Source organism: Burkholderia sp. 9777_1386 (genome assembly GCF_015712265.1).
GTDB classification, from domain to species: domain Bacteria; phylum Pseudomonadota; class Gammaproteobacteria; order Burkholderiales; family Burkholderiaceae; genus Burkholderia; species Burkholderia cenocepacia.
Genome location: NZ_JACCQB010000025.1, coordinates 55,626 through 97,913 on the forward strand (window position 1 = coordinate 55,626; position 42,288 = coordinate 97,913).

The following is a 42,288-nucleotide window of genomic DNA, read 5'->3' on the forward strand; positions in this document are numbered from 1 at the left end:
CGCATCGCGCGCGGCATCCGCGGCTGCGCTGGCATGCCGGCGGCACGCTGCCGACGCTCGGCGACGTGCGCGGCGCGGTCGTGCTGTTGCGGCGCTTTCGCAGCGGCCGGCCGCTCGGCATCGACCTGACCGCGTGGCCCGACAACGCGACGTTCACGATCGACCATCCGGACGGTGCGTTCGTGATCCAGGACGAGTATCGCGTGCCGGTGGCCGCATCGATCGCATGGAAGTGGCGTGCGATCGACGCGTTGCTGACGCATCTGCCGCTGCCGGACACCGGCCGCTGGGCGCTCAATTTCTGCAGCGGAACGGGGATGGGCGCGAATCCGTCGGTGGTCGCACACGGCGATGGCCGCGTGCCGGGCATTCATGCGCGACTGGCGGTGCGCTTGCGCGAACAGCGCGGCCCGTACGGCGCGATGCTGCTCGATTTCTGCGATGACGACGACTGGGCGCTGGTGCGCGCGCTGATCGAATGCAATGCTCGCACGCCGGAGCAGGGCGTCTGGCGCAAGGCGTTTCGCTGTTAGCGGGCGGCGGGTCGCCGGGGCTGCCGCGGCCGGCGAACCCCGTGGATCGGGCGTTCGAAACAAACGATACGTATGAGGTTTCGATTATAGTGACGGCCGTCCCGGACTGCCTGCCCGAATTGCCGTCATGCCTGCATCGATCCTGATTCGCCCCGCCACGCGGGAAGACGCGGCCGCGATGGCCGCCGTGGAAGTGGCCGCCGCGCAGCGGTTTCGCGAGGTCGGCATGGCCGACATCGCCGACGGCGAGCCGACCGATGCGGCTGCCGTGCTCATGCGGATCGACGACGGTCGCGCGTACGTCGCGGTCGATTCGCAAGGCACGTGCGTCGGGTTCGCGTTCTACCGGCTGCTCGATGTGCAGCGGCTGTATCTGGAGGAACTGGATGTCGCGCCGTCGCATGCGGGGCAGCGGATCGGCGCGCGCCTGATCGAGCGGATCATGGCGCGCGCCGCGCAAGACGGCATCGTCGTGGTCGTGCTGTCGACGTTCCGCGACGCGCCGTGGAACGCCCCTTATTACGCGCGCCTCGGTTTCCACATCATCGACGACGCATCTCTCGACGACGCGCTGCGCGCGATCCGCGCGCACCACGTCGCGCTCGGTCTCGACGAAACGCAGCGCGTGTTCATGCGTGCCGACGTGCGCGCCTGAACCCGCGCCGTCCTACCGTCAGGCCGCGTCGCTCAGCGCAGGGTAGTCGGTGTAGCCCGTTTCGCCTTCCGCGTAGAACGTCTCCGGCACCGGCTTGTTGAGCGGCGCGCCGATTTCGAGGCGGCGCGGCAGGTCCGGGTTCGCGATGAACAGCTTGCCCCAGGCGATCGCGTCGGCGCTGCCGTTCGCGAGCGCGGCCTGCGCGGTGTCGAGTGTGAACTGCTCGTTCGCGATCAGCGGGCCGCCGAATGCTTCCTTCAGGCGCGGGCTCAACTGGTCGCCCGAATACGATTCGCGCGTGAAGATGAACGCGATCTTGCGGCGACCGAGTTCGCGCGCGACGTAACCGAACGTGGCCGCCGGATCGGAATCGCCCATCGTATGCGCGTCGCCGCGCGGTGCGAGATGCACGCCGACCCGGCCCGCGCCCCACACGTCGATCGCCGCGTCGACCACTTCGAGCAGCAGGCGCGCGCGATTCTCGATCGGGCCGCCGTACGCATCGGTGCGGCGATTGGTGCTGTCCTGCAGGAACTGATCGAGCAGGTAGCCGTTCGCGCCGTGAATTTCCACGCCGTCGAAGCCCGCTGCCTTCGCATTCTCGGCGCCCTTGCGGTACGCGGCGACGATGCCCGGAATTTCGTCGAGTTCGAGAGCGCGCGGCGTCACGAACGGGCGCGGCGGACGCACGAGGCTCACGTGGCCGCCCGCGGCGATTGCGCTCGGCGCGACCGGCAGGTCGCCGTTCAGGAACATCGGATCGGAGATCCGGCCGACGTGCCAGAGTTGCAGCACGATGCGCCCGCCGGCCACATGCACGGCCTGCGTGATCTGCTTCCAGCCTTCGACCTGTTCGTCGGACCAGATGCCCGGCGTGTCGGCATAGCCGACGCCTTGCGGCGTGACCGACGTCGCTTCGGTAATGATCAGGCCGGCCGATGCGCGCTCGGCGTAGTAGCGCGCCATCAGCGCGTTCGGCACACGCGTCGCGCCCGCACGGGAGCGGGTGAGCGGCGCCATCACGATGCGGTTCGGCAGGGTCAGGTCGCCGAGGGTAACGGGATCGAACAGCGTGGGCATGACAGATAACCTCTTCACGAAAGGCGGGAAGCCGTCGCGTCGTGTGCGATGGCGCCCCGCATGGCCGGTTCGGCCGTTGGCTAGAGTTCGCGGCGCAGGGCGTCGTGAAATGCGTCGATGACGGCCTCGTTGCGCTGGAAGAACGCCCATTGGCCGATCCGCGTCGACGTCACGAGCCCCGCGCGCTGCAACGTCGCGAGGTGCGCGGAGACGGTCGACTGCGACAGCCCGCAGCGCGCGTCGATCTGGCCCGCGCAGACGCCGTGTTCGTACGGCAGCGTCTGCTGCGGGAAATGCTCGCCGGGCGTTTTCAGCCAGACGAGGATCTCCCGGCGCACGGGGTTCGAGAGCGCTTTCAGGATCGCGTCGATGTCGAGTTCGGTCGGCATGGAAAGGCTGGGTGTTTCGGTCAGGCAGACGGGTATCGTCGATGGGCGAATCATATATCGTGTTTTGACGATATGTTTGTAAGCACTACCGGCAATGGGGTTGATAGCGTGCGACGATCTTGGGGGCGGATCAACGCCGGGCGACGCGCCTTCAACGCGGCCGCCCGGTTTCAGGTCATCTCGTCGGCGATCTCATCTCGCCGCGCGCGTAACATATGTGGCATCGCGCTTTGCTTACGGAGTTCTTTCATGTCGGTTCGGGCCGTCATATTCGATTTCGACCTGACGCTGGCGGATTCGTCCGCCGCGATCATCGAATGCACCCGGTACGCGCTGGATCAACTCGACGCCGCCGGCCCGACACCCGCGCAGATCGGCGCCGTGATCGGACTGCCGCTGCCGGACATGTTCCGTTCGTTGACGGGCGAGACCGTGGCGGCGCGGGCCGATGCGTTCGCGCGGCACTTCGTCGCGCGCGCCGACGAGATCATGGTGCCCGGCACCCGCATCTATCCCGAAGTGCCGCCGCTGCTCGCGGCGTTGCGCGAGCAAGGGCTTGCCGTCGCGATCGTGTCGTCGAAGTTTCGCTACCGGATCGACGCGATTCTCGAACGCAACGGCTTGCAATCGATGGTCGACGTGTTGATCGGCGGGGAGGACGTGCAACGCCACAAGCCGGACCCGGAAGGGCTCGTGCAGGCACTGGCGCGGCTCGGTTTGCCCGCCGCCGCCGCGATCTACGTCGGCGACCATGCAGTGGACGCGCAGGCGGCCGAGCGGGCCGGCGTGCCGTTCGTCGGCGCGGTGAGCGGGATGACGTCGTTCGACGCGTGGGCGCGCGCCGGCAAGCAGGCGGTAGCGACGCATATCGGCGAACTGCTAGGCATCGTGCAGCAGCTGCAGCGTCGAGCGGGCGAAGCGTGCGCCGACGCCGAACCGGGTGCGCAGCCGGCCGGCTGACCCGTTTTCGGCAACGGGCCGGCAGCGCGCGACGGATTCTGCGACCATCGCTGTTCAAGTCATATTCGCCACCCGAGCCGCCGCCATGTCCGCCATTTCCGTCGCCTTTGCCCGCCTCCGACGCTTGCGTGCGTTGCCGCTCGCCCGAGCCCTGTCGTTCGCCGTTCCGCTCGCGGTCGCCGCCGTCGGCATGCCGGGCGGCGCGCAAGCCGAAGCCGCCACGCCCACGCAGCGCGAACGTCTCGAAGCGCCGGTCAAGGCCGTCGCCGACCAGCGCTTGGCCGTCGACACGCCGCAGGACCGCGCGGAGCTGCCCGTCTACGCGGACCGTCCGCTCGACCAGGCCGCACCCGACGTCACGCGCGTGTTCATCGTGATTCACGGCACGCTCCGTAACGCCGACGCGTATTACGCATCGGGGCGCAAGGTCGTCGAAAAGGCCGGGGCGGCCGGCGCGGGCACGATGGTGGTCGCACCGCAGTTCCTGACCCGTGCCGACGCGCGCGCCTTTTCGTTGTCCGCATCGACGCTCGCGTGGACGCAGGAAGGATGGAAAGGCGGCGAACCGGCGCGCGAGCCGGGCCCGGTCAGCTCGTTCGCGGCGCTCGACGCATTGCTCGCGCATTTCGCCGATCGCGGCCTGTACCCGTCGTTGTCGACGGTCGTCGTGATCGGTCATTCCGCCGGTGCACAGTTGCTGCAGCGTTATGCGGTGGCCGGGCGCGAAGGCGACGCACTGGCGCGTGCCGGCATTGCCGTGCGTTACGTGGTCGCGAATCCGTCGAGCTACCTGTACTTCGACGATGAACGGCCGAATGCCGACGCGCTTGCCGGCGGCGCCTGTCCGCGCGCGACCGAATGGAAGTACGGGTTGAAATCGGCGCCGCCTTACGTTGCGTCGCAGGACGTGCGCGATCTCGAAACGCGCTACGTCGCACGCCATGTCGTGTACCTGCTCGGGCAGGCGGACACGAATCCAACCACGCATTTCATCGACCGCTCGTGCGCGGCGATGGCGCAGGGGCCGTACCGGCTGGCGCGCGGGCTCGCGTATTTCGATTACCTGAAGAAGCGGCATCCGGACGATCTCGCGCAGCAGGTGGTCGAAGTGCCGGGTGTCGGGCACGACGGCCTCGGCATGTTCACGTCCGCTTGCGGGCTGGCCGTGTTGTTCGGGCATGCGCTGCCTCGATCGTGTCCGGTCGTCGCCGGCACCGCGCCGGCGCTGCGCGCGGCGGGGCAGTGAGCCTGCATGCGACGCGCGTGAGCGACGGAAACAGATCGATCAGAAAAATGCACGAATCCGCACGTTAAATTCATTTCCCGGTTCGGCGCTCGCGGTTCAGGATGACGGTGTTCACAGGAGCGCCCCCATGAACATCACGATCCTCAACGATCATTTCGACACGCTGTGTGCACTGCCGAGCTTTCGCAAGCCGGATGCGCAGCCGATCCACGTAGTCCACCCGAAGGCGTCCGAGCGCGAAGCGGCGTCGCTCGAGCCGTTGATCGACGACCTGCTCGAATGGATCGGGCCCGCCGCGCGGCCGTACGATGAGGTGATCGATGCGTGGCGCACGTCGTGCCCGCGCCTGCCGGTGTGGGAGGAAGCCTGCGCGCGCGGCTACGTGGTCCGGCGTCATACACCTGGCGGCGTGGCGGAAGTGGCGGTGACCCCGGCCGGCCGCGCGCGCCTGCGGGCCCGGCGGGCGTGACCGACGCGCAGGTGTCACGCGTCCGGGTACGGCGTGCCGTCCTTGTGCAGAAACCGGCCGTCGCGGCTCCGGCTCATCATGTCGATGTCCGGGCACGTGATCACGTCGTCCGGCGAGCGCGAGCCGACCTCGAGATAGACGGCGACCGCATCCGACCGGTTGATCAGATGATGGCCGTTACCCGAATTTTTCGGAAACGCCGCGCAGTCGCCCGCGCGCAGCACGGTTTCACCACCGTCCTCGATCATCACGAGCTCGCCTGCGAGCACGTAGACGAATTCGTCCTCGTCGGAATGCCAGTGGCGCTGCGACGACCAGCCGCCTGGCGGCACGCGCATCAGGTTGACGCCGAAATCGCGCAGGCCGCCGGCGTCGCCGAGACGCTGGCGGATGCGCTGCGCGCACGGCGCATCGAACGGCCGCGGATAGCCGCTGCCGCGGCGTTCGGGCACGGTACCGAGATCGATTCTTGGCATGGACGGCTCCGTCTGCCTCGCGGGCGAAGGGGACGACAGTCATTGTAGGCGGCCGCCCGTCGTTCGCCCGCGGTGCGTGGCAGGCCGCGTCATTCGACGGTGATCGTTTCCTTCATGTACGGATGAATACCGCAGAACACCTTGTAGACGCCCGGCTTGTCGAAGCGGAACGAATACGTCTCGTCCTGGTCGAGCGCCTTCGAATGAAAGATGCCGGCGTCGTTGACGACGGTATGCGGCTCCGCGTCGAGGTTCTTCCACGTGATGGTCGTGCCGGCCTTGATCGTGGTCGACATCGGCGAAAACATGAAATTGCGGATCGTCACGAGCGGGCCGGTCGGACCCTGCGCGAACGCGGCGGGCGGCGTGCCGGCAGCGGCGCCGCACAGGATCAGCACGGCGACGATTCGGTGGCGTTGGAAGCGGATCATGTCGTTCTCCTTATATCGGTCACGCGAGCGTCGCATCGTGCAGCGACGACGCGACCGGATGGCCGGCAAACTCGACGGTCGTCACGCCGAGCATCGACGGCAGCCGGTCGTGCGGCACCGTGAGCGGCACGGGGCCCGGGCCGTTGCCGGCCGTCGGCTGCGGGAACGCGGTCGAGCGGGCGGTGTGGAACGTCACGTTGCCCTCGACCTTCGACACGATCTGATGGATGTGCCCGTTCAGGACGGTGACCGAGCCGAAGCGGCGCAGCAATGCCATCGTCTGCGGCGCGTCGCCGGTGCCCCAGCCCCACGGTTCGTAGATGGTCCACATCGGCATGTGCGAGAACACGACGATCGGCGTGCTCGACGAGCGGCCTTTCAGGTCTTGCGCGAGCCACGCGAGCTGCTCGTCGCCGAAGCTGCCGAGCCCGTTCGGCTTGAAGTGCATCACGTTGACGAGGCCGATGAAGTGCACGCCCGCGTGGTCGAAGCTGTAATAGCCGCGGTTGTCCGACGCCTTGCCGAACCGGCCGAAATATTCGGCGCCCGATCCGTCGGTGACGTCGTGTTCGCCGGGCACCGTATGCAGTTCCGTCACGCGCAGCGCGGACAGCAACTGCGACGCGTGATCGAATTCCTCGGGCTTGGACAGGTGCGTGATGTCGCCGGTGTGGATCGTCAGCGCCGGCAGCGCGGGCATCCCGTTGACGAGGTCGATCGTCTGCTTCAGCGTGGCCGACACGTCCGGATTCGCGTCCTTGTTGAAGCCGATGTGCGTATCGCTGATCTGCACGAACAGCGGCCGGCCCGCGTCGGCCGGGCGCGCATCGCCGGCTTGCGCGAGCGCGAGGTCGAACGGCGTGAGGATGCCGCCCGACAACGTGAACAGCGTACCGAGGCCGCCGAAGGCCATGCATTGCAGGGCCTTGCGGCGCGACGGGCGGGTGGGGGTCGATGAAGACATGTGAGCCTCGTATTCGTGTGACGAAACCGGACGGCCGGATCGTCCTGGAATAAGCCGGCGCATTCGCATGCGATACCGGCGAAGCGGCGGATTTATTCCCGCCCGTTACGAGGTTGAACACTCGCATTGACAGCCGACGGGGCGATGCACGATTCCGCCCGGATGAGCCGTCAATGTCCTGTAAGTGACACGTCACATTTGCGTCACGGCCGCCCGATAGCCTCCCACTCCGAACCCCTCTCCGGAGCCCTTCATGCCGAACCTCGCGGCAACGGAAACGGGCGGTGCGGTCGCTCACCGCACACGCGCCCTCGGCCTCGCGCCGCTTTTTCTGATCGTTGCCTGCGGCATCGTCGGTGTCGGCATTCATCCCGGTGCCGGTCTTCGTTTCGTCAAGGGCGGTGCGGTGCGGCCGTTCGCGCTGCCGGCCACCTCATACCGGGCACTGCACGGGCTGTTCTGATTCGCACCGCGAGTGCGACGCCCGGCTGCGCGACAGGCGGCCGACCCCATCGATTTTCAATTCCACACAAGACGCTACCGATGGATATCCGTTTCTTCGATCCGAATCGCACTGCCAACGCGTCGGCGTGGCGCGTGCTGCCCAACCGCTGGGATGCGGTCGCGTTTCCGCTGATCATTTGCGTGCTGGCGATGGCGATCGTCGGTTTTCACGAGACGATGGCGCCGATCGGCGTACTGCAGACGCAGAAGATCTCGCTCGATCCGTCGAACCTGCCCGAATACGCGCTGCGCACCACGCTGCGGATGCTCGCCGCGATGATCGCGTCGCTCGTGTTCACGCTCGTCTATGGCACGCTCGCGGCCAAGAGCCGCCGCGCGGGCATGGTGCTGATCCCGATCCTCGACATCCTGCAGTCGGTGCCGGTGCTCGGCTACATCTCGTTTACCGTCACGTTCTTCCTCGCGCTGTTTCCGGGCCGCGTGCTCGGCGCCGAGCTGGCCGCGATCTTCGCGATCTTCACGAGCCAGGCGTGGAACATGACGTTCAGCTTCTACCAGTCGCTGCGCACGGTGCCGCGCGACCTGAGCGAAGTGTCGCGCGGCTTTCACCTGACGCCGTGGCAGCGCTTCTGGAAGCTCGAGGTGCCGTTCTCGATGCCCGGCCTGATCTGGAACATGATGATGTCGATGTCGGGCGGCTGGTTCTTCGTCGTCGCATCCGAGGCGATCACCGTCGGCAACCAGACGATCACGCTGCCGGGCATCGGTGCGTATCTCGCGCAGGCGATCGCGGACAAGAATCTCGGCGCGGTCGGCTGGGTGATCGTCGCGATGTCGGTCGTGATCCTCGCGTACGACCAGTTCCTGTTCCGTCCGCTCGTCGCGTGGGCCGACAAGTTCCGGATGGAGAACACCGCGTCGGGCGATGCGCCGCAATCGTGGCTGCTCGACATGATGCGTCGCACGCACCTGATCCATCAGTTGCTCGTGCCGGCCGGCTGGCTGCTGTCGCAGGCCGCGCGGATTCCGCTGCGCGTGCCGTCGCTGGCGGGTACGCGCGTGCGCGGCGCATCGTCGCGCCGTTCGTCGCGCATCGGCGACATCGTGTGGGGCGCGTTCGTGATCGCGCTGACGCTGTACGTCGTGTGGCGCGTCGTCAGTTTCGTCGCGACCGGCGTGACGATGGGCGAGGTGGGCCACGTGCTCGTGCTCGGGCTGATCACGCTGCTGCGCGTGCTGGTGCTGATCGCGATCGCGTCGGTGATCTGGGTGCCGCTCGGCGTGCTGATCGGGCTGCGCCCGAAGCTCGCCGAGAAGATCCAGCCGCTCGCGCAATTCCTCGCCGCGTTTCCGGCGAACCTGCTGTTCCCGGTGTTCGTGATCGTCATCGTCCACTTCCACCTGAACGCGGACATCTGGCTGTCGCCGCTGATCGTGCTCGGCACGCAGTGGTACATCCTGTTCAACGTGATCGCCGGCGCGATGTCCTATCCGAACGACTACAAGGAAGCGACGAAGAATTTCCGCATCCGCGGCTGGCAGTGGTGGCGCCAGGCGATGCTGCCCGGCATCTTCCCGTACTACGTGACCGGCGCGATCACCGCGTCGGGCGGCGCTTGGAACGCGAGCATCGTGTCCGAGTTCGTGCAATGGGGCGATACGAAGGTCGTCGCGCACGGCCTGGGCTCGTATATCGCGCAAACGACCGCCGTCGGCGATTTCCCGAAGATCATCCTCGGCATCGCCGTGATGTCCCTGTTCGTTACCTTGTTCAACCGCCTGCTGTGGCGTCCGATGTACGCCTATGCGGAATCCCGGCTCCGTCTCGATTGAGAGTAAGCGCGATGCAAAATTCGACCGTTATCAACGCCCCCGTCAAGACGTCCCAGCCGCTGCAGCCGCCGCGGCTCGGTGAAGAAATCCTGCGCGTCGAGCACGTGAACCGCGGCTTCAACAAGACGCAGGGCGAGCTGCTCGTGCTCGACGACGCGAACCTGTCGCTGCGCGAAGGCGAGATCGTCGGCCTGCTCGGCCGCTCGGGCTCGGGCAAATCGACGCTGTTGCGCATCATCGCCGGCCTGATCGAGCCGACCGGCGGCGAAGTGACCTACCTCGGCAAGCCGCTGCGCGGCCCGGCCGAAGGCGTCGCGATGGTGTTCCAGACCTTCGCGCTGTTCCCGTGGCTGACCGTGTTGCAGAACGTGGAAGCCGGGCTGGAGGCGCTCGGCGTCGGCGCGCGCGAGCGGCGCGAACGTGCGCTCGCCGCGATCGACCTGATCGGTCTCGACGGTTTCGAGAACGCGTATCCGCGCGAGCTATCGGGCGGGATGCGCCAGCGCGTCGGTTTTGCGCGCGCGCTCGTCGTCGACCCGACCATTCTGCTGATGGACGAGCCGTTTTCCGCGCTCGACGTGCTGACGGCTGAAACGCTGCGTACCGATTTGCTGGACCTGTGGACGCAAGGCCGGATGCCGATCAAGTCGGTGCTGATCGTCACGCACAACATCGAGGAAGCGGTGTTCATGTGCGACCGGATTCTCGTGCTGTCGTCGAATCCGGGCCGCGTGATCGCCGAGATCAAGGTGCCGTTCAAGCATCCGCGTAACCGGCTCGATGCCGATTTCCGCAAGCTCGTCGACGACATCTACGCGAAGATGACCGCGCGCCAGACCGGCGAGGCGACGAAGAAGGGGCTCGAGCTGGGTAGCTGGATGCCGCGTGTGTCGACCAACCTGATGGCCGGCCTGATCGAAACGCTCGCGATGGCGCCGTACCATGGCCGCGCCGACATGCCGGAAATCGCACGCTCGCTGCATCTGGAGGTCGATGAACTGTTCCCGATCGCGGAAGTGCTGCAGCACCTCGGCTTCGCGGACGTGCGCGAGGGCGACGTGTTTCTGACGCCGCCCGCCCGCGTGTTCGCGGAATTCGGCACGCAGGAGCGCAAGCTGATGTTCGCCGATCACCTGCTGAAGCACGTGCCGCTCGCGGCGCGAATCAGGAAGGTGCTGAACGAGCGTCCGGGCCATCGTGCGCCGCGCGTGCGCTTCGAGCAGGAGCTGGAGGATTTTCTGTCCGACGAGGCGGCGGAGGAAACGCTCGATGCGGTGATCGACTGGGGGCGGTATGGGGAGGTCTTTTCGTATAACGACAAGACGGAAGTGTTCAGTCTGGAGGATGTCGAGAGCTGATCCCTGCCGGCGGAGGGTGACGCGTCATCACTCCGGCAAATCCCGCCGGCTCACATCCCACTCGATCCCGCCCGCATTGAGCTGCTCGATCTTCTCCATCCGCTGCCGCGCCAGTTCCGGCAGCCGGTTCGTCACACCGATCACCAGCGCTTCGGCGAGCGCCAGCGCCGGCACGTTGGTCTGCAGCATCGCGAAAGGGCGGCCCTGGATGCGCAGCACGATCTCCGCGAACTCGCCGATCGGCGAGCGCCATTCGTCGGTGATCAGCAGGATTCGCGCGCCGAGTTGGTGCGCGGCCTGCGCGAAGCGGATGCTGTCCTTCTGGTAACGGCGAAAATCGAAGATCACGAGTACGTCGTTGCGCCCCATGTCGGCCAGCGCGACGGACGCGAGATTCACGTTCGGCTCGACGTACTGCACGTGCGGCCGCGCATAGGCCAGCGTGAACGAGAACAGCGACGCAAGCGGCGCCGTATAGCGCCCGCCGCCGCAGAAGACGCGCACGTCCGGATCGGCCAGCACCGCCACGGCTGCGTCGAACGCGGCCGCGTCGAGCCCGTCGATCGTCGTCGCGAGCGATTCGGACAGCCGCTGGAAAATCGCCGCGTGACTGTCGCGCATGCCCGTTTCCGAGTGGAACGCATCCATCCGCGCGAGCGGCGAATTCATCGCGGTGTCGATCTCGTCGTGCAGCGCCTGCTGGAACGACGAGTAGTTCGGAAAACCGATCCGGACGACGAAGCGGAACACGGTCGGGTCGCTGACTTCCGCCTGCTTCGCAACCTGCGCGATGGGGCCCAGCCCCAGACTGGGATAGCGATCCAGCAACGCCTGCGCGACCTTCTGTTCCGACGGCGTGAAGCTATCCATTTGGGATAACAGCAACGCCCTGATGCTCGTCCCCATCGGCACTCCGGCTCTCTATCTGAATTGAATGACCCAATGAAACGGCAGACGGGCGTCTGCCGGCAACTGCACGCATGTTAGCCGATCGAGGGGCGGCAGGCCGCGTGCGGTTTCAAATTATAGGGACGCATCACCTGCCCAGACGATATGTTCATATATGTAATAAATCAAACATACATCACCCGATGTATCTCGGATGTTTCGCTTTAAATTCAGTGGTTACCCTAGGTTTTGGTACAAAAAAGCGAATGATATGATCGCGGCCTCATTGAAATGTATTGTTTATTACATGTCGAATCGGCAGCGTCGACCAACCAATTGCGCGGTCGACGCATCCCGGCATGGCCCGGTTTATTCGTCTGGAGGATTCCGTCATGAGGCGGCTCGTAGTACTCACCCTGTTGTCGGCGATGAGCGTGTGCGCGTTCGCCGCGTCGGACCCGGCGGTCGAAGCGAAGAACGGCATGGTCGTGTCGTCGCAGCACTTCGCGTCGCAGATCGGCGTCGACATCCTGAAGGCAGGCGGCAATGCGGTGGACGCGGCAGTGGCCGTCGGCTATGCGCAGGCCGTGACCAACTCGTGCTGCGGCAACATCGGCGGCGGCGGCTTCATGACGATCCACCTGGCCGACGGTCGCGACCGCTTCATCAATTTCCGCGAGACCGCGCCGGCCGCGGCGTCCGCGAACATGTATCTCGATGCGGCGGGCAACGTGATTCCGGACCAGAGCCTGTACGGCTACCGTGCGGTCGGCGTGCCGGGCACGGTGGCCGGCCTCGATCTCGCGCAGCGCAAATACGGGAAGCTGACGCGCCGGCAGGTGATGGCGCCGGCGATCCGGCTCGCGCGCGACGGCTTCGTGCTGACGCGCGGCGATACCGATATCCTCGACACGACGGTCGAGCGCTTCAGGAAGGATCCGGAAGCCGCGCGCATCTTCCTGCGCCCGGACGGCACGGCGCTGCAGCCGGGCGATCGCCTGGTGCAGAAGGATCTGGCGCGCACGCTCGAGCGCATCGCGGAGCAGGGGCCCGACGCGTTCTATCACGGCGAGATCCCGAAGATCGTGGAAGCGGCGGCCAAGCGCGGCGGCGGCGTGATCACGGCGGCCGATTTCGCGTCCTATCGCGCGCAGGACATGGCGCCGCTGACATGCACGTATCGCGGCTACGAGTTCGTGTCGGCGCCGCCGCCGAGCTCGGGCGGCGTGACGATGTGCGAGACGCTGAACATCCTCGAAGGATATGACCTGCGCAAGCTCGGCTACCACTCGGCCGCGGCGGTGCACTACATGACCGAGGCGATGCGCCATGCGTACGAAGATCGCAACACGCTGCTCGGCGATCCGGACTTCATCGACAACCCGATCGCGAAGCTGACGAGCAAGGAGTACGCGGCGCAGATCCGCAAGAGCATCCATGCCGATACGGCGACGCCGTCGGTCGACGTGCAGCCCGGTGTCGGCGTGCACGAGAAGCCGGAAACGACGCATTACTCGATCGTCGACCACGACGGCAATGCGGTGTCGACGACCTACACGGTCAACGGCCGCTTCGGCGCCGTGGTCATCGCGCCGGGCACGGGCTTCTTCCTGAACGACGAGATGGACGACTTCACCGTGAAAGTCGGCGCGCAGAACCTGTTCGGCCTCGTGCAGGGCACGCGCAACTCGATCGCGCCGGGCAAGCGTCCGCTGTCGTCGATGGCGCCGACCATCGTGAAGAAGGACGGCAAGGTGTTCATGGTGGTCGGTTCGCCCGGCGGCTCGCGCATCATCACGATCACGCTGCAGACCGTGCTGAACGTGATCGACTACGGGATGACGCCGCAGGACGCGGTCGCCGCGCCGCGCATCCATCACCAGTGGCTGCCCGACGCGGTCTATTACGAAACCTACGGCCTGTCGCCGGACACGCTCGCGATCCTGGGCAACATGGGCTACAAGATGGTCGAGCAGACGCCGTGGGGCGCCGCCGAGCTGATCATGGTCGGCCTGCCGGGCACCGAAGCGGCGAGCCGCCAGAGTTCCGGGAACGATTCGTCGGTGTCCGGCAACGTGCGGGTCGGCTTCATCTACGGCTACAACGACCCGCGCCGTCCGGCCGGCTCGGCGATCGGCTACTGACGCGATCGCTTCAAGTTGAATCGCTGCCGCCGGCGTTCGCGTTGCCGCGAATGCCGGTGCGGCGGCAAGCGTGTCCGTCAGCGGGCATCCGGCAGCCGCAGCGGCGCGCCCGGTGCGCACCGAGGCACGGCGCGCGCAGCTTTCTTCCGTCAACTCCATCGCCATGCGGCGAATCCCGTCATGAACAAACGAATGTCTGCAGCAGGGTGGATCCTGCTCGCGATGGCAGCCGGCATCCTGGTCGGCTACCTGATCTTTACGCAGCTTCCCGACAAGCAATCGGCCGCGGAAATCGCCGGCTACATCTCGCTCGTGTCCGACGTGTTCCTGCGGCTGATCAAGATGGTGATCGGCCCGCTGGTGTTCTCGACGCTCGTCGTCGGCATCGCGCACATGGGCGATGCGTCGTCGGTCGGGCGCGTGTTCGTGAAGGCGCTCGGCTGGTTCGTCACCGCGTCGCTGATCTCGTTGCTGCTGGGGCTGCTGATGGCGAACCTGCTGCGGCCCGGCGAGAACCTCGGGCTGCCGCTGCCGGACATCGGCGCGTCCGCGCATCTCGCGACGTCCAAGTTCACGCTGAAGGATTTCGTCGGCCACATGGTGCCGAAGTCGATCGCCGAGGCGATGGCGAACAACGAGATCCTGCAGATCGTCGTGTTCTCGATGTTCTTCGGCGTCGCGCTCGCCGCACTCGGCGAGCGCGGCAAGATCCTGGTCGCCGCGATCGACCAGCTCGCGCACGTGATGCTGAAGATCACCGGCTACGTGATGAAGCTCGCGCCGCTCGCGGTGATGGCCGCGATGGCGTCGACCGTCGCGATCAACGGGTTGTCGATCCTGCTGAAGTTCGCGGTGTTCATGGGCGACTTCTACGCGAGCCTCGTGCTGCTGTGGGCCGCGCTCGTCGCGGCCGGGCTGCTGTTCCTCGGTCGCCGCGTGTTCAAGCTGCTCGTGCTGATCAAGGAAGCGTTCATGCTGTCGTTCGCGACCGCGAGCTCGGAAGCCGCGTATCCGAAGGTCCTCGACGCGCTCGACCGGTTCGGCGTGCGCCGCAAGATCTCGAGCTTCGTGATGCCGATGGGCTATTCGTTCAACCTCGACGGCTCGATGATGTACTGCACGTTCGCGACGCTGTTCATCGCGCAGGCGTACGACATCCACCTGTCGCTCGGCACGCAGGTCACGATGCTGCTGATCCTGATGATGACGTCGAAGGGGATGGCCGGCGTGCCGCGCGCGTCGCTCGTCGTGATCGCGGCGACGCTGCACCAGTTCAACATCCCGGAAGCCGGGCTGCTGCTGATTCTCGGTGTCGACACGTTCCTCGACATGGGCCGCTCGGCCACCAATGCGGTGGGCAACTCGATCGCCAGCGCGGTGGTCGCGAAGTGGGAAGGCGAGCTGATGTCGGAGTCGGAAGCGCACGCGCATGCCGCGCATCTCGATGCCGAACTCGAACGGCAGAACGGCGACCCGGCCTATGGCGCCGGTCAGGCCACGTCGACCTGACGGTCAGGCCGCGAGCGCTTCGTCGATGCACGCCGCGAGCACCATCGCGGCGGCGTTGCCCGGCGTCGAGCCGAGCAGTTGCGGCGCGTAGACGCTGTCGCCGATCTCGATCGCGCGCCCCGACAGCGCGCACACGCCGCGCTTGCGCGTCGTGAACAGGCGCCACTTCTGGTAGCCGTAATGCCCGGTGCATGCATCGCACCACGAAATCATCACGGTGTCGGCCGTGGGCCGTTCGAGCACGCTGATGGTCGGCTTGCTCGTCGCGTCCCACGACGGCAGCCGGTCACGCGTGACGCTGCGCCGTCGCGGCCCGCTCCACGAAACGGACGGCATGTCGAAGCTGCCGATTGCGGCGACGGTCATGAGCCAGGGCGCTACACGATTGTTCATGTCTCTGTTCCTCGAAACGTTGCGCGGTGCCGCGACACGCGGCGTCACGACAGGCGGATGCGCGGCTGCACCCAGCCGTTGATCCGTTCGGCGATCCACAGCAGGGTCGCCTTGGAGAAACCGTGCAGCGCCTGCTGGTGCCGCCGGTAGAGCATCAGGTGGCTGAACTGCGCGAAGCGGCCCTGGATGAAGCCGCCGCGGAAGAATCCGAACTGCCCGAGCGTGCCGAACGCGTCGTAGTCGCTGATCGACACCAGCGCGCCGAAATCGTGGAACGCGAACGGCGGAATCGGCGTGCCGTCGAGCCACGCGGGCAGATGCTTCGCGAGATGCTCGGCCTGCTGCGTCGCGACCTGCGCGGTCGGCGGCAGCGGCCGTTCGTGGCCGTCGGGCAGCAGGCTGCCGCAATCGCCGATCGCGAACACGCGCTCGTCGCCGGTCGCCTGCAGCGTGGGGCCGACGACGATCTGGTTCGCGCGGTTCGTGTCGAGTCCGCCCAGCGCCTGCATGAAATCGGGCGCCTTCACGCCGGCCGCCCACACCATCAGGTCCGCTTCGGCGAACGAACCGTCGCCGTAGTGGAAACCGTTCGCGTCGGCCGACGTGACGCGCGTCGACGTGAGTACGCGAAAACCGATCTGCTCGAGCCGCCGCTGGGCCGACGCGGAAATCCTCGGCGGAAACGCGTTGAGGATGCGCGGGCCGCTTTCGAGCAGCGTGAGTTGCAATCGATCGCGCACCGTGTCGTCGCCATAGGCCTGCGCGACCTCCAGCAAGCGGCTCAACTCCGCCGCGAGTTCCACGCCCGTCGCCCCCGCGCCGACGATCGCGACGCGAAACGGCTCGTCGCGCGCGATGCTGCGGAACACGCGCATCCGCAACGCTTCGTTGAAGGTCTCGGCCTGCTGCTGGCTGTCGATGAAGTAGCAGTGCTCGCGCACGCCGGGCACGCCGAAATCGTTGGCCTGGCTGCCGAGCGCGAGGATCAGCACGTCGTATTCGAGTTCGCGTGCGTCGATCACGACGCCGCCGTCCTGCGAGCGGATCTCGCCGAGCTGCACGCGGCGGCGTGCGCGATCGAGCCCCTTCAGTTCGCCGGGCTGGTACGTGTAGCCGTGGTCGCGGGCATGGGCGAGGAAGATCACCTGCTGCTGCTGGACGTCGCGCGTGCCGGCCGCGATCGTGTGCAGCATCGGCTTCCAGATGTGCGTCGGACTGCGATCGACGACCGTGATCTGCGCCCGCCCGGAGCGGCCGAGACGCTCGCCCAGGCGGGTCGCGAGCTGCAGCCCGGCGATCCCGCCGCCGACGATGACGATGCGTGTAGGGGTTGTCATGGATAAATCATCACGTGATGAATAAGGTATGATCCTAGCGCTTCCCGGCTCCGCGTGTCAACGGAGCGGGGCAGGCCGCCCGCTTCCGGTACGTGAAACCGGGGACCGAGCACGGGCATTCGAATCGTTCAAGGAGCAGGAAAAACGTGGCAGAAGTCACTGAGCGCGCACCGTCGAAGCGGCGTACGCGCGGACGGCCGCTGGCGGATGCGTCCGTCGGCCCGGACGTGATATTGCGGGCCGCGCGCCGCACGTTCGCGAAGCGCGGCTACGACGCGACGAGCGTGCGCGAAGTCGCGCGCGAGCTGGGCATCGATGCGGCGTTGATCGCCCATCACTTCGGTACGAAGGAAACGTTGTGGCTGGCCGTCGTCGAGCAGATCGTCGAACTGGCCGAACCGATGTTCGACGCGCTGCGTGCGTTGCGCACGTCGCCGCTGCCGCATCGCGACCGCGTGCGGCGCGCGCTCGAGCTGTGCGTCGATCACGAATTCGCGGAGCCGGATATCGGCATGTTCTTCTCGACCGCGGCGACCGAGGAGGGCGGGCGGCTCGACCGGCTGCAGGAGCGGATCGTGCGCCCGTATCACGACGCGATGTTTCCGCTGCTGGCGGACGCGGTCGAGGCCGGCACGATCCGTCCGGTCGATCCGAACGTGCTGTTCTTCATGATCGCGAGCGCGATCGGCACGACGGTGTCGTACAGCCACATGATGCTGGAGTTCACGTCGTTGCCGACGCGGCCGGAGGCGTTCCGGCAGGCCGTGCTCGGCGTCGCGTTCAACCTCATCGGCGACTGAGCGCCGCGCGCGACGCGCGCGGTCACGTCGCGGCGACCAGCCCGAGTTCGCGCACCGCGTTGCGCGCGCTCTCGCGCAGCGCGTCGACGAGCGGCGACGGCGTGCGGTACGCGAGCGCCAGTTCGTATGCGAGCGGGCTGCCCGCATCCTTCAGTTCGCAGAACGTAATGCCTTGCGGCTGCATCGGCACGAACAGGCGCGGCATCAGCGCGACGCCGATGCCGCCCGCGACGAGCCCGGCCGTCGTCTGCATCTGGCGCGGCTGCTGGACCACCCGCGGCGCGAAGCCCGCCTGCGCGCACGCCGTCACGATCAGCGCATGCATGCCGGGCCCGTGGTGCGCGGCGAACATGACCCACGGTTCGTCCGCCAGCTCGGCCAGCGCGATGCGGCGGCGGCGCGCGAGCCGGTGGCCGTCGGGCAGCGCGGCGACCATTCGGTCGCGCAGCAGCGGTTCGACGTGCACGTCGCCGGCATCGGCCACCGGCAGCACGACGAGGCCGGCGTCGGTGCGGTCCTGACGCAGCGCGAGCACCTGCTCGGCGGTCGTGCCTTCCTCGAGCTGGAAATCGACGTTTGGATGCCGTTCCTGGAATGCCCGCAGGATCAGCGGCAACAGCGCGTTGACGGTGCTGTCGACGAAGCGCAGCCGCAGCGTGCCGCCGAGGCCGGCGCCCGCGCGGCGCGCCACGGCCACCGCGCGCTCGGCCTGTTCGAGCGTGCGCCGCGCTTCGAGCAGGAAGGCTTCGCCGGCCGGCGTGAGCCGCGAGCCGCGGTTGTCGCGTTCGAGCAACGCGACGCCCACTTCGTCCTCGAGCTTGCGGATCGCCGCGCTGAGCGGCGGCTGGGCCATGTGCAGCCGCTCGGCCGCGCGCCGGAAACTGAGCGTTTCGGCGACCGCGATGAATTGCCGGAATTGGCGCAGATCGATCATGCGATACCTTCCATGTATCAGTAGATCATCGAATTCGTATTTTACCTATCACCCTGCGTTACCGAGAATGGGGTTGTCATTCACCATCGAGATTCGGGAGGGCAGGTCATGACGGGCAATGAACAGCAGCGAACGGCGATCGTCACGGGCGGGTCGAGCGGGATCGGCTTCGCGATCGCGCACCGGCTGGTGCAGGACGGGTATCGCGTCGCGATCGTCGGGCGCGACGGGGCGCGGCTGGCGGCGGCCGTCGCGCGTCTCGGCGGCGCGGCGATCGGGCAGGCCGGCGACCTCGGCGTGCGGTGCGAAGCGGAAGCGGCGGTCGCTGCGATCGTCGCGCGCTGGCCGCGCATCGACGTGCTGGTCAACAACGCGGGGCTGACCGGGCGCGTCGGCGCGGATACCGAAGCGGCCGAGGCCGAGTCCGTCTGGGACGCGGTGCTCGACGCGAACCTGAAAAGCCTGTTCCTGACGACGATGGCCGTGCTGCCGCACCTGGCCGAGCATGCGGCGCGCATCGTCAACATTGGCTCGATCGCGGCGCGCGCCGGCAGCCTGTTGCCGGGCGGCCTTGCGTATGCGGCCGCGAAGGCCGGCGTCGAAGGCTTCACCGTCGCACTGGCACGCGAACTCGGGCCGCGCGGCGCGACGGTCAATACGGTCGCGCCCGGCTATATCGCGGATACGCGTTTCTTCGGCGACGGCGGGGTCGCGCCGGCCATCGCGGCGACGATCCGCGAGCAGACGCCGGTCGGCCGCGCGGGGCAGCCGGACGACATCGCGGACGCGGTCGCGTGGCTCGCCGGGCCGCGCGCGTCGTTCGTCACGGGCGCGACGATCGCGGTGAACGGCGGCTGGCGCGTCGGGTGATGCAGCGCGTGCCCGGCCGGCGCGTCATTCGCAATCGGTCGGCGGCTTGTCGCCGAGCCAGCGCCGCGCGCCGGGCCCGTTGCGGCCCGCGCGGTCTTCCGGGTTGGTCAGCTTGCAGCGTTTCAGCGACAGGCAGCCGCAGCCGATGCATTCGTCGAGGTTGATATAGAGTCGCTGCAGCTCCTCGATCCGGCTCGCGACGCGCTGCTTCCAGCCGCGCGACAGCCGCTGCCAGTCCTTGTTGCTCGGCGCGGTGTCCTCGGGCAGGCTGACGAGCTGCTCGGCGATTTCGTCGAGCGAATAGCCGATCTTCTGCGCGAACACGATGAACGCGATCAGCCGCAGCACCGCGCGCGAATAGTGGCGATGGCTCGAGCCGTTGCGGTGCGACTTGATCAACCCGCGCGTCTCGTAGAAACGCAGCGTCGACGCCGGCACGCCGCTGCGCGCGGCCACTTCGCGGATCGACATCAGCGGCCATTGCGGGGTTTCCTGGATACCCATGACGCCCTCCGGGAAAGCTTGACTTGAAGTTAACTTCAACTTTTATGCTACGCGGCAGTTTAACCCGTCGCGAGGCATCATGCTCTCCTTTTCCCTACGCAGGACGTCGCCTTTGGGCGCGGCTTGCGCCCTGTTGCTGGCGTTGTCGGGCTGTCACGACGGCAAAGGCACATCGTCGGCTCATCCCCTTCCCGAAGTCGGCGTCGCCACCGTTGCGCCACGCACCATCCGCCTCGCGGACGAATTCAACGGGCGCGTCGAAGCGGTCGACGCGGTCGAACTGCGGCCGCGCGTCAGCGGCTATCTGCAGCGTGTCGCGTACAAGGAGGGCGATGTGGTCGCGCAGGGCGCGCTGCTGTTCGAGATCGATCCGCGGCCGTACCGGATCGCGCTCGACCGCGCGAATGCGCAGCAGCAGCGCGCGCGTGCGGCCGCGAGCCTCGCGAACGTGCAGCTCAAGCGCGTGCAGACGCTGATCGATGCGCATGCGACGTCGCAGGAAGAACTCGACAACGCGCGCGCCGCCGCCGAGCAGGCGCGCGCCGATCTGCAGGCGGCCGATGCGGCCGTGGCCGACGCGAAGCTCAATCTCGGCTTCACCGAAGTGCGCGCGCCGATCGCGGGCCGTGTCGGCCGCGCGGTCGCGACCGTCGGCAACCTCGCACGCGCGGACGACACGCTGCTGACGACCGTCGTGTCGCAGGACCCCGTCTACGTGTATTTCGATTGCGACGAGCAGAGCTACCTGCGCTACAACGCGCGGCGCGCCGATCCGAAGCATCGCGCGATCGGCGCCGATCCGGTGCGCGTCGGCCTCGCGAACGAAACGGGCTTTCCGCATGCGGGCACCGTCGATTTCCTCGACAACCGGCTCGATCCGCAAACCGGCACGATCCGCGCCCGCGTGCGGCTGCCGAATGCGGACCATACGTTTACGCCGGGCCTGTATGCGCGCGTGCAGCTCGTCAGCGGCCGCGACCAGGATGCATTGCTGGTCGACGACAAGGCCGTGCTGACCGACCAGGACCGCAAGTACGTCTACGTGATCGGCCCCGGCGACAAGGCGTTGCGCCGTGACGTGACGATCGGCCGCGAGCTCGACGGCGAGCGGATCGTCGAGAAGGGGCTGCAGTCGGGCGACCGAGTGGTGGTCGACGGCGTGCAGCGCATCTACTATCCGGGCGCGCAGGTCAAGCCGAAGGCGCTGCCCGCGCGCGCCGACGCGGGCAGCGCCACGCAGGCGCTCGCCGATGCCGGCGCGCCTGCCGCGCAATGACGGGAGCGAGACGATGGATTTCTCCCGTTTCTTCATCGACCGGCCGATCTTCGCGGTCGTGCTGTCGATCGTCATCTTCGCGCTCGGCCTGATCTCGATTCCGATGCTGCCGGCCGGCGAATATCCGGAAGTCGTGCCGCCGAGCGTCGTCGTGCGTGCCACGTACCCCGGCGCGAACCCGAAGGAAATCGCCGAGTCGGTCGCCGAACCGCTGGAAGAGGCGATCAACGGCGTCGAAGGCATCATGTACATGAAGTCGGTCGCCGGGTCGGACGGCAGCCTGCAGGTCGTCGTCACGTTCCTGCAGGGCGTCGATCCCGACACGGCCGCCGTGCGCGTGCAGAACCGCGTGAGCCAGGCGCTGTCGCGCCTGCCCGACGAGGTGCGGCAGTACGGCGTGACCACGCAGAAGCAGTCGCCCACGCCGCTGATGTACGTGAGCCTCTATTCGCCGGACAACAGCCGCGATTCGCTGTACCTGCGCAACTACCTGACGCTGCACGTGAAGGACGAACTGTCGCGGCTCACCGGCATCGGCGACGTCGGCGTGTACGGCTCCGGCGACTACGCGATGCGGCTGTGGCTCGACCCGAACCGGCTCGCGTCGCGCGGGTTGACCGCGAGCGACGTGATCGCGGCCGTGCGCGAGCAGAACGTGCAGGTGTCGGCCGGCCAGCTCGGCGCGGAGCCGTCGCCGAAGAAAAACGACTTCCTCGTGTCGATCAACGTGCGCGGCCGCCTGCGCACGGTGCAGGAATTCGGCGACATCGTGCTGCGCAACGGCGACGACGGCCAGGTGGTGAAACTGTCCGACGTCGCGCGCATCGAGCTCGGCGCGGGCGACTACACGCTGCGCTCGTATTTCAACGACAAGCATTCGGCCGTGGTCGGCATCTTCCTGTCGCCGGGCGCGAATGCGCTGGACGTCGCGAAGGCCGTGTACGCGAAGCTCGACGAGCTGTCGAAGAGCTTCCCGCCCGGCGTCGCGTACCGCCCCGTGTGGGACCCGACGGTGTTCGTGCGCGAATCGATCCGCGCGGTGCAGCACACGCTGATCGAGGCCGTGGTGCTGGTCGTGCTCGTCGTGATCCTGTTCCTGCAGACCTGGCGCGCGTCGATCATTCCGCTCGTCGCGGTGCCGGTGTCGGTGGTCGGCACGTTCGCGTGGCTCTACCTGCTCGGCTATTCGATCAATACGCTCACGCTGTTCGGGCTCGTGCTCGCGATCGGCATCGTCGTCGACGATGCGATCGTGGTCGTCGAGAACGTCGAGCGCAACATCGCGCAGGGGTTGAGCCCGCGCGATGCCGCGCACCAGGCGATGCGCGAGGTGTCGGGGCCGATCGTCGCGATCGCGCTCGTGCTGTGCGCGGTGTTCGTGCCGATGGCATTCATGTCGGGCGTCACCGGCCAGTTCTACAAGCAGTTCGCGGTGACGATCGCGATCTCGACGGTGATCTCCGCGATCAACTCGCTGACGCTGTCGCCCGCGCTCGCGGCGAAGCTGCTGCGTCCGCACGGCGCGCCGAAGGATGCGTTGACGCGCGGGCTCGATCGCGCATTCGGCTGGCTGTTTCATCCGTTCAACCGCTTCTTCGAGCGCAGTTCCAACCGCTACCACGGCGTCGTCGGGCGCACGCTGAAGCGGCGCGGCGTGGTGTTCGCCGTCTATGCGGCGCTCCTCGCGGCCACCGCGCTGCTGTTCAACGCGGTGCCGGGCGGCTTCATCCCGGTGCAGGACAAGCTGTACCTGTTCGCGGGCGCGAAGCTGCCGGAAGGCGCATCGCTCGCGCGCACCAGCGCGGTGACCGAGCAGATGACGAAGATCGCGCTCGGCACTGACGGCGTCGAGATGGTGCCGGCGTTCGCGGGGCTGAACGCGCTGCAGGGCGTGAACACGCCGAACATCACGAACTCGTACGTGATCCTGAAGCCGTTCGACCAGCGTCACCGCAGCGCCGCGCAGATCAATGCGGACCTGAACGCACGCTTCGCGGCGATCGACGGCGGCATCACCTATGCGCTGATGCCGCCGCCGATCCAGGGCCTCGGCAACGGCTCCGGCTACTCGCTGTACCTGGAGGATCGCGGCGGGCTCGGCTACGGCGAATTGCAGAAGGCGCTCGGCGCGTTCCAGGCCGCGGTCGCGAAGACGCCGGGGATGAGCTATCCCGTCAGCTCGTACCAGGCGAACATTCCGCAGCTCGAGGTGAAGGTCGACCGGCTGAAGGCGAAGGCGCAGGGCGTCGCGCTGACCGATCTGTTCAATACGTTGCAGGTGTATCTCGGCTCGATGTACGTGAACGACTTCAACGTGTTCGGCCGCGTGTATCGCGTGATGGCGCAGGCGGACGCCGGCCACCGGCAGACGGCCGCCGACATCGCGAACCTGCGCACGCGCAACGCGAAGGGCGAGATGGTGCCGATCGGCTCGATGGTGACGGTCGGGCCCGCGTACGGCCCCGACCCGGTGGTCCGCTACAACGGCTATCCGGCCGCCGACCTGATCGGCGACGCCGATCCGAAGATGATGTCGTCGTCGCAGGCGATCGCGAAGCTGCAGCAGATCGCGAAGGAGGTGCTGCCGCCGGGCATCACGCTCGAATGGACCGACCTCAGCTATCAGCAGGTCACGCAGAGCAACGCGGCGATCGTCGTGTTCCCGCTCGCGGTGATGCTGGTGTTCCTGGTGCTTGCGTCGTTGTACGAGAGCTGGACGCTGCCGCTCGCGGTGATCCTGATCGTGCCCGTGTGCATGTGCGCGGCGCTGTTCGGCGTGTGGCTGTCCGGCGGCGACAACAACGTGTTCGTGCAGGTCGGCCTGGTCGTGCTGATGGGGCTTGCGTGCAAGAACGCGATCCTGATCGTCGAATTCGCGCGCGAACTCGAGATCCAGGGCAAGGGCGTGGTCGAAGCCGCGCTCGAGGCGTGCAAGCTGCGGCTGCGTCCGATCGTGATGACGTCGGTCGCGTTCATCGCGGGCTCGGTGCCGCTGCTGATCGGCAGCGGCGCGGGCAGCGAGGTGCGGGCGGCCACCGGCATCACCGTGTTCGCCGGGATGCTGGGCGTCACGCTGTTCGGGCTGTTCCTGACGCCCGTGTTCTATGTGGCGATCCGCAAGCTCGCGGGCGGCACGCCGGCCGTCTGGAGCGAACAGCACGGCACCCTCGAAGGAGAAAACCGATGAGCGCCGCGTTCCGTCTTTCCGCGCTCGCGATGTCGGTGACGCTCGCCGCATGCGCGGTGGGCCCCGATTTCAAACGGCCCGACACCGCCACCGCCGCGCGGTTCGCGCGCGACGCCCACCCGGCGACGCAGCACGATGCGGCGCCGGCCGATACGGCGCCCGAGACGCCGCCCGACGCGTCGGCTGCCGCCGATGCCACGTTCTGGCGCGGGTTCGGCGATCCGACGCTGACGCAGTTGATCGATGCCGCGCTCGCCGCGAATCAGGACCTGCAGGTCGCCGTATCGCGCTACGACGCATCGAATGCGCTGCTGTCGCAGGCCACGTTCGACCGCTATCCGACGATTACCGCGAGCGGCCAGATCGGCCATCGGTTGATGAGCAAGGACCAGGCGTTCGGTGCGCCGCGCAGCCAGCGCGATGCGCCGACGTCGAGCGTCGGCATCAATGCCGCGTGGGAACTCGACCTGTTCGGCCGGGTGCGCCGCTCGATCGAGTCGCAGCGCGCGGAAACGGCGGCCAGCGCGGCCGACGTGCGCGCGGTGCGCGTCGCGATCGCGGGCGAGGTCGCGAGCACGTACGTCGATCTGCGCGGCTCGCAGGAGCGCTTGCGGATCGCCCGCGAGAATGCCGACAACCAGAAGCAGACGCTCGCGCTGATCAATGCGCGCGTCGGCGCGGGACGCGGCTCCGAACTGGATGCGGCGCGCGCGCGTGCGCAGTACGAATCGACGACCTCGCGGATCGCCGTGTACGAAGCCGCGATCGGCGTCGACGAGCATCGGCTCGCGGTGCTGACCGGGCAGACGCCGGACGCGCTGATCGGCCGGTTCGACCTGCCGGGGACGGCCGCGTCGACCGGCACGCCGGTGCTGCTGCCGGCGCTCGCGGCCGACATCGATCCCGGCACGCCGGGCGACCTGCTGCGCCGCCGGCCCGATGTCGCGGCCGCCGAGGCGCGGCTGCATGCGGCGACCGCGCGCGTCGGCGTCGCGACCGCCGACCTGTTCCCGCGCTTCACGCTGTCGGGGCTGCTCGGCAGCGCGACGAGCAGCTACGGGTTCTTTCGCGCGGGCAGCGACACGAACCTGATCGCGCTCGGCATCGACTGGTCGTTTCTCGACGTCGGCCGCGTGCGCGCACGGATCGCCGCGAGCGACGCGGAAGCGGCCGGCCAGCTTGCGCAGTACCGGCAGACCGTGCTCGGCGCGCTGGAGGAAACCGAGAACGCGCTGCTGCGTGTCGCCCGCACGCGCGACGAGACCGCGCACCTCGTGCGCGCGGCCGACGACAGCGCGCGCGCCGCGCAGCTCGCGCAGGCTCGGTTCTCGGCCGGCGCGATCGACTACTACGAAGTGCTGGACGCGCAGCGGACGCTGCTGCAGGCGCAGGACGCCGCGGCCGACGGGCGGATGCGCAGCGCGGCATCGACGGTCGCGCTGTACAAGGCGCTCGCGGGCGGCTGGCCGTCGGGCACGGGGCAGGGCGCGCCCGGTCCGCTCGCGCGGTCGGGGCAGTAGCGCCGGCGGCGCGGCAGGCCGATGCGATGCAGCCTGCCGCGCGCCGCATGACTACACGGTGGCCGGATCGACCTTGTCGATATCGATGCCGTAACGCCGGATCGCTTCGCCGACGCGAGCCCGTTCGATCATGCCGTCGTCGGCGAGCGCCTTCAGTGCGGCGATCGCGATGAAGTGCCGGTCGACCTCGAAGAACGTGCGCAGCGCCTCGCGCGTATCCGAGCGGCCGAAGCCGTCGGTGCCGAGCGACACGAAGCGGCGACCGTCGACGAACGCCCGGATCTGGTCGCCGACGATCTTCATGTAGTCGGTCGCGACGACCACCGGCCCCGCGCGGCCGTCGAGGCATTGCTGCACGTACGGCACGCGCGGCGCCGCGTCCGGATGCAGCAGGTTCCAGCGTTCCGCGGCGAGCCCGTCGCGGCGCAGCTCGGTCAGGCTCGTCGCGCTCCAGACGTCGCTCGACACGCCGAAGTCCTGCGCGAGCAGGTCGCTCGCGGCAAGCGTTTCGCGCAGGATCGCGCCGCTGCCCATCAACTGCACGCGCGGCGCGTCGGCCGCGTGCGGCGGGCCGTCGCGCAGCAGGTAGAGCCCCTTCAGGATGCCGGTTTCCGCACCGTCGGGCAGCGCCGGATGCGGATAGTTCTCGTTGAGCAGCGTGATGTAGTAGTAGACGTCCTCCTGCTCCGCGAACATCCGCCGCAACCCGTCGCGCACGATCACCGCGAGTTCGTACGCATAGGTCGGGTCGTACGACACGCAGTTCGGAATCACCGACGACAGCACCTGGCTGTGCCCGTCGTTGTGCTGCAGCCCTTCGCCCATCAATGTCGTGCGGCCCGACGTCGCGCCGAGCAGGAAGCCGCGCGTGCGCGCGTCGCCGGCGGCCCACGCGAGATCGCCGACCCGCTGCAGCCCGAACATCGAATAGAAGATGTAGAACGGGATCGCCGGCAACCCGTGGTTGCTGTACGCGGTGCCGGCCGCGATCCACGACGCGATCGCGCCCGATTCGTTGATCCCTTCCTGCAGGATCTGCCCGTCCTTCGCTTCCTTGTAGTAGCTGAGCTGACCCGCGTCCTGCGGCGTATAGAGCTGGCCGAGATGCGAATGGATGCCGATCTGGCGGAACAGGCCCTCCATCCCGAACGTGCGCGACTCGTCCGGCACGATCGGCACGACCAGCTTGCCGAGCTGTGGGTCCTTCAGCAGCGTGCCGAGGATGCGCACGAACGCCATCGTCGTCGACAAGCCGCGCTCGCCGGTGTCTTTCAGTTGCGCGTCGAATGCGGCGAGCGGCGGCGTCGGCAGCGGCGCGACCGCGTGGAAGCGGGCCGGCACGTGGCCGCCGAGCGCGGCGCGGCGTTCCGCGAAATAGCGTGCCTCGGCACTGCCCGGTTCCGGCTTCAGGTAAGGCAGCGCGTCGAGCTGCGCGTCGCTGACCGGCAGCGCGAAGCGGTCGCGGAATGCACGTACCGCATCCGCGCTCATCTTCTTCAACTGATGGTTCACGTTCTGGCCTTCGCCGGCTTCGCCCATCCCGAAGCCCTTGACCGTCTTCGCGAGCACGACGGTCGGCCGGCCGTCGGCGCGCATCGCCTGCGCATAGGCCGCATGCACCTTCTCCGGATCGTGGCCGCCGCGCGCCAGTTTCCAGATGTCGTCGTCGGACAGGTCGGCGACCAGATCGAGCAGTTCGGGGTACTTGCCGAAGAAATGCTCGCGCACGTAGGCGCCGCTTTGCGACTTGAAGGTCTGGTAGTCGCCGTCCACGCATTCCATCATGCGCTGGCGCAGCAGGCCCGTCGTGTCGCGTTCGAGCAGGCGATCCCAGCCGCCGCCCCAGATCACCTTGACGACGTTCCAGCCGGCCGCGCGGAACGTGCCTTCGAGTTCCTGGATGACCTTGCCGTTGCCGCGCACCGGGCCGTCGAGGCGCTGCAGGTTGCAGTTGACGACGAAGATCAGGTTGTCGAGCCGCTCGCGCCCGGCCAGCGAGATCGCCGCGAGCGATTCGGGCTGGTCCATTTCGCCGTCGCCGAGAAACGCCCACACCTTGCGGCCCTGATGCGCCTTCAGCCCGCGATATTCGAGGTAACGCATGAAACGCGCCTGATACGCGGCCGTGAGCGGCCCGAGCCCCATCGACACGGTCGGGAACTGCCAGAAATCGGGCATCAGGCGCGGATGCGGATACGACGACAGTCCGTCGCGGCCCGCTTCGCGGCCGGTCTCGCGGCGGAAATGGTCGAGCTGCGCGTCGGTGATGCGGCCTTCCAGGTACGCGCGGCCATAGATGCCGGGCGCCGAGTGGCCCTGGATGTAGACCATGTCGCCGTCGAACGTGTCGGTGCGGCCGCGGAAGAAGTGGTCGAAGCCGACGTCGTACAGCACGGCCGCCGACTGGTAGGTCGCGATGTGGCCGCCGACGTTCGAATGCCGGCCGGCGCGCAGCACCATCACCATCGCGTTCCAGCGAATCATCGCGTTCAGCCGCCGCTCGAGCGCGAGATCGCCCGGGTAGGCCGGCTGCCGCTCGCGCGGCACGGTGTTCACGTACGCGGTCGTCACGCGGCCGTGCAGGTCGCCATGCCGGGCCGCGTCGAGATCGGCGAGCTGGTCGAGCAGATAGTGCGCGCGCGGACGGCCTTCGAGCGCGATCACGGATTCGAGCGCATCGAGCCATTCGCGGGTTTCCTGCGGATCGATGTCGGGTAACGCGAGAGGTGTGGTCATGCAATGTCTCCAGAAGCATCAGGCAGCGCGCAGCGACTGTCGTGGCGCCGCGTCGCGCGACGAAACGCCCGCCGGTTGGCGGGCAAGTAGTTGCAATTGCAATCGTATGACGGGCATTGTTATCGAGGTAAAATTTAATTGCAACTGCAATTCAACGAAAGGAACGACCTGACATGAGCGCACCCGAACCCGATCTGTGGTTCTCGTTCGTCCGCGCGCACCGGACGATGATTCGCGAGATCGAGCGCCGCCTTGCGGCGGCCGGCCTGCCCGCGTACGCGTGGTACGACGCGCTGTGGGGGCTCGAAAGCGGGCCCGACGGCACGCGCCGCATGCACGAACTCGCCGACGTGCTCGCGATCGAGCGCTACAACCTCACGCGGCTCGTCGATCGGCTCGAACAGGATGGGCTCGTCACGCGCGCGCGGTCGGCCGACGATGGCCGCGCGGCGTTTGCGAGCATCACCGACAAGGGGCGGACGCTGCGCAAGAAGATGTGGAAGGTGTACCAGTCGACGGTCGCGGAGCTGTTTCTCGACCAGTTCACCGGCAAGGAGCAGGCGACGATGGCCGCCGCGCTCGATCGCGCGACCGCCGCGGCGCGCGACGCGGCGGCCGACGCGAAGTAACGGCGTCCGGCGCGCATCAGCCGCGCGCATGGCCGCGCATCGCCTGCGCGGCCCAGTCGGCCGGCACGCGGCCATCGTCGGCCAGCAGGCGCAGCGCGACCGCGACGATCCAGCGCGCGGTCGGCGCGCGTGCGCCGGGCCCGGCCGAATCCGCGCCGAGCGCCGTGAAGCGGGCCGGCACGAACGCACCGATCTGCGCGGCAATGTGCCGTGCATAGCCGGTCACCGCGAGCACCGGCGTGCCGCCTTCGCCGAGGCAGGCCCGCACGTGCGGAACGCGCGGGGCGTCATGCGGATGCAGCAGGTTCCAGCGTTCGGCCGCGCGACCGTCGCGCGCGAGCTGCGTATAGCTCGGGCAGCTCCAGATCGTCGAGTCGATTCGCCATTCGTCGTGCAGCAGGTCGGCCGCTTCCCTGACCTGCGCGAGCGTGCTGCCCGCGCCGCACAGCCGGATATGCGCTGCGGCGCCGGCGGCGGCACGCCGGCCGGCCCGCACCATGCCGTTGAACGCGTCGCGGGCGGCCGACGCCGACAGCGGCTTCGCATCGGGCTCGCAGTCGTCATGGCTCGCGAGATAGACGAAGCCAGGCTGGCCGGCGACGTACAGCGTGCGCAGCGCGTGGCGCAGGATCGCGATCGCTTCGTGTCCCGACGCCGGATCGTACGGCGTGCACGCGGCGTTCGCGGCGAGCCAGTGCGGGACGTCGGGCGTCACGCCCTTCGGCCATGACGATGCGGCCGTTTCCGCGTCGTTCACGAAGATCCCGCGATCAACGGTTTCGATCGACGCGAGCCGCAACCGGTCGATCGCGCGCGCATGCAGCAGGTACAACAGCGGCCGCTCGAAGCGCTTGCCCGGATCGAGAAACCGCAGCGGCCACGCACTGATGTGGCGATGCGCGTGCGTGCCGGAAACCGGCTCGCGCGCATCGGCGCGGACGATCCACACGCGCTTCGACGTCGCCGCATCGCGTTCGAGACACTCGGCGGCTGCCCGCATCGCGCCGAGCGGCGAGACCGCCGCGCCCGGCGGCACGAGCCGCCGCGTGGTCAGCCGTTCGAGGCAGGCCGCCGCGGCGCGGCGGGTATCGGGCGTCCGCACGGGCGGACCGGATCGCGCAGTCTGCATGTCCCTCCTTCGAGTACTGGCATGGCGCCGGCGTCATCGATTCCGGCATAGGATTGCAATTGCAACGATTGTAGTTGCAACGATAACCCGATGACAAGGACCGACATGACCTCGACGCACTCCCTCACGTTCTATACGGCCGACACGCCGAACGGGCACAAGATCGCGATCTACCTGGAAGAGGCCGGGCTCGCGCACGATCGCGTGCTGGTGGACCTGTCCGCCGGCGAGCAGCGCAGCCCGGCGTATCTCGCGATCAATCCGAACGGCAAGATCCCGGCCATCGTCGACCACGACACGGGGCTCGCCGTATTCGAATCCGGCGCGATCCTCGGCTATCTCGCCGCCAAGACCGGCTGCCTGCAGCCTGACACGCTGGCCGAGCGCACGGCGGTCCAGCAATGGCTGCATTTCCAGATCGGCGGGATCGGGCCGATGCTCGGCCAGCTGTGGTGGTTCCTGCATGCATCGAAGACGGTCAATGCGGAAGCGATCGACCGCTACCGGAAGGAGGCGCTGCGGCTCTACGGGGTCGTGAACGGCCGCCTGTCGGAATCGGCGTATCTCGCGTCGTCGCGGTATTCGATCGCCGATATCGCCGCGTTCCCGTGGCTGCGCACGACGGCCGAGCTCGATCTCGACGTGACCGGCTTCCCGCACGTCGAGCGCTGGCTCGCCGAGATCGCCGCGCGGCCGGCCGTGCAACGGGGCCTGATCGCATGCCGCGCGCCGGCCGCCGAGGCGGCGCACTGACGTCGCATCGCCCGCGCCGGATGGACGGCGCGGGCGCCGGCCGCTTGGCCGCCGGGAAAACATTGTTCTCCTTCGTCGTAAACGTCTCGAATGCGTGATATTTGCGCGGCCCGATCCGGTTTAGAGTGGCCGCGAATCGATGACGATGTGTCGTATGGCCGCAGCCCCGGGCCGTACCGACGCACGAGGAGCTGGAGACAAAATGAGTGAAGGCAGGATTACGCAGGTCGAGTCGTTCGGTTTCGAGCGCATTCCCGATGCATCGCGCTATGCGCGGCCGATCGATCTGTTCCGGTTGCTGTTCGGCGGTTGCAATACGTTTTCCACATCGGTGCTCGGCAGCTTTCCCGTGCTGGTCGGGCTGTCGTTCAAGGCGGGCGTCTGCGCGATCGTGCTCGGCGTGCTCGCCGGCACCTGCATCCTCGCGCCGATGAGCCTGTTCGGCCCGCGCAACGGCACCAGCGACCCGGTGTCGTCCGGCGCGCATTTCGGCATCCACGGCCGGATCGTCGGCTCGTTCCTCGCGCTGCTCACGTCGATCGCGTTCTTCTCGCTCGCGGTGTGGAGCTCGGGCGACGCGCTCGTCGGCGGTGCGCACAACCTGGCCGGCGTGCCGGTCAACGGCTTCACGCTCGGCGCCGCGTACCTGGTGTTCGCGGTGCTCGTGCTGATCGTCTGCATCTACGGCTTCCGCTTCATGCTGTGGGTCAACAAGATCGCCGTGTGGGCCGCGAGCGTGCTGTTCGTCGCGGGCCTGTTCGCGTTCGTCGGCCTGTTCGACATGCGCTACGCGGGTACGCTGCAACAGGGTAGCGCGGGCTTCTGGGCCGCGTTCGTCGGCGCGGTGCTGGTCGCGCTGAGCAACCCGGTGTCGTTCGCGTCGACGCTGGGCGACTGGGCGCGCTACATTCCGCAGCACACGCCGAAGCGTCGCGTGATGGGGGCGGTGTTCGCCGCGCAGATCGCGACCTTCGTGCCGTTCTTCTTCGGCCTCGCGACCGCGACGATCATCGCGTCGAAGGCGCCCGCGTTCATCGCGTCGAACGACTACGTCGGCGGATTGCTCGCGATTTCGCCGCGCTGGTTCCTGCTGCCGATGTGCCTGATCGCGATCATCGGCGGGATGTCGACCGGCACGACCGCGCTGTACGGCACGGGCCTCGACGTATCGAGCATGTTCCCGCGGGTCCTGAACCGTGTGCGCGCGACGCTGCTGATCGGCACGATCGCGATCGCGTTCATCTTCGTCGGGCGTTTCTGGTTCAACCTCGTCGAAAGCGTCGCGACGTTCTCGACGCTGATCGACACGTTCAGCTGCCCGTGGATGGCGATCATGGTGATCGGCTACGTGACCCGCCGCGGTTACTATCTCGCCGACGATCTGCAGGTGTTCAATCGCGGGCTGCGCGGTGGCCACTACTGGTTCACGCACGGCTGGAACGTGCGCGCGATGGGCGCGTGGCTGCCGGCCGCGTTCGTCGGGCTCGCGTTCGTGAACCTGCCGGGCCAGTTCGTCGGGCCGCTCGGTAACCTCGCGGGCGGGCTCGACCTGAGCGTGCCGCTGTCGCTGGCGGTCGGCGGGATGCTGTACTTCGCGCTGCTGACGCTGTATCCGGAACCGGACGGCGTGTACGGCCCGCACGGGCGCCGTTTCGTGCGGGGCGGCAAGCGGAAGGCGCGCGAGGTCGGCGCACCGGCGATCCAGCCGAAGGGATACTGATTGCTGGTCGACGGATTGCACCTGATCCGGAAACGACAACGCCGCCGTGCGGGCTCAGCCGCCGGCGGCGTTGTCGTTTGGGTTGACGTTTGTGGCGAAGCGCCGCGTTGTGTCAGTGGAACGTGCTGCCCGCGAGCAGCCCGCCGTCGACGATGAATTCCGAGCCCGTGCAATACGTGGATTCGTCGGACGCGAGGAACAGCACGAGGCTGGCCACTTCGTCGGGCTTGCCGATGCGCGCGATCGGCAGGCCGCTGTAGATCGACGACGGATCGAAATCCGCGAACTCGGGCGGGCGCGCCATCACCGTATCGATGCCGCCCGGATGCACCGAGTTCACGCGAATGCCGTGGCGGCCGAATTCGAGCGCGGCGGCCTTCGTCATCCCGCGCACCGCGAACTTGCTCGACACGTAAGCGCTGCCGCCCGCGACGCCTTCCATCCCGGCCGTCGACGACACGTTGACGATCGACCCGCCGCCCGCGTCCTTCAGCGCGGCCAGTGCCGACTTCATCCCGAGCCAGCAGCCGACCTGGTTCACGTCGATCACCTTGCGGTAGTCGTCGAGCGAGCACGCTTCGATCGGCACGAGCTTCAGGATCGCCGCGTTGTTCACGAGAATGTCCAGCCGGCCGAACTGCGCGAGCGTGGCCTGAACGGCGGCGTGCCAGTCGGCTTCGTTCGTCACGTCGAGATGCTGGAAGCGTGCGGCATCGCCGAGTTCGGCCGCGACGCGCCGGCCGGCGTCGTCCAGCACGTCGGCGATCACCACGCGTGCGCCTTCGGCGACGAACCGGCGCGCTTCCGCTTCGCCCTGGCCGCGGGCGCCGCCCGTGATCAGCGCCACCTTGCCTTCGAGTCGTTTCATCGTGCTTGCTCCTGTGAGTGAAAGGGGGCGTGCGCGGCTCGCGTGGACGCGGCCGCCGCGTCCACGCTGCGGACCGGATCGCCACCGCGCCACGCGCGGGCTTCGGCGATGCCGTGCGCGATCAGGTCGCGCATGCCGGCGCCTTCGATCACTTCGATGCGCACGCCGGGATCGTCGGCGTCGTCGAGATACGCGACGCGTGTGGCCGCGTTGTGCGCATCGAACACGACGCGCAGGCCGCGGGCGGCGAGCCGTGCGACCGCCGCATCGAGATCGTCGACGACCCACGCGACGTGATGCAGGCCGACGAGCGGCTGCCCGTGCGCGTCGCGATACGGCGACGGCGTGTCGTTCGTCACGTGTATCAGTTCGATCTGTAGATCGCCGCGATACGCGAGCCCGACGTCCATCGTGACCGTCACCGGTTTGCCGAGATGGCGGCCGTCGAGCCGCACGTTGCGGAACACGGTCCACGGGCCGACCTCATGGCGGGCGCGCCAGCGCGCGATGCTGCGGTCGAGGTCGGCGACTACGTAGCCGATCTGGTCGATGGGGCCGAGGGCGGGGTCGTGCATGTCGTCTCCGTGGCGGACGCACCGGTGCGTGCCGTGCGATGCATGACGGCCATGATCGCAACAAAGCGCGTGTTTCGTGCCATCCAAACGGACGAGTAGGCGCGCACGCAGCGTCGTGCGATGCGGCGCCCCGACGCAACGCGTGCGCGAGCTGAAAGCGGGCAATGCGCTCGACGCGTTACCGCGCGTTCGGCCCGTTGACCGTCAGCCGGCACACGGTCGCGAGCGCGAGCAGGTTCGGGTCGCGCTCGCGACGATGCAGGAAGCTCAGGCCGATCGTCTGGCGGATCGTCGGTCCGGCGAGCGGTCGCGAGCGCGATCCGGTGCGCGACCAGATCGCGCACGCGGCCCGGCAGCAGCGAGCAGCCGACGCCGCCCGACACGAGGTTGGTCAGCGAGAAGATGTCGCCCACGCGCATCACGACGTTCGGCGTGACACCGGCCGCGCGGAACGCCTCCGTGAAGCCGTGGCGCGTCGCGAAGCCTTCGCCGAGCGACACGAACGGTTCGTCGCCGCATGCGTGGAGATCGATCGCATCGCGTTGCGCATACGGCGAATCGACCGACGCGGCGAAGGACATCTCGTCCTCGAACAGCGCGATCGACTCGATCTCGGCGTCCGGGTCGGGCAGCGCCATCAGCGACGCCAGATAGGGCACGATCCATCGGCGCGGGCCACAGGCGGGGTATCGGGCGAGCCGATGATGAGCATCGCGGCCGGCCATCTACCGCGGCGGCCGCCGCGTCATTACGCTTGGGCGATCGTCCACTCTGTCCGGAAGGTCGCCATGTCCCGGCTCGACTACACCCTGCTCGGCCCCTGCCTGCTCGCCATCGCGCTCGACGCGATGGGGTTCGGGCTCGTCTATCCGATGATGTCCGCGATCTTCAGCGATCCGCACGCGGGCATCCTGCCGGCCGACGCCGGCGCGCATGCGCGCAATTTCTATCTCGGCCTCGGCTACGGGATCTACCCGCTGTGCATGTTCTTCGGCTCGTCGCTGATGGGCGAGCTATCCGATCGCTACGGCCGCCGCCGGATCCTGCTGCTGTGCGTGCTCGGCCTCGCGGCCGGCTACGCGCTGATGGCGGGCGGCGCGTGGTGGGCCAGCATCGCGCTGCTGCTGGTCGGCCGTGGGCTCACGGGCCTGATGGCCGGCTGCCAGGGCATCGCGCAGGCGGCCATCACCGATCTCAGCACACCCGACACGAAGGCGTACAACATGAGCATCATGTCGCTCGCGTTCAGCGCGGGCGTGATCGTCGGCCCGGTGCTCGGCGGCGTCACGTCCGACCGGACGATCTCGCCGCTGTTCGACTACGGCACGCCGTTCGTGCTGGTCGCCGCGCTGTCGCTGATCTGCGCGGGCTGGACCTGGGCGTCGTATCGCGATTCCGCCGCGCTGCGCGGCGATACGCGCATCGATCCATTGCTGCCGCTGCGGATCATCTGGGAGGCCGCGCGACAGCGCAACGTCGCGTTCCTGTCGGTGGTGTTCTTCCTGATGCAGGTCGGCTACGGACTCTACCTGCAGACCATCATGCTGCTGTTGCAGGCGAAATTCGGCTATACGAGCGCGCGGCTCGGGCTGTTCAGCGGCGTGATCGGCATCTGTTTCGTGTTCGGGCTGCTGTGTGTCGTGCGGTTGATGTTGCGCGTGTGGCGTGTGATCGATATCGCGAAGACGGGCTTGCTCGTGGCCGGCCTTGGCCAGATCCTGTCCGCGCTGTTTCCGCACGAACCGGTGCTGTGGGCGCTCGCGATGGTCGTCGGCTGCTTCGACATGGTTGCGTACACGACGATGTATACGGCGTTTTCCGATGCCGTCAGCGACGATCGGCAGGGCTGGGTGCTCGGCGTCGCGGGCTCGGTGATGGCGGTCGCGTGGGTCGTGACGGGCGCGCTGACGAACCTGCTGCCCGTATTCGGCGAAATCGGACTGCTGCTGATCGGCGGCGCGGGTTTCCTGCTCAGCTTCGCGATGATGGTCGCGTACGGCCGCACGCGGCCGGGCGCGCGAACGGCCGCGCTCTCGTAAGTTGCTCACACGTACGTTGGCCCGATCCTGTCGGAGGTTGTCCCGCGCGCCGCTGTCGCATCGCGCCGCGCGGCCCGACACTGGCGCGTCGCGGCCGGAGAGGTTCCGGGCCGCGTGCGGCGGCGCCGGCTGGGCCGGCGCGCCGTTTCGTCAATGTACCCACCGAGAGAGCATGTCATGCAACATCCGACCATCCGTACCCTGGCCGGCGCGAGCGCGCCGACGTCGATCGCCGCCGCCCGCACCGCGCTGCTGGTGATCGATTTCCAGAACGAATACTTCAGCGGCCGCCTGCCGATTCCGGACGGGCCGCGCGCGCTGGGCAACACGCAGCGCGTGATCGCGTTCGCCGATCGCGCGGGCATTCCGGTGTTCCACGTCCAGCACGTCGATACGGCCGACAGCCCGATCTTCGCCGACGGCAGCGACGGCTTCCGTTTTCATGCGGACCTGCAGCCGGCGCCGCATCACGCCGTCGTGAAGAAAACGTCGGTGAGCGTCTTCCCGACGACGGATCTCGATGCGCGGCTCAAGGCGGCCGGCATCGACACGCTGATCGTCACCGGCCTGATGACGCATGCGTGCGTGGCCGGCGCGGCACGCGATGCAGTGCCGCTGGGCTATGCGGTGATCGTCGTCGACGATGCCTGTGCGACGCGCGACCTCGACGTCGCGGACGGCGGCACGGTGCCGCACCGCGAGCTCCATCGCGCGACGCTGGCCGCGCTGTCGGACACGTTCGGCGACGTGCTGACGACCGAGCAGGTGCTGGCGCTCGGCGTCGCGTGACGGCGGCCGGTTCGCGCGTCAGCCGGCCCCGCCCGGCGCGGCGTACACGACTTCGCCGCGGAAGCACGTTTCGATCACGCGGGCCTGCGCGAACGTCTCGACCGGGTGCGCGAACGGATTGCGGTCGAGGATCGCGAAGCTCGCGTCCTTGCCCGCTTCGAGCGAGCCCGTGCAGTCGTCGAAGCGCAGCGCATACGCGGTGTTGACCGTATAGGCCTCGAGCATCGTGAGCAGGTCGAGCCGTTCGTGCGGATTCCACGGCGGGCTGTCCGGCTGGTCGATCAGCAGGTGCGTGACGCCCGTCTGGATGATCTGCATCGGGTCCATCGTGCTGACCGACCAGTCCGAACCGGCCGCGAGCATCGCCCCCGCGTTGCGCAGGCTGCGGAACGGATAGTTGCGCGCAGTGCGCTCGGCGCCGAGCAGGTCACGGTAGAGCTGTTGCTGCTCCTCGCGGGCGGCGGTCCACAGCGTCTGCACGCTCGCGATCGCGCCGAGCCGGTTGAAGCGGCTCATGTCGGCCGGATCGACGAGTTGCAGGTGCGCGAGCTGCGCGCGCCGGTCGCGCATCCCGTTGCGGCGCTGGACGGTTTCGAGCGCGTCGAGCGTCATGCGCACCGCGCGGTCGGCGAGCGTGTGGAAGTGCAGGTCGAAGCCGGCCGTATCGGCGAGCAGGCAGATTTCGTTCAGTGCGTCCTGGCTCCACAGCGCGAGGCCGCAGTCGTCGGTGCCGGCGTACGGCTCGAGCAGCGCGGCGGTTTTCGATTCGGGCACGCCGTCGACGAAAATCTTCACCGTATGCAGGCGCAGGTTGTCGCGCTCGTACTCACGGCGCCACGCGACGAAGCGTTCGACCTGCTCGCGCGGATCGCGGCGCGGGTTCGCATAGAGGCCCGCGCTCATGTAGGCCTTCAGCGTGCCGGCGCGCTGCGCGTCGGCGTAAGCCTTGAGTTCCGCCTCCTCGACGCGTGCGTCGAACCAGCCGGTGATGCCGTAGCCGTGCGCCATCGCATGGGCTTTCGCGAGCGACTTCGGGTAGCCGGCCGGGCTCAGTTGCGGAATGATCGGGCAGACGCGGTAGAACGCCGCTTCATGCACGACGCCGGTCGGCGCGCCCGACGCATCGCGCTCGATCACGCCGCCGGACGGATCGGGCGTATCGGTGCGGATGCCGGCCGCTTCGAGTCCTTTCGTGTTGAGGCAGCCGCTGTGCACGTCGAAGCCGACCACGAGCAGCGGCCGGTCGGGCACGACCCGGTCGAGCCGTGCGCGGGTCGGATACGCGCCGAACGCGGCGAGGTTCGCGCCGCCGAGATAGACCCACGGCTCGTTCGGCGTCGCATCGGCGCATGCGCGGATGCGTTGCACGATCGTGTCCGGATCGTTGATGCCGGACAGGTCGAAGTCGCCGAGGATCTGATGGCCTTCGAGCGGATGAACGTGACCGTCGATGAAGCCGGGCAGCATCAGCCGGCCGGCGAGGTCGACCGTCCGCGTCGCGGGGCCGGCCAGCGGGCGGATGTCGTCGTCGCGGCCGACCGCGACGATCTTGCCGTCCTTCGTCGCAAGGGCCTGCGCGAAGCGGCGCTGCGCGTCGCCCGTGTAAAGCAGGCCGTTCAGATAGACGGTATCGGCGTGTTGCATGTGTCTCCTCCGGATGGGGGCGTGTCGACGGGCGCACGCGTCCGACGGGCGGGCCGTGTGGCTCGTCCGGTCGCATGAACCCGGTCGGGTTGGAATGGGATGCGGGGCGTTATGTCCCGGTGCCGCGCGGCAGAGGTGGGGCTGCGCGGGGATGAAGGCCGACCACGGCTACCGGAGCGTCATGCCGGGTTCGCCGACGAGCGCGTATCGGTACAGCGGCGGTCGACGTGCACGCGGCCGCGCGGGCCGGCGTCCCTCCGGTATTCGGCATTGCGTGTCTCCGTGGCATCCGACGCGTTCCTGTCGTCGGTGGAGACAGATACTAGGAGCGGGAGCGGCGGCTGTCTGTCATCGTTTTGAGGACAACGCGCGACAAAGGAGGACGGACGGTAGAAGTCACGACGTAGCGGTGGCGGCTAGTTGCCGCGGTCTTCCGGCGTTGCTTCTTCCTCGACGCACCACGCGAAGAGCCTGGCCCGGTTCGCGACGCCGAGTTTCGCGAGCGCACGGCCGAGATAGGTGCGTACGCTGCTCGGCTTGAGCGCGAGCGTGTCGGCGATCCGCGGAACAGGCTGGCCCTGCAGCACCGCGCGGCACACGAGCCGTTCGCGCTGCGACAGCGTCGCGCCGCTGCGCGCCAGGCGCTGTTCGAAGCGCTGCAGCAGCGCGCCGTCGTCCGAGCGCGGTGTCAGGCGGGCGAGCCGCGCATGCTGGATCAGCAGCGGCAGCACGAAATCGCCGAGCTGACGCAGCAGTGCCAGTTCGGCCAGCGTATAGGACGGCTGGCCGCGCCGGCGGAACAGCGAGAACGCATAGACGTAGTCGCGTTCGCTGCCGAGCAGCGTGCAGTCTTCGCCGAGCTCGCCGAGCGCGAACTGGCGGCCGTACTCGGTCGCCGTGTCGATTTCCTCGTTGCACGAGAACACGAGCTGCGAATCGGTCGCGCGCTCGATGTGCGGAAGCAGCGTGTCGGAGCGCCAGTCGCCCTGTGTATACAGATCGAGCGCGTGGCGCGTGCCGTCCGGATCGTCGCCGCCGGCGAAGAACAGCACGTCGACGCTGTCGACCGAGTGCGACGGCGCGTCGCGACGGTAACGCGTCGCGACGCTGTAATGGGACTGCGGGTCGACGGTTTCGCGCAGCCACGCCCAGAGCCGGGCGGGAAACTGCGGACTGCCGAGGCTGGCGACCAGGTCGCCGGCGTTGCTCAGGGAAATATGGGCGGGGCTCATCGTTGACACCGTCTTCGCGAACGGCCGCGCGTGCAGGCCGTGCGTCGCGTGCGGCGGCGCGGTGGCCGGCATTGCGATCATGCGAGACGGAGGCCGGCGCGGCGGCGAAGCACGATTGTAGGGGAGTTCGCCGCCGCGGGGCATCCGCGCTTGCCCGGCGGCCGGCCGACGCTCCGGTGAGCGCGATGCGGTGCCGGTCGCGGCGTGCCGCGCGCCGGCCTCGTGCATCAGGACAATCAGAACATCGTGTTCCGGTTCGCGGACGTTTCGGGTACCGGCTGGATCACGTCCCAGTGTTCGACGATCTTGCCGTCCTTCACGCGGAAGATGTCGACCACCGCTTCGCCGCGATCGCCGGGCCGCTCGGTCGCATGCACGTGCAGGTAGACGAGATCGCCGTCGGCCGCGCTGCGGACGATGCGCGCGCGCGAAGCCGGGTTCTTCTGGAACGCGCCGACGAAGTACGACACGAACGGCTGCTTGCCGTCCGGCACGTGCGGGTTGTGCTGTTTGTAGTCGTCCGCGACGACGGCGGCGGCTTCGACTGCTTCGTGCCGGTTGAAGAAGCGGTCGTAGAACGTCAGCACCAACTGGCGGTTGGCTTCCTCCGCGGCCAGGTCGCGCGTGGCCGGGCCGGCAGCCAGCGCGGCCGCCGATGATGCGGCCAGCAGAACGAATGCGGCAACGGCGCGAGCGGGGGAGCGGAACGATGACATGTAGCGTTTTCCTTGTCTGACGGTTCGTGGAGGGATGCGCGAGCGAGACGGCGGCTTTGCGCGGCGCGCGACGATCGGCGGTCGGTGCGGGCGGGGCGCGACGTGCACGCCGTATCGGCATCAACGGCGCGCCGACGAGACCACGTTGCCGCTGCCGGTATTGCGACGCCGCGGGGCATCGTCATGCTTCGTTGAACTGGCGAATCCGGGCGGCTGTCGGCCGATCGAATGGTACAGTTGCCGCGAACCCGTCACAAGAAGTCATCGCGGTGTGAACAGGTCACGCCGCGGTGACCGCGCATCGCCCTTGAAAGAGAATGCCGTCATGCCGCTTCCGTCCGCCGACGAATCCGTCGAACTCGATCAGCCATGCCCGATCCGCGATGTGCTCGACCGCATCGGCGACCAGTGGAGCCTGCTCGTACTCGAGGCGCTGGCGGGCGGAACGATACGCTTCAACGAACTCGGCCGTACGATCGGCGATGTGTCGAACCAGATGCTGTCGCGCACGCTGAAGCGGCTCGAACACGACGGTTTCGTCAGCCGCACGCTGTTCGCCGAAGTGCCGCCGCGTGTCGAATATGCGTTGACCGACCTCGGGCGTTCGTTCCTGACGCCGATGCAAGCGATGATCCGGTGGGCCGACGAACATCATCGCGCGATCTGCGCGGCGCGCCGTCGGGCGCGCGAGCAGGAAGGCGGCGGGCGTTGAGTGCGCTGCGTGCATCGGTTCGTTGACTGGCGGTGCGCGGCAGGCGAGCTCGACGGGTTGAAGCATGTGCGGATGCATTCGCATCGCCATCGCGTGACTTCGTTATCCGAAGGATGGCGTCGGAATGGATAGCCCGACGATAGGTTGATTTGGCACCCTTGCCGTGGCGACTGATTCCGTGGCGCGAGCGGCGGCGGTTCTCGCGCGCCGTCCGGCCCGGGCGCTTCATCGGCCGGTATCGAGCCGCTGCTTACCGCCACGAACCGTCGACGTAGATCCAAACCGGCCCTTGGCGGCGCCAGTAGCCGGGCACCCAGCGGCGCCCGGGGCGCCGTGCGACCCAGCGACCGGACACCCATATATAGCGACCGCGCTGCCAGCGCCAGTAGCCGTCCGTCCATATATAGCCGTGCGGCCGCGGCGGCGGCGGGCGACGATCGTGGCGTGCCGCCGGCGGTGCGAAGCTCGGCCGATCCGCATAGGGCGGCCCGCCCGGTACGCGGTTCGGACCGGAGGGGCGATACA

General features: G+C 68.1%; 39 protein-coding genes and 1 pseudogene (1 of these 40 cut by a window edge). 21 read left to right on the forward strand and 19 right to left on the reverse strand.

The annotated features are described in order from the left end of the window. On the forward strand, positions 1 to 533 hold the 3' portion of the coding sequence (locus tag H0X91_RS19545) for a phosphatidylinositol-specific phospholipase C (RefSeq protein ID WP_156908330.1). Its footprint begins 388 nt before the window's first position; only the last 533 of its 921 coding nucleotides appear in the window; its start codon lies off the left edge, out of view; it ends in the stop codon at positions 531 to 533. 127 nt (positions 534 to 660) lie between these two features. Continuing rightward, entirely contained in the window at positions 661 to 1,188 is a 528-nt protein-coding gene (locus H0X91_RS19550; RefSeq protein WP_196433254.1) for a GNAT family N-acetyltransferase, read from the forward strand. 18 nt (positions 1,189 to 1,206) lie between these two features. On the opposite strand, the gene H0X91_RS19555 is transcribed toward H0X91_RS19550, so the two are convergent. Then, positions 1,207 to 2,268 (reverse strand): alkene reductase, encoded by a 1,062-nt coding sequence (locus tag H0X91_RS19555; RefSeq protein WP_196433255.1) that lies wholly within the window; start codon positions 2,266 to 2,268, stop codon positions 1,207 to 1,209. An 80-nt stretch (positions 2,269 to 2,348) separates the two neighbouring features. Then, complete coding sequence (locus H0X91_RS19560) at positions 2,349 to 2,657, reverse strand: ArsR/SmtB family transcription factor (protein ID WP_006496873.1); 309 nt, start codon at positions 2,655 to 2,657, stop codon at positions 2,349 to 2,351. A gap of 249 nt (positions 2,658 to 2,906) precedes the next feature. On the opposite strand from H0X91_RS19560, the gene H0X91_RS19565 reads away from it, so the two are divergent. The 3 genes from H0X91_RS19565 (at position 2,907) to H0X91_RS19575 (ending at position 5,332) form a co-directional block, all read left to right on the forward strand. Further along, a complete protein-coding gene (locus H0X91_RS19565; RefSeq protein ID WP_006484434.1) occupies positions 2,907 to 3,617 on the forward strand; it encodes an HAD family hydrolase in 711 nt (236 codons plus the stop codon). Positions 3,618 to 3,702: 85 nt separating this feature from the next. After that, on the forward strand, positions 3,703 to 4,863 hold the full coding sequence (locus tag H0X91_RS19570; RefSeq protein ID WP_048988651.1) for a hypothetical protein: 1,161 nt from the start codon (positions 3,703 to 3,705) through the stop codon (positions 4,861 to 4,863). Positions 4,864 to 4,990: 127 nt separating this feature from the next. After that, a complete protein-coding gene (locus H0X91_RS19575) occupies positions 4,991 to 5,332 on the forward strand; it encodes a 3-phosphoglycerate dehydrogenase (RefSeq protein ID WP_112751287.1) in 342 nt (113 codons plus the stop codon). 14 nt (positions 5,333 to 5,346) lie between these two features. Here H0X91_RS19575 and H0X91_RS19580 read toward each other — a convergent pair whose 3' ends face one another. The 3 genes from H0X91_RS19580 to H0X91_RS19590 all read right to left on the reverse strand — a co-directional run bounded on the left by H0X91_RS19580 (position 5,347) and on the right by H0X91_RS19590 (position 7,203). After that, positions 5,347 to 5,808 carry a cupin domain-containing protein gene (locus H0X91_RS19580; RefSeq protein ID WP_196433256.1) on the reverse strand — a complete coding sequence of 154 codons (462 nt, stop codon included), beginning with the start codon at positions 5,806 to 5,808 and terminating at the stop codon, positions 5,347 to 5,349. Positions 5,809 to 5,897: 89 nt separating this feature from the next. Next, positions 5,898 to 6,239: a cupredoxin domain-containing protein gene (locus H0X91_RS19585; protein WP_062884827.1), complete on the reverse strand. Its 342-nt coding sequence runs from the start codon at positions 6,237 to 6,239 to the stop codon at positions 5,898 to 5,900. Positions 6,240 to 6,258: 19 nt separating this feature from the next. Continuing rightward, a complete protein-coding gene (locus tag H0X91_RS19590; RefSeq protein WP_058903272.1) occupies positions 6,259 to 7,203 on the reverse strand; it encodes a metallophosphoesterase family protein in 945 nt (314 codons plus the stop codon). Positions 7,204 to 7,456: 253 nt separating this feature from the next. Between H0X91_RS19590 and H0X91_RS19595 the strand changes: the two genes are divergently transcribed. The 3 genes from H0X91_RS19595 to H0X91_RS19605 all read left to right on the forward strand — a co-directional run bounded on the left by H0X91_RS19595 (position 7,457) and on the right by H0X91_RS19605 (position 10,859). Next, entirely contained in the window at positions 7,457 to 7,666 is a 210-nt protein-coding gene (locus tag H0X91_RS19595) for a hypothetical protein (protein ID WP_060266163.1), read from the forward strand. A gap of 80 nt (positions 7,667 to 7,746) precedes the next feature. Then, positions 7,747 to 9,501, forward strand: a complete 1,755-nt coding sequence (locus tag H0X91_RS19600; protein ID WP_062910384.1) for an ABC transporter permease — start codon at positions 7,747 to 7,749, stop codon at positions 9,499 to 9,501. An 11-nt stretch (positions 9,502 to 9,512) separates the two neighbouring features. Beyond that, entirely contained in the window at positions 9,513 to 10,859 is a 1,347-nt protein-coding gene (locus H0X91_RS19605) for an ABC transporter ATP-binding protein (RefSeq protein WP_006496879.1), read from the forward strand. Positions 10,860 to 10,886: 27 nt separating this feature from the next. Here the strand turns inward: H0X91_RS19605 and H0X91_RS19610 are convergent, their stop codons facing one another. Beyond that, on the reverse strand, positions 10,887 to 11,765 hold the full coding sequence (locus tag H0X91_RS19610; RefSeq protein WP_006484428.1) for a MurR/RpiR family transcriptional regulator: 879 nt from the start codon (positions 11,763 to 11,765) through the stop codon (positions 10,887 to 10,889). Between the two features lie 374 nt (positions 11,766 to 12,139). On the opposite strand from H0X91_RS19610, the gene ggt reads away from it, so the two are divergent. Together ggt and H0X91_RS19620 are read left to right on the forward strand one after the other, a co-directional pair. Next, positions 12,140 to 13,891 carry a gamma-glutamyltransferase gene (ggt, locus tag H0X91_RS19615; RefSeq protein ID WP_062910385.1) on the forward strand — a complete coding sequence of 584 codons (1,752 nt, stop codon included), beginning with the start codon at positions 12,140 to 12,142 and terminating at the stop codon, positions 13,889 to 13,891. Between the two features lie 180 nt (positions 13,892 to 14,071). Continuing rightward, complete coding sequence (locus tag H0X91_RS19620; protein WP_196433257.1) at positions 14,072 to 15,400, forward strand: dicarboxylate/amino acid:cation symporter; 1,329 nt, start codon at positions 14,072 to 14,074, stop codon at positions 15,398 to 15,400. A 3-nt stretch (positions 15,401 to 15,403) separates the two neighbouring features. Here the strand turns inward: H0X91_RS19620 and H0X91_RS19625 are convergent, their stop codons facing one another. Both H0X91_RS19625 and H0X91_RS19630 read right to left on the reverse strand, forming a co-directional pair. Further along, positions 15,404 to 15,793, reverse strand: coding sequence for a DUF3331 domain-containing protein (locus H0X91_RS19625; protein WP_058903269.1), 390 nt, complete (start codon positions 15,791 to 15,793; stop codon positions 15,404 to 15,406). A gap of 44 nt (positions 15,794 to 15,837) precedes the next feature. Continuing rightward, positions 15,838 to 17,130: an NAD(P)/FAD-dependent oxidoreductase gene (locus H0X91_RS19630; RefSeq protein ID WP_080322510.1), complete on the reverse strand. Its 1,293-nt coding sequence runs from the start codon at positions 17,128 to 17,130 to the stop codon at positions 15,838 to 15,840. A 146-nt stretch (positions 17,131 to 17,276) separates the two neighbouring features. Here H0X91_RS19630 and H0X91_RS19635 point away from each other — a divergent pair, with 146 nt between their 5' ends. Continuing rightward, positions 17,277 to 17,930 (forward strand): TetR/AcrR family transcriptional regulator, encoded by a 654-nt coding sequence (locus H0X91_RS19635; RefSeq protein ID WP_006496890.1) that lies wholly within the window; start codon positions 17,277 to 17,279, stop codon positions 17,928 to 17,930. 22 nt (positions 17,931 to 17,952) lie between these two features. On the opposite strand, the gene H0X91_RS19640 is transcribed toward H0X91_RS19635, so the two are convergent. Beyond that, entirely contained in the window at positions 17,953 to 18,864 is a 912-nt protein-coding gene (locus H0X91_RS19640; protein ID WP_058903268.1) for a LysR family transcriptional regulator, read from the reverse strand. 108 nt (positions 18,865 to 18,972) lie between these two features. Here H0X91_RS19640 and H0X91_RS19645 point away from each other — a divergent pair, with 108 nt between their 5' ends. Continuing rightward, positions 18,973 to 19,734, forward strand: a complete 762-nt coding sequence (locus tag H0X91_RS19645; RefSeq protein ID WP_196433258.1) for an SDR family NAD(P)-dependent oxidoreductase — start codon at positions 18,973 to 18,975, stop codon at positions 19,732 to 19,734. Positions 19,735 to 19,758: 24 nt separating this feature from the next. Here H0X91_RS19645 and soxR read toward each other — a convergent pair whose 3' ends face one another. Continuing rightward, positions 19,759 to 20,238 carry a redox-sensitive transcriptional activator SoxR gene (gene soxR / locus H0X91_RS19650; RefSeq protein ID WP_006485131.1) on the reverse strand — a complete coding sequence of 160 codons (480 nt, stop codon included), beginning with the start codon at positions 20,236 to 20,238 and terminating at the stop codon, positions 19,759 to 19,761. A 79-nt stretch (positions 20,239 to 20,317) separates the two neighbouring features. Between soxR and H0X91_RS19655 the strand changes: the two genes are divergently transcribed. The 3 genes from H0X91_RS19655 to H0X91_RS19665 are packed head-to-tail and all read left to right on the forward strand — an operon-like array spanning position 20,318 to position 26,221. Further along, positions 20,318 to 21,514, forward strand: coding sequence for an efflux RND transporter periplasmic adaptor subunit (locus H0X91_RS19655; protein WP_034202164.1), 1,197 nt, complete (start codon positions 20,318 to 20,320; stop codon positions 21,512 to 21,514). Positions 21,515 to 21,527: 13 nt separating this feature from the next. Next, a complete protein-coding gene (locus H0X91_RS19660) occupies positions 21,528 to 24,701 on the forward strand; it encodes an efflux RND transporter permease subunit (RefSeq protein ID WP_196433259.1) in 3,174 nt (1,057 codons plus the stop codon). Beyond that, positions 24,698 to 26,221 (forward strand): efflux transporter outer membrane subunit, encoded by a 1,524-nt coding sequence (locus H0X91_RS19665; protein ID WP_058903267.1) that lies wholly within the window; start codon positions 24,698 to 24,700, stop codon positions 26,219 to 26,221. Before H0X91_RS19660 ends, H0X91_RS19665 begins: the two co-directional genes overlap by 4 nt. Positions 26,222 to 26,272: 51 nt before the next feature. Here H0X91_RS19665 and aceE read toward each other — a convergent pair whose 3' ends face one another. Continuing rightward, positions 26,273 to 28,957: a pyruvate dehydrogenase (acetyl-transferring), homodimeric type gene (gene aceE / locus H0X91_RS19670; protein ID WP_196433260.1), complete on the reverse strand. Its 2,685-nt coding sequence runs from the start codon at positions 28,955 to 28,957 to the stop codon at positions 26,273 to 26,275. Between the two features lie 173 nt (positions 28,958 to 29,130). Between aceE and H0X91_RS19675 the strand changes: the two genes are divergently transcribed. Continuing rightward, positions 29,131 to 29,586, forward strand: coding sequence for a MarR family winged helix-turn-helix transcriptional regulator (locus H0X91_RS19675; RefSeq protein ID WP_006485425.1), 456 nt, complete (start codon positions 29,131 to 29,133; stop codon positions 29,584 to 29,586). 16 nt (positions 29,587 to 29,602) lie between these two features. Here the strand turns inward: H0X91_RS19675 and H0X91_RS19680 are convergent, their stop codons facing one another. After that, positions 29,603 to 30,715, reverse strand: a complete 1,113-nt coding sequence (locus tag H0X91_RS19680; protein WP_006496897.1) for a transketolase-like TK C-terminal-containing protein — start codon at positions 30,713 to 30,715, stop codon at positions 29,603 to 29,605. Between the two features lie 105 nt (positions 30,716 to 30,820). On the opposite strand from H0X91_RS19680, the gene H0X91_RS19685 reads away from it, so the two are divergent. Together H0X91_RS19685 and H0X91_RS19690 are read left to right on the forward strand one after the other, a co-directional pair. Then, positions 30,821 to 31,468 (forward strand): glutathione S-transferase family protein, encoded by a 648-nt coding sequence (locus H0X91_RS19685; protein WP_196433265.1) that lies wholly within the window; start codon positions 30,821 to 30,823, stop codon positions 31,466 to 31,468. A 202-nt stretch (positions 31,469 to 31,670) separates the two neighbouring features. Further along, entirely contained in the window at positions 31,671 to 33,188 is a 1,518-nt protein-coding gene (locus H0X91_RS19690; protein ID WP_196433261.1) for a purine-cytosine permease family protein, read from the forward strand. Positions 33,189 to 33,300: 112 nt separating this feature from the next. On the opposite strand, the gene H0X91_RS19695 is transcribed toward H0X91_RS19690, so the two are convergent. The 3 genes and pseudogenes from H0X91_RS19695 to H0X91_RS19705 all read right to left on the reverse strand — a co-directional run. After that, the gene (locus H0X91_RS19695; protein ID WP_006496902.1) at positions 33,301 to 34,056 is read right to left on the reverse strand and encodes a glucose 1-dehydrogenase; all 756 of its coding nucleotides are present in this window, start codon (positions 34,054 to 34,056) and stop codon (positions 33,301 to 33,303) included. Next, entirely contained in the window at positions 34,053 to 34,631 is a 579-nt protein-coding gene (locus H0X91_RS19700; RefSeq protein ID WP_060268165.1) for a VOC family protein, read from the reverse strand. Before H0X91_RS19700 ends, H0X91_RS19695 begins: the two co-directional genes overlap by 4 nt. A 178-nt stretch (positions 34,632 to 34,809) precedes the next feature. After that, a pseudogene (locus H0X91_RS19705) lies at positions 34,810 to 35,278 on the reverse strand (LysR substrate-binding domain-containing protein); the annotation flags it as partial. 141 nt (positions 35,279 to 35,419) lie between these two features. Here H0X91_RS19705 and H0X91_RS19710 point away from each other — a divergent pair. Continuing rightward, entirely contained in the window at positions 35,420 to 36,670 is a 1,251-nt protein-coding gene (locus H0X91_RS19710; RefSeq protein ID WP_196433262.1) for an MFS transporter, read from the forward strand. A 177-nt stretch (positions 36,671 to 36,847) separates the two neighbouring features. Further along, positions 36,848 to 37,459: a cysteine hydrolase family protein gene (locus H0X91_RS19715; RefSeq protein WP_006492743.1), complete on the forward strand. Its 612-nt coding sequence runs from the start codon at positions 36,848 to 36,850 to the stop codon at positions 37,457 to 37,459. A gap of 18 nt (positions 37,460 to 37,477) precedes the next feature. Here H0X91_RS19715 and H0X91_RS19720 read toward each other — a convergent pair whose 3' ends face one another. From H0X91_RS19720 to H0X91_RS19730, 3 genes are all read right to left on the reverse strand, one after another. Then, the gene (locus H0X91_RS19720; protein WP_196433263.1) at positions 37,478 to 39,103 is read right to left on the reverse strand and encodes an amidohydrolase; all 1,626 of its coding nucleotides are present in this window, start codon (positions 39,101 to 39,103) and stop codon (positions 37,478 to 37,480) included. A 416-nt stretch (positions 39,104 to 39,519) separates the two neighbouring features. Next, a complete protein-coding gene (locus tag H0X91_RS19725) occupies positions 39,520 to 40,416 on the reverse strand; it encodes a helix-turn-helix transcriptional regulator (RefSeq protein ID WP_230877973.1) in 897 nt (298 codons plus the stop codon). Positions 40,417 to 40,571: 155 nt separating this feature from the next. Continuing rightward, a complete protein-coding gene (locus H0X91_RS19730; RefSeq protein WP_006496909.1) occupies positions 40,572 to 41,051 on the reverse strand; it encodes a nuclear transport factor 2 family protein in 480 nt (159 codons plus the stop codon). A 325-nt stretch (positions 41,052 to 41,376) separates the two neighbouring features. Between H0X91_RS19730 and H0X91_RS19735 the strand changes: the two genes are divergently transcribed. Further along, complete coding sequence (locus H0X91_RS19735; RefSeq protein WP_006496910.1) at positions 41,377 to 41,763, forward strand: winged helix-turn-helix transcriptional regulator; 387 nt, start codon at positions 41,377 to 41,379, stop codon at positions 41,761 to 41,763. A 250-nt stretch (positions 41,764 to 42,013) separates the two neighbouring features. Here the strand turns inward: H0X91_RS19735 and H0X91_RS19740 are convergent. Then, the coding region (locus tag H0X91_RS19740; RefSeq protein ID WP_077202590.1) for a YXWGXW repeat-containing protein at positions 42,014 to 42,288 on the reverse strand (275 nt) is incomplete at its 5' end.

Coding starts and splice junctions, on each gene's coding strand:
- H0X91_RS19565 (WP_006484434.1), top strand. CDS start 2,907: ATGTCGGTTCGGGCCGTCATATTCGATTTCGACCTGACGCTGGCGGAT.
- H0X91_RS19655 (WP_034202164.1), top strand. CDS start 20,318: ATGCTCTCCTTTTCCCTACGCAGGACGTCGCCTTTGGGCGCGGCTTGC.
- H0X91_RS19610 (WP_006484428.1), bottom strand. CDS start 11,765: ATGGGGACGAGCATCAGGGCGTTGCTGTTATCCCAAATGGATAGCTTC.
- H0X91_RS19710 (WP_196433262.1), top strand. CDS start 35,420: ATGTCCCGGCTCGACTACACCCTGCTCGGCCCCTGCCTGCTCGCCATC.
- H0X91_RS19595 (WP_060266163.1), top strand. CDS start 7,457: ATGCCGAACCTCGCGGCAACGGAAACGGGCGGTGCGGTCGCTCACCGC.
- H0X91_RS19575 (WP_112751287.1), top strand. CDS start 4,991: ATGAACATCACGATCCTCAACGATCATTTCGACACGCTGTGTGCACTG.
- H0X91_RS19620 (WP_196433257.1), top strand. CDS start 14,072: ATGAACAAACGAATGTCTGCAGCAGGGTGGATCCTGCTCGCGATGGCA.
- H0X91_RS19685 (WP_196433265.1), top strand. CDS start 30,821: ATGACCTCGACGCACTCCCTCACGTTCTATACGGCCGACACGCCGAAC.
- H0X91_RS19695 (WP_006496902.1), bottom strand. CDS start 34,056: ATGAAACGACTCGAAGGCAAGGTGGCGCTGATCACGGGCGGCGCCCGC.
- soxR (WP_006485131.1), bottom strand. CDS start 20,238: ATGGGTATCCAGGAAACCCCGCAATGGCCGCTGATGTCGATCCGCGAA.
- H0X91_RS19645 (WP_196433258.1), top strand. CDS start 18,973: ATGACGGGCAATGAACAGCAGCGAACGGCGATCGTCACGGGCGGGTCG.
- H0X91_RS19630 (WP_080322510.1), bottom strand. CDS start 17,130: ATGACAACCCCTACACGCATCGTCATCGTCGGCGGCGGGATCGCCGGG.
- H0X91_RS19550 (WP_196433254.1), top strand. CDS start 661: ATGCCTGCATCGATCCTGATTCGCCCCGCCACGCGGGAAGACGCGGCC.
- H0X91_RS19570 (WP_048988651.1), top strand. CDS start 3,703: ATGTCCGCCATTTCCGTCGCCTTTGCCCGCCTCCGACGCTTGCGTGCG.
- H0X91_RS19725 (WP_230877973.1), bottom strand. CDS start 40,416: ATGATCGCAATGCCGGCCACCGCGCCGCCGCACGCGACGCACGGCCTG.
- H0X91_RS19735 (WP_006496910.1), top strand. CDS start 41,377: ATGCCGCTTCCGTCCGCCGACGAATCCGTCGAACTCGATCAGCCATGC.
- H0X91_RS19600 (WP_062910384.1), top strand. CDS start 7,747: ATGGATATCCGTTTCTTCGATCCGAATCGCACTGCCAACGCGTCGGCG.
- H0X91_RS19680 (WP_006496897.1), bottom strand. CDS start 30,715: ATGCAGACTGCGCGATCCGGTCCGCCCGTGCGGACGCCCGATACCCGC.
- H0X91_RS19625 (WP_058903269.1), bottom strand. CDS start 15,793: ATGAACAATCGTGTAGCGCCCTGGCTCATGACCGTCGCCGCAATCGGC.
- H0X91_RS19660 (WP_196433259.1), top strand. CDS start 21,528: ATGGATTTCTCCCGTTTCTTCATCGACCGGCCGATCTTCGCGGTCGTG.
- H0X91_RS19640 (WP_058903268.1), bottom strand. CDS start 18,864: ATGATCGATCTGCGCCAATTCCGGCAATTCATCGCGGTCGCCGAAACG.
- H0X91_RS19700 (WP_060268165.1), bottom strand. CDS start 34,631: ATGCACGACCCCGCCCTCGGCCCCATCGACCAGATCGGCTACGTAGTC.
- H0X91_RS19675 (WP_006485425.1), top strand. CDS start 29,131: ATGAGCGCACCCGAACCCGATCTGTGGTTCTCGTTCGTCCGCGCGCAC.
- ggt (WP_062910385.1), top strand. CDS start 12,140: ATGAGGCGGCTCGTAGTACTCACCCTGTTGTCGGCGATGAGCGTGTGC.
- aceE (WP_196433260.1), bottom strand. CDS start 28,957: ATGACCACACCTCTCGCGTTACCCGACATCGATCCGCAGGAAACCCGC.
- H0X91_RS19690 (WP_196433261.1), top strand. CDS start 31,671: ATGAGTGAAGGCAGGATTACGCAGGTCGAGTCGTTCGGTTTCGAGCGC.
- H0X91_RS19720 (WP_196433263.1), bottom strand. CDS start 39,103: ATGCAACACGCCGATACCGTCTATCTGAACGGCCTGCTTTACACGGGC.
- H0X91_RS19665 (WP_058903267.1), top strand. CDS start 24,698: ATGAGCGCCGCGTTCCGTCTTTCCGCGCTCGCGATGTCGGTGACGCTC.
- H0X91_RS19555 (WP_196433255.1), bottom strand. CDS start 2,268: ATGCCCACGCTGTTCGATCCCGTTACCCTCGGCGACCTGACCCTGCCG.
- H0X91_RS19560 (WP_006496873.1), bottom strand. CDS start 2,657: ATGCCGACCGAACTCGACATCGACGCGATCCTGAAAGCGCTCTCGAAC.
- H0X91_RS19590 (WP_058903272.1), bottom strand. CDS start 7,203: ATGTCTTCATCGACCCCCACCCGCCCGTCGCGCCGCAAGGCCCTGCAA.
- H0X91_RS19605 (WP_006496879.1), top strand. CDS start 9,513: ATGCAAAATTCGACCGTTATCAACGCCCCCGTCAAGACGTCCCAGCCG.
- H0X91_RS19585 (WP_062884827.1), bottom strand. CDS start 6,239: ATGATCCGCTTCCAACGCCACCGAATCGTCGCCGTGCTGATCCTGTGC.
- H0X91_RS19715 (WP_006492743.1), top strand. CDS start 36,848: ATGCAACATCCGACCATCCGTACCCTGGCCGGCGCGAGCGCGCCGACG.
- H0X91_RS19730 (WP_006496909.1), bottom strand. CDS start 41,051: ATGTCATCGTTCCGCTCCCCCGCTCGCGCCGTTGCCGCATTCGTTCTG.
- H0X91_RS19580 (WP_196433256.1), bottom strand. CDS start 5,808: ATGCCAAGAATCGATCTCGGTACCGTGCCCGAACGCCGCGGCAGCGGC.